This window comes from Streptococcus sp. HMSC061D10, assembly GCF_001808865.1.
Taxonomy (GTDB): Bacteria; Bacillota; Bacilli; order Lactobacillales; family Streptococcaceae; genus Streptococcus.
In genome coordinates this window covers 123961-180485 of record NZ_KV794997.1, presented here as the reverse complement: position 1 = coordinate 180485, position 56525 = coordinate 123961, and the positions used below count along the sequence as shown (strand labels likewise).

Sequence of the window (56525 nt, the reverse complement as noted above, 5' to 3'; positions counted from 1 at the left end):
TTAACAGTCGGTGGTGCTTTTAGAGGAATTAATTTAAATTCTAAAGATGTTGTAGTTATTTCAGCAGCTTCAGGTGGCATTGGTAGCATTGCAGTACAGTATGCGGTTGCTAAGGGCGCAACTGTTATTGGTATTGCGAGCAAGGAAAATGCAGAATATCTAGAATCATTAGGTGCTATACCAGTATCTTATAAAGAGGATGTCCAAAAGTCTCTTTTATCATAGCTCCAAAACCTATTACAAAATTTTTGGATTGCTATGGTGGTGATTATGTCAAATTAGCTTTTAGGTTGGGATTGAAGGGTACGTCTATTGGAACTCTAGTACTTTCACCATATGTTTTAATAAGAGGAGCTCAGTTCACAGGTCCGAGACATTCCACTTATGATGATTTTAAAATTCTAGAGGAGATGGTCTCAGATGGAAAAGTTCAGCTGAATATTGAGAAAGAGTACAGTTTTTCTCTGGAGTCAGTTAGAGAGGCATATCGTAGTCTGAAATTAGGACATACTCGTGGTAAAAGAATTATTAAAATAAGAGAGTAAATAGAGGGGGCAGGAATGGAAAGTATAGAATATAAGTTTGCTGAGACATTAAAAAGCAGTGAATTAAGTTTAAAACAACGTCAAGTATTAATATCCAGTTTAAAATTATTTTCCGAGATTGGTTTTGAAAATACAACATCTAATCTTATTGCTGAACATGCTGACGTCTCAGAAGGAACAGTTTTTAGTTATTTTAAAACCAAGGAAGGTATCCTAGATGCTATTTTATCTAGATTTCTTGAACAAGTCATTCCAGAGGTCATTGCTGATTTTTCAGATAAGAGATTTACAATAGGGCAAGAAACCTTTTCACTTTTTCTAAGAAGCATCGTTCAGGATAGGTTAGTCTTTATTCATAACAATAAAATGCAAGTTAAAATTCTGTTGAGTCGTTCACTGATTGATAAATCTATTTCTGAAGAGTTAGGAAATATTATTGTTCATTCTATCATTAATCCAATTACACCAGTTTTGAATCAGTTTAAAAAAAATGGTGTTATTCGAGATTGGTCAAATGAAAGGATCGTTCGCTATATTTTAGCTTTAAGTCTTTCTTATATTGTACCTATGATTATAAATGACAAAGAAGATATAAACATTGATAAAGTAACAAATGAAATTGTCGAATGTCTTTCTTTTTCCTTAGTTATCGTAAAATAACTTTTAATTTTAAGTTCACTAAAAAATTTAGTGAGCTCTTTTTTAAACCAAAATAAAAATCCCCAATCGGAGTGATTGAGGATTCAGCATATTTTATCTTAAACAATACCTTGGGCAATCATAGCGTTTGCTACATTTTCAAAGGCTGCAATGTTTGCACCTGCAAGGTAGTCACTACCAAGACCGTAAGTTTCTGCAGTTGTTTTTGCAGTGTTGAAGATGTTTGTCATGATATCTTTCAAACGACCGTCAACTTCTTCACGTGTCCATGAAAGGCGAAGACTGTTTTGGCTCATTTCGAGAGCAGATACAGCTACACCACCAGCATTGGCAGCTTTGGCAGGTCCGTATAGGATTCCATTTTCCTTGTAGACTTTGATAGCTTCAAGGTCGCTAGGCATGTTAGCACCTTCAGATACACAGATAACTCCTTGAGCAACCAAGCGTTTCGCAGCTTCACCGTTGATCTCGTTTTGAGTCGCACATGGAAGAGCGATATCGTAGTTTCCAGTGTAAGTCCATACAGAACCTTCGTAGTAAGTAGCAGTTGGTTTTTCTGCAGCGTACTCAGTCAAACGAGCACGACGTTTTTCCTTAACATCTGTAAGAAGGTCAAAGTCGATACCATTTTCATCGATGACATAACCATTTGAGTCAGATACAGAGATAACAGTTGCACCAAGTTCAGTTGCTTTTTGAAGAGCGTATTGAGCTACGTTACCAGAACCTGAAATCACAACTTTCTTACCAGCAAAGCTGTTGTCGTTAGCTTTAAGCATTTCTTCAGTGTAGTAAACCAAACCGTAACCAGTTGCTTCTGGACGGATCAAGCTACCACCAAATCCAAGAGGTTTACCAGTCAAGACACCAGCATCAAATTGGTTGAGGCGTTTGTATTGTCCGTAAAGGTAACCAATCTCACGTCCACCAACACCGATATCACCAGCAGGTACGTCAAGAGATGGTCCGATGTATTTTTGCAATTCAGTCATGAAGCTTTGGCAGAAGCGCATCACTTCAGCATCAGTTTTGCCTTTAGGATCGAAGTCTGATCCACCTTTACCACCACCGATTGGAAGTCCAGTCAAAACGTTTTTAAAGATTTGTTCGAATCCGAGGAATTTCAAGATCCCTTGGTTTACAGTTGGGTGGAAACGAAGTCCGCCTTTATATGGTCCAACGGCTGAGTTAAATTGAACACGGTAACCACGGTTAACTTGAACTTTTCCATCACGGTCAACCCAAGGAACACGGAAAGAAATCACGCGCTCAGGTTCTGTGATACGTGCCAAGATATTTTCTTCAATATACTCAGGGTGTTTTTCAAAGACAGGCTCCAAAGTGCTGAAGAATTCTTCAACCGCCTGGAGAAATTCAGCCTCATGCCCGTTACGAGCTTTTACAGTTTCAAACACGCTTTGGATATATTCTTTAGCAGATGTCATATCGTTCTCCTTTTTGTTGTCATATTTTATTACATGAGACATTATAGCAGAAAATTTTTTCAGTGTAAAGAAAAAAACATAAATTTTCTAAAAATTCTTTCAATTTAAAATGACTGATTCAAAACATGCTAAAAAACGAACCTTTTCTATGGAAATGGTTTTATTGAAAAGCAAAAGTCAAAGTATGGTATAATAATAGACATAAAAAGGAATCTGGAGGAACAGAATCATGGTATCAACTAAAACACAGATTGCTGGTTTTGAGTTTGACAATTGCTTGATGAATGCAGCAGGAGTTGCTTGTATGACAGTTGAGGAGTTGGAAGGTGTCAAAAACTCAGCAGCAGGAACCTTTGTCACTAAAACAGCAACCTTGGAATTTCGTCAGGGAAATCCGGAACCACGTTATCAAGATGTTCCACTTGGTTCTATCAACTCTATGGGGCTACCAAATAATGGTTTAGATTATTACTTAAACTATCTTTTAGAGTTACAAGAAAAGGAAGCAAATCGTACCTTCTTCCTATCTCTAGTTGGCATGTCTCCAGAGGAAACTCATACCATTTTGAAAAAGGTTCAAGAGAGTGATTTTCGTGGTCTAACTGAACTCAACCTCTCATGTCCAAATGTTCCTGGTAAACCTCAGATTGCCTATGACTTTGAAACTACAGATCGTATCTTGTCAGAAGTCTTTGAGTATTTTACAAAACCATTAGGAATTAAGCTTCCACCTTATTTTGATATTGTTCATTTTGACCAGGCTGCAGCGATCTTTAACAAATATCCGCTCAAGTTTGTCAATTGTGTCAACTCTATTGGAAATGGTCTTTATATAGAAGATGAGTCAGTCGTGATTCGTCCTAAGAATGGCTTTGGTGGGATTGGTGGAGAATACATCAAACCAACAGCCCTTGCTAATGTCCATGCTTTCTATCAACGCTTAAATCCAGAAATCCAAATCATCGGAACTGGTGGTGTGCTTACAGGACGTGATGCCTTTGAACATATTTTATGTGGTGCCAGCATGGTACAAGTAGGAACTACTCTTCATAAAGAAGGAGTAGGTGCTTTTGAGCGTATTACCCAGGAACTAAAAGAAATCATGGTGGAAAAAGGTTATCAAAGCCTAGATGATTTCCGTGGTAAATTACATTATATTGATTAAATAAAAGTGAAACTAAAAAGAGAGGAGAATAGATGCTAGCCATAGAAGAAAGCCGAAAGCTATCCCTATCAAATTTACCTAGTTTGACCCTGTTTACAGGGGCTGATCAAGGACAGTACGACATCATGAAAACTCAGGTTCTAAAGCAAATCGGTTATGATCCTGCAGATTTGAACTTTGCTTATTTTGACATGAAAGAAGTAGACTACAAAAGCTTGGAACTAGAGCTGGTCAGTCTTCCTTTCTTTGCGGATGAAAAGATTGTTATTTTAGATCATTTTCTCGATATAACGACAGCTAAAAAACGCTATCTAAGTGATGATGAACTTAAGTCTTTCGAAGATTATCTGGAAAATCCTTTACCTTCTAGTAAACTAGTCATTTTTGCTGAAGGAAAGTTGGATAGTAAGAGACGTTTGGTCAAATTGCTCAAGCGGGATGCGACAGTTTTTGAAGCCATAGAGCCAAAAGAGCAAGAAATACGAGCTTATTTTCAAAAGTGGGCTCAGGAACAAGGACTTACGTTTGATGGAAAATCCTTCGAGCAGTTGCTTATCAAATCAGGTTTTCAATTCAGTGAAATTCAAAAAAATCTACTCTTCCTACAGGCCTACAAAGATAATGGTGATATTACAGAAGAAGACATTGTTGAAGCCATACCAAAGACTTTGCAGGATAATATCTTTGATTTAACCCAATTGATTTTAGGGAAGAAAATCGATCAGGCACGTGATTTAGTCAAGGACTTGACCTTACAGGGAGAAGATGAGATTAAACTGATTGCCATAATGCTGGGGCAGTTCAGACTCTACACACAGGTAAAAATATTGCAAGAGTCTGGTCAGACAGAATCTCAGATGGTCAGCAGTTTAGGTCACTATCTTGGTCGCAATCCTAATCCTTACCAAATCAAATTTGCCCTTCGTGACACACGAGCTTTGTCCTTGAATTTCTTACAGGATTCTATCCGTTATCTTATCCACGTAGATTATCAAATTAAGACAGGTGTATACGAGAAAGGCTACCTGTTTGAGAAGGCTTTATTGCAGATTGCAAGCCAGTCAAATTGAGCAAATAACTTGAAAAAATAGGTTGTTTGCGTTATAATTTTTATATAAAAAGAAAAAGAGGTATTACAGATGGCTATTATCTTACCAGATCTTCCATACGCTTACGATGCATTGGAACCATACATTGATGCTGAAACAATGCACTTGCACCATGACAAACACCACCAAACATACGTAAACAACGCAAACGCAGCTCTTGAAAAACACCCTGAAATTGGTGAAGACCTCGAAGCATTGCTTGCAGATGTTGAATCTATCCCAGCTGATATTCGTCAAGCGCTTATCAACAACGGTGGTGGACACTTGAACCACGCTCTTTTCTGGGAATTGATGACTCCTGAAAAGACAGCTCCTTCAGCAGAACTTGCAGCAGCAATCGATGAAACTTTCGGTTCATTCGAAGAATTCCAAGCAGCTTTCACTGCAGCAGCAACGACTCGTTTCGGTTCTGGATGGGCATGGTTGGTCGTTAACAAAGAAGGTAAGCTTGAAGTGACTTCAACAGCAAACCAAGACACACCAATCTCAGAAGGTAAGAAACCAATCTTGGGCTTGGACGTTTGGGAACATGCTTACTACGTGAAATACCGCAACGTTCGTCCTGACTACATCAAAGCTTTCTTCTCAGTGATCAACTGGAATAAAGTAGACGAGCTTTACGCAGCAGCTAAATAATATGAACACTAACACCTTTGGTTAGAATTTTTCTAACTTGAAAGGTGTTTTTTGTTTGCTTTTCTTAGAAGTAATACTCAATGAAAATCAAATAGCAAACTAGGAAACTAGCCGCAGGCTGTACTTGAGTACGGCAAGGCGACGTTGACACGGTTTGAATTTGATTTTCGAAGAGTATAACTGTCTTATGATTTTCCTTTGTTGGATAGGCTCGATTTATGGTATAATGATAAGATAGAAATCGAAGGAGAAATCATGAATATTCAACAATTACGCTACGTTGTAGCTATTGCTAATAGTGGTACTTTTCGTGAAGCAGCTGAGAAGATGTACGTTAGCCAACCCAGTCTATCTATTTCTGTAAGAGACCTGGAAAAAGAACTTGGCTTCAAGATTTTCCGCAGAACTAGTTCTGGAACTTTCCTTACACGTCGTGGGATGGAATTTTATGAAAAGGCACAAGAGTTGGTTAAAGGATTTGATGTTTTCCAAAATCAGTATGCCAATCCTGAAGAGGAGAAGGATGAGTTTTCAATAGCCAGCCAGCACTATGATTTCTTGCCACCAACCATTACAGCATTTTCACAACAATATCCTGAATATAAAAATTTCCGTATTTTTGAATCTACAACTGTTCAAATTTTGGATGAAGTAGCCCAAGGACATAGTGAGATTGGGATTATTTACCTCAATAATCAAAACCAAAAGGGAATTATGCAACGGGTTGAAAAGTTAGGACTTGAAGTAATTGAATTAATTCCTTTCCAGACGCATATCTATCTGCGTGAAGGTCATCCATTAGCCAAGAAAAAAGAGTTGGTCATGGAAGATCTAGTTGATTTGCCAACAGTTCGATTCACACAAGAGAAGGATGAATATCTCTATTACTCAGAAAACTTTGTGGATACAAGTGCCAGCTCTCAGATGTTTAACGTAACAGACCGAGCTACTTTAAATGGAATTCTTGAAAGAACAAATGCTTATGCGACTGGTTCTGGATTCTTAGATAGCGATAGTGTGAACGGAATTACGGTTATTCCATTAAATGATAATCTCAATAATCGCATGGTTTATGTGAAACGTGAAGAAGTAGACTTGAGCCAAGCGGGAACCTTATTTGTAGAAGTGATGCAAGAGTATTTTGATCAGAAGAGGAAAGCATGAAAAAAAGAGGAATAGTAGCAGGGATTATAGCAGCCTTGATTGTCTTAGATCAATTGGTAAAGTCTTATGTCGTTCAAAATATTGCTCTTGGTGAAATCAAGTCATGGATCCCAAATCTAGTCAGTTTAACCTATCTACAAAATAGAGGAGCTGCCTTTTCGATGCTTCAAGATCAACAGTGGTTTTTTGCAGTGATAACTCTAGTAGTTATGGTAGGAGCTATTTGGTATTTGCATAAGCATATAGAGGATTCCTTCTGGACTGTCTTTGGATTGGTTTTGATTATTGCAGGTGGCCTTGGGAACTTTATCGATCGCATCAGTCAAGGATTCGTTGTGGATATGTTTCACTTAGACTTTATCAATTTTGCGATTTTCAATGTGGCTGATAGTTATCTGACAGTAGGAGTAGTTGTGTTATTAATTGCAATGCTAAAAGAGGAAATGAATGGAAATTAAAATTGAAACCGGCGGGGTACGTTTAGATAAGGCTTTGTCCGATTTGACAGAATTGTCTCGTAGTCTCGCCAATGAACAAATCAAGTCGGGTCAGGTCTTGGTCAATGGTCAGGTCAAAAAAGCCAAGTATACGGTCCAAGAGGGCGATGTCGTTACTTATCAGGTGCCAGAACCAGAGGTTTTGGAGTATGTAGCTGAAGATATTCCTCTAGAAATCATTTATCAAGATGAGGATGTAGCAGTAGTTAACAAGCCTCAAGGGATGGTTGTTCATCCAAGTGCTGGTCATACCAGTGGTACCTTGGTTAATGCCCTTATGTACCACATCAAGGACCTATCAGGCATCAATGGTGTCTTGCGTCCAGGGATTGTCCATCGTATTGATAAAGATACATCTGGACTCTTGATGATTGCTAAAAACGATGATGCCCATTTAGCACTAGCTCAAGAATTGAAGGACAAGAAGTCTCTTCGTAAATATTGGGCCATCGTTCATGGTAATCTTCCAAACGACCGTGGAGTCATTGAGGCGCCGATTGGTCGTAGCGAAAAAGACCGTAAGAAACAAGCTGTGACTGCCAAAGGAAAACCAGCAGTGACCCGTTTCCAGGTCTTGGAACGTTTCGGTGACTATTCTTTATTAGAGTTGCAACTGGAAACAGGACGAACTCACCAAATCCGTGTACACATGGCTTATATCGGTCATCCAGTCGCTGGTGATGAGGTATATGGACCTCGTAAAACCTTGAAAGGACATGGGCAATTTCTTCATGCCAAGACTCTTGGATTTACCCATCCAAGAACTGGGGAAACGCTGGAATTTACTTCTGAAATTCCAACTATCTTTAAAGAGACTTTGGAGAAACTTCGAAATAACTAAACAAAAAAGGACTCAATTGAGTCCTTTTTATTTGCGTTTTTTCTTAGCTTTTTTCATTTTATTGGCCATGCGTTTCATGGATTGCTTCATAGCAAATTCACCGATTTTACCCTTGAGACCTCCACCGAACATCTGACTCATATCTGGCATTCCTGCTCCACCAAGAGCTGAAAGGTCAGGCATACCACCTTGTCCCATCATACCTTCAAGGGCAGACATATCCATACCCCCAGGCATATTTTTAGGAAGGTTGTTAGGGTTGATGCCCATCTGTTTCATCATCTTGTTCATGTCACCAGACATGACACCTTGCATGAGTTGTTTAGCTTGGTTGAAGTCCTTGATGAACTTGTTGACTTCGATAAAGGTATTACCAGAACCAGCAGCGATACGGCGACGGCGACTTGGAGTCAACAAATCTGGATTTTCACGTTCTTCTGGAGTCATAGAAGATACGATAGCACGTTTGCGAGCAATTTGTTTTTCATCCACCTTCATATTTTGAAGGGCAGGATTGTTGGCCATACCAGGAATCATCTTGAGCAAATCTTCCATTGGCCCCATATTTTGTACCTGATCCAACTGATCGATGAAATCGTTGAAATCAAAGGTATTTTCCCGCATCTTTTCAGCCATTTCAAGAGCTTTTTGCTCATCGTATTCTTGGGAAGCTTTCTCAATCAGAGTCAGCATATCCCCCATACCGAGAATACGGCTAGCCATACGGTCTGGGTGGAAGGTTTCAATGTCGGTAATCTTTTCACCAGTACCAGTGAATTTGATTGGTTTTCCAGTGATGTGACGAACAGAAAGGGCCGCACCACCACGAGTATCCCCGTCAATCTTGGTAAGGATGACACCGGTAACTTCTAATTGAGCGTTAAATTCACGCGCAACGTTTGCAGCTTCCTGACCGATCATGGCATCGATGACCAAGAGAATCTCATTTGGTTGAGCAAGTGCTTTTACATCACGGAGCTCATTCATGAGAAGTTCGTCAATTTGCAAACGACCTGCCGTATCGATCAAAACATAGTCGTTATGGTTAGCTTTCGCTTGCTCCAAACCTTGGCGAACAATCTCCACTGCAGGAACTTCAGTACCAAGAGCAAAGACAGGTACATCAATTTGTTGTCCCAGTGTTTTAAGCTGGTCGATAGCAGCAGGACGATAGATATCGGCCGCAATCATCAAAGGACGAGCATCCTCTTCCTTTTTAAGTTTGTTAGCAAGTTTACCTGCAAAAGTTGTTTTACCAGCCCCTTGCAAACCAACCATCATGATGATTGTAGGAATCTTAGGAGACTTGATAATCTCAGCTGTGTCTGAACCAAGAACCTCCGTCAATTCTTCATTGACAATCTTGATGATTTGTTGGGCTGGATTGAGGGTATCAATCACTTCATGTCCGACGGCCCGTTCGCGAACCTTCTTGATAAAGTCTTTGACAACAGGTAAAGCAACGTCGGCTTCTAAAAGAGCCAGACGAATTTCTTTGGTTGCTTCTTGGATATCGCTCTCTGTAATTTTTCCTTTTTTACGAAGATTTTTAAAGACGTTCTGCAAACGTTCTGTTAAATTTTCAAATGCCATTTTTTTCTCCTATTATTAAATCAATTCGGTGGAAATCGTCCAAAATCTTGTAAAGAGACAAGTTCTTCTGGAGTGACTTCTTTCATTATTTCAGTTGGATAACCCCAACAGCTAAAACCTATTTGCATAGCTTTGGAGATATCATTGGGCGAGATAATCTGTAGTCGACTAGGAAATGGTTCCTCTGCAGCTAATAGTTTGCAAGGTATTCCTTTATAGACAACAAGATTTTCCATGATTACTCCCTATTATCAATACTGGTCAAAATCTCAATTTGCTCTTGTAGAAAACTGTCTTCTGGGTAGCGCTCCAAAATCTGGTCAAAAATCTGACCGCGAACAATGTAATCAGAGTACATATGGAGCTTCATCTCATAGTCTTCCAAAATCTTTTCAGTTCGCTTGATATTGTCATAAACAGCCTGACGACTAACACCGAATTCTTCAGCGATTTCAGCTAAACTATAGTCGTCTGCATAGTAGAGTTCGATATAGTTCATCTGCTTATCAGTTAAAAGAGCTGCATAAAATTCAAACAGAGCATTCATTCGATTGGTTTTTTCAATTTCCATAAGATTTATTATACCAAAAAAAAGCCCAATTCGCTAGCTAGGGGCTGATTTTAGCTATAAGTTAGAAAATGAGCTTTTCACTGTTCTTTTCTGACTATGAAGCCTTTTTTTGATATAATGGATAGGATTATAATGATTTAGAGAGAGGTAGTCATGAAAGAATTAGAATCAGTGTTACAAGACCGTTTTGAGCTTGTTTTTACAGATAAAAGCTTACTTGAAACAGCTTTTACCCATACCAGTTATGCCAATGAGCACCGCCTCTTAAAAATTTCACACAACGAACGCTTGGAATTTTTAGGAGACGCTGTTCTGCAATTATTGATTTCAGAATATCTGTTTAAAAAATACCCTAAAAAACCAGAAGGAGACTTGTCAAAACTCCGTGCTATGATTGTCCGTGAGGAGAGTTTGGCTGGTTTTGCCCGTGATTGTCAGTTTGACCAGTTTATCAAGCTTGGTAAGGGGGAGGAAAAGTCTGGTGGTCGTAACCGAGACACGATCTTGGGTGACGCTTTTGAAGCCTTTTTGGGTGCTCTGCTTTTAGACAAGGATATAAAGACTGTAAAAACCTTTATCTACCAAGTCATGATTCCTAAGGTTGAAGCTGGCGATTTTGAGATGATCAAGGATTATAAGACTCACCTTCAAGAATTGCTCCAAGTTAATGGAGATGTTGATATTCGTTATCAGGTGATTTCAGAGATTGGGCCAGCCCATGATAAGATGTTTGAGGTTGAAGTACTTGTTGAGGGGCAAAGTCTAGGTTCAGGTAAAGGACGCTCTAAAAAATTGGCCGAGCAGGAAGCCGCTAAAAATGCAGTTGAGAAAGGGCTGGATTCATGTATTTAAAGGAAATTGAGATCCAAGGGTTTAAGTCCTTTGCTGACAAGACCAAGGTTGTTTTTGACCAAGGGGTGACGGCAGTTGTAGGACCAAATGGCTCTGGGAAATCAAATATCACTGAAAGCCTCCGTTGGGCACTTGGTGAATCTAGTGTCAAGAGTCTTCGTGGCGGGAAGATGCCTGATGTCATCTTTGCAGGAACGGAAAGTCGAAAGCCTCTAAACTACGCTTCTGTTATTGTTACTTTGGATAACCAAGATGGCTTTATCAAGGATGCAGGCCAGGAAATCAAGGTGGAACGTCATATCTATCGTAGTGGAGATAGTGAGTACAAGATAGACGGGAAAAAAGTTCGTCTCCGTGATATCCATGACCTTTTCTTAGATACTGGTCTCGGACGTGATTCTTTCTCCATCATTTCCCAAGGGAAGGTCGAAGAAATCTTCAATTCAAAACCTGAGGAACGTCGCGCTATTTTTGAAGAAGCGGCTGGAGTTTTGAAGTATAAAACCCGTCGAAAAGAGACAGAAAGCAAGCTTCAACAAACTCAGGACAATCTAGACCGTTTAGAAGACATCATCTATGAGCTGGACAATCAAATTAAGCCCTTGGAAAAACAAGCAGCAACAGCTCGTAAATTTATTGAACTAGATAGCCAACGTAAAGCTATCTACTTAGATGTTTTGGTTGCTCAGATTCAAGCCAATAAGGCTGAATTGGATCTAACAGAAGAAGAATTAAACCAAGTCCAAGAACTTTTAACCGGTTATTATCAAAAACGTCAAGAGCTAGAAGAAGAAAATCAAACTCTCAAAAAGAAACGTCATGATTTGCAGGCTGAGATGTCCAATGACCAGTCAAGCCTGATGGATTTGACTGCTCTAATCAGTGATTTGGAACGGAAATTGGCCTTGTCTAAGCTGGAGACAGAGCAGGTTGCTCTCAATCAACAAGAGGCTCAAGCTCGTTTAGCTAGTTTGGATGAAAAGAGAAATGCTCTCATTCAAGAGAAGGAAGAGAAAGAAGCCAATCTTCATCAGCTAGAAGAAAATTTAGCTGTCAATACGAAGGAACTCAATCGTTTAGAAGCAGAATTATTAGCTTTTTCTGATGATCCAGACCAGATGATTGAGCAACTGCGTGAGCGCTTTGTTGCTTTCTTGCAGGAAGAAGCGGATGTCTCTAACCAGTTGACACGGATTGAAAATGACCTTGAAAATAGTCGCCAACAGACTCAAAAGCAAGAAGAACAATTGGAGTCCTTGAAGGAACAATTAGCTTCTGCTAAATCTAAGGCTGCTGAGCAAGAAGCTGCCCTTAAATCAGCAAAAGAAAAAGTACAGACCTTGCTTGCTGACTATCAGACCAATGCCAAGCAAGAAGAAGAACAAAAGCAGGCTTATCAAAGCCAGCAAAATCAACTCTTTGACCGTTTGGATAGCCTGAAAAACAAACAGGCCAAGGCGCAAAGTTTGGAGAACATTCTTAAAAACCATAGCAATTTTTATGCAGGTGTTAAGAGTGTACTACAAGAAAAAAATCGCTTGGGCGGTATTATTGGAGCAGTCAGTGAACATTTAACCTTTGATGTTCATTATCAAACAGCCCTTGAGATTGCTCTCGGCGCAAGTAGCCAACACATCATCGTTGAAGACGAACAGGCAGCGACTAAAGCTATCGACTTCCTAAAAAGAAATCGAGCCGGTCGTGCGACTTTCCTACCTTTGACAACCATTAAGGCTCGTAGCATTTCAGGTCAGAATCAAGATGTGATTGCCTCAAGTCCAGGTTTTCTTGGTATGGCAGATGAACTGGTTACCTTTGATGCTAAGCATGAAGCTATTTTTAAAAACTTGCTAGCTTCGACAGCAATCTTTGATACGGTAGAGCATGCGCGTGATGCTGCTCGTAAGGTACGTTATCAAGTTCGTATGGTAACCCTAGATGGTACAGAATTGCGTACAGGTGGTTCTTATGCTGGTGGTGCCAATCGTCAAAATAACAGCATTTTCATCAAACCTGAATTAGAGCAGTTGCAAAAAGAAATCGCTCAAGAAGAAAAGCTTCTTCGTCAAGAGGAAGAAAATCTGAAAACTGTTCAAGAAGACTTGACAGCCCTCAGTCAAACTTTGGAGACTATTAAGTCTCAAGGAGAGCAAGCTCGAATAGAGGAGCAAGGCTTATATCTGGCTTATCAACAAACTTGCCAACAAGTCGAAGAACTCGAAACGCTTTTAGAACTTCAGGAAAAAGAATTAAACAATCTCAGAGGTGGAGATTGGCAAGCTGAAAAAGAAAAATGCCAAGAACGTCTCTCAATCATCGCAACTGAAAAGCAAAAACTGGAATCCGAAATTGAAGAAATCAAGTCCAATAAAAATGCGATTCAAGAACGTTATCAAAGCTTGCAGGATAAACTTTCCCAAGAACGTCTGCTCAAAACAGAAATGATAGGGCAAAAACGTTATGAAGTTGCAGATATTGAACGGATTAACAAAGAGCTTGAATACCTTGATATGGAGCAAGATGAAATCGAACGTCTTCTCCAAGAAAAGGTAGACAATCTTGAAAAGGTTGATACAGAACTTTTGACCAAGCAGGAAACAGAAGCCAAGAGTCAGAAGGAAGAAATTCAACAAGGGCTCATTCGTAAGCAGTTTGAACTGGATGATATTGAAGGTCAATTGGATGATATAGCCAGTCATTTAGAACAAGCTCGTCAGCAAAATGAAGAATGGATTCGTAAGCAAACACGAGCGGAAGCGACCAAAGAGAAAATCACGGACCGCCTTCGCTATCTTCAAGGTCAACTGACTGAAGAATACCAGATTAGTTATACGGAAGCTTTAGAACAAGCCAATACCTTAGAAGATTTGGCTGTCGCTGAACAAGAGGTTAAGGATTTAGAAAAATCCATTCGTTCACTTGGTCCAGTCAATTTGGATGCTATTGAACAGTTTGACGAAGTTCACGAACGCTTGGAATTCTTGAATAGTCAGCGTGATGACATTCTTTCTGCTAAAAACTTACTTCTTGAAACCATTACAGAGATGAATGATGAAGTGAAAGAACGCTTTAAGTCAACATTCGAAGCTATTCGTGAGTCCTTTAAGGTGACCTTTAAGCAGATGTTTGGTGGCGGTCAAGCGGATCTAATCTTGACCGAGGGAGATTTATTGACAGCAGGTGTTGAAATCTCTGTTCAACCGCCAGGTAAGAAAATCCAATCTCTCAACCTCATGAGTGGTGGAGAGAAGGCCTTGTCAGCTCTTGCTTTGCTTTTCTCAATCATTCGTGTCAAGACCATTCCATTTGTTATTTTGGATGAAGTAGAGGCTGCACTCGATGAAGCTAACGTTAAACGCTTTGGAGATTATCTCAACCGATTTGACAAGGATAGCCAGTTTATCGTCGTTACCCACCGTAAGGGTACCATGGCGGCCGCAGACTCTATCTATGGGGTGACCATGCAAGAATCTGGTGTCTCTAAGATTGTGTCTGTTAAACTAAAAGACTTAGAGAATATGGATGCTTAGTTTGTTTTCGATACAACATTTCAAGCTAAAGTATTTAGAATGACCTTCAAGAAGTCGGAGGGTTACAAAAATAAATTGAGGAGCTTATATGGATTTCGATCTATTCCTAATGATCTGTAATTATATTGGGACTATAGCCTTTGCTGCTTCAGGTGCTATCAAAGGATTTGGTAAACGATTAGATATTTTTGGAATTAGTTTATTGGCAATTGTAACGGCAGTAGGCGGAGGGATTTTGAGAGATTCTATTATCAGTCGTTTTCCTTCCTCTCTTGCTGATCCCAGCCCGATTTATGTCTCTATCCTTGTAGCGGTTATCATGTATGTCTTTGTAACTTCAAAACAGGCCAATGCTAGTCATGAAAAAAAGTTCTATAAGTGGCTGAGAGAAGCTTACCTCATCTTTGACTCCATTGGGCTGATTATCTTTTCCTTGATTGGAGCGACAGCCTTAGTGGATAGTAAGCTAAATTTGATGTCTGCAGGTCTTTTAGCCTGCTTAACTGGTGCTGGTGGAGGTATTATCCGAGACCTCCTGATCAATGAAGTACCAAGTGTTCTAAAAGAAGATATTTATGCCCTTCTATCTTTCGTAATTGGAGTTATTTATTATTGGTTGGCCTTTGTCCTTCACTTTCCAAGAATCACTGTCTTTATCATTGTTTCTATTGTTGGTTTTGTGATTCGACTCTGCATCATTAAATTCCGACTCTCTTTGCCAAATATGGATAAGAGAACCTTGAATTGATGAATGGCTGAAAGTTTGATTCTAAACCCGTAAATAAGTTTAAAATAGTCATTTTATCAGCGTCTAATCTCATGTGGATTAGGCGTTATTTTTTTGCAAATACGGGAAATTAATGATGTAAAGATTAATTTTTGCTATTATATTTGTAATTTAGAATAAGGTAGGAATAGCAATGAGTAATTTGAAACATTCAGTTGATTTTATTAAAGAAATAGAGAAATTAAAGTCAGTGACAAGATTTAATAGAACTCTTGATGGCAGATTTGAAAATAGTGCCGAGCATTCCTGGCAGGGTGCCATAGCTGCGATGGTTCTTCAAGATTATTATCCTAAAAAATTGGATATGGAAAAAGTGATTCCTATGTTATTGATTCATGATTTAGGTGAGATTTATGCCGGAGATACTTGGGTTTTTGATGATGAAAAAAAGCTTCATTCTCATGATAAAGAACTAGCATCTATAGAAAAAACAATGAGCCTCCTTCCAGAAGAGAAATATTTGAATATGAAAAATTTGTGGTTGGAATTTGAAAAAGGGCAGAGTGCTGAAGCAAGATATGCAAGAGTGATCGACGCCTTGGTACCACTGATAAATCACTTAGAAGTGTCAGAATTCAATTATAATCCTGATAATATCAGTGCAGAAATGGTATTAGAAAAGAAAAAGTTCATAAAAAGTGAATCGGAAGAATTATGGAAATTGACGGAAGACTTGATTCAGGAAAGTGTGGAAAAGGGCTTATATTTTTAATAACAGTTAGCCCAATAGAAGATAGAATTTTAACCGGAGAATGGAAATATATATGATTAAACTTGTCACAACTGAAATCGGAATAAGGAAATTGATACAGTAAAATACAAAGAAAGCCTTGGAAACAGCTTATTCCAAGGCTTTTTAGCTATCTATAGATATAAGGAAAAAGTTGTTAGAGTAGATGATTTTTATTAGATAGCCTTGATTATACCGTAGAGAATATTAGTCAAATAAAATTGTTTTGTTTTCACTAATGCATTTTTTATTATCATCCCAATAGTTAATACTTTCAAAGCTTCCTTTTCTTAAATAAAGTGGTAGCCTTTTTCTTATTTCATCTTGCATTGGTATTTTATCAATATCTTTTAGATTCCACCATTTTGGCTCACCTTCAGCAGATGTGCTTAGTTCACCAGTAAACTGAGTACATAAAAAGTCATAGAAGACAAATCTCTCATTACCAATTGAATTAGTAAAGCCTGAAATTCCTTTTAATTCAAGATTTAATGCAGTGAGTCCAGTTTCTTCCTTTAGTTCCCGTAATGCAGCTTCAAAAAAACTTTCAGGGAATTCAACTTTTCCCCCCGGTGGAATCCAGCCAGGAAAATTATCGTGCTGTCTATTAAGTAATAAAATTTCTTGATTTTTCAAAACGCAAATATTAACCCAGTTTTTGATTTTTTCAGTCATATTATTAACCTCCAACAAGTATTTTTTCATAAGCAAGATTATATGTCAAGAACTATATACTATTTATGGTTGTGACAAATGTATCTCAGCCAAAGATTGATAATTTTTACGCAATAGCTGATGAACTCTCAGAATAGACTTCAATCAAGAATTTTGGAAGAAAAGTGTTGAGAGGTTGGATATAAAAGAAGATAAGCAAATCAGCCTGGCCTTTAAATTGGCCCTACGGGATTATTTATAGAAGACAAGGGCGTGTCAATTCGGCACGTCTTTTTTTACTTTTTCTATGGTATAATAGAAGGTAGATTTATTAATTGGAGTATGAAGAATTTTATGATTAAATTAGTAGCAACGGATATGGACGGTACTTTTTTGGATGGTGCCGGTCAATTTGATATGGAGCGTCTGAAAAAGTTGCTCCATTCTTATAAAGAAAAAGGAATCTATTTTGCTGTTGCATCTGGTCGTGGGCTTTTGTCACTTGAAAAGCATTTTGCGGATGTCAAAGATGAGATAATCTTTATTGCTGAAAATGGTAGTTTGGTTCGTTTTCATGGAGAGGACCTTTATGAAGCAACCATGCCTCGTGATTTTTACCTATCAACATTTGAAAAGCTAAAGACTTCACCTTATTTTGATGAGAAGAAGATGCTCTTGACTGGTAAGAAAGCTTGTTATGTATTAGACACAGTAGACGAAACCTATCTTATGTTTAGCCATCATTACAATGAAAATATCAAAAAAGTAGCTAGTTTAGAAGATATTACCGATGAGATTTTCAAATTCACAACTAACTTTACTGAAGAGACAGTAGAAGCCGGAGAAGCTTGGGTTAATGAACATGTGCCTGGTGTTAAGGCTATGACGACAGGCTTTGAATCCATTGACATCGTTTTAGACCATGTTGACAAGGGAGTTGCTATTGTCGAATTGACCAAGAAGTTAAATCTTGATATGGACCAGGTGATGGCCTTTGGTGATAATCTTAATGACCTGCACATGATGCAAGTTGTAGGGCACCCGGTAGCACCTGAAAATGCTCGTCCAGAGATTTTAGAACTAGCTGAAACAGTTATCGGACATCACAAAGACCAATCAGTTATTGCTTATATGGAGGGATTGTAATGGCAGATATTAAATTAATTGCCCTAGACTTAGATGGGACTTTGCTGACGACAGACAAGAAATTGACTGATCGTACTAAGGCAACTTTAAAGGCTGCGCGTGATCAGGGAGTCAAAGTGGTACTGACAACTGGACGTCCCCTCAAGGCTATGGATTTCTTCCTCAAAGAGCTTGGAACAGACGGCCATGATGACGAGTATACTATCACCTTTAATGGTGGATTGGTTCAGAAAAATACGGGTGAAATCCTCGATAAGACAGTATTCTCTATTGATGATGTGACACGTATTTACGAGGAAACTGAAAAACTAGGCATTCCTTTAGATGCCATTTCAGAAGGTACAGTTTACCAAATCCAATCAGATCAAGAAAGTCTGTATGCTAAATTTAATCCTGCTCTGACTTTTGTTCCAATTGACTTTGAAGATTTGTCTAGTCAGATGACCTACAACAAATGTGTGACCGCTTTTGCCCAAGAACCACTGGATGCCGCAATTGCTAATATTTCACCAGACTTGTTTAACAATTATGAAATTTTTAAATCTCGCGACATGCTTTTGGAATGGTCACCAAAGAACGTTCATAAGGCTACTGGATTAGCTAAATTGATCGACCATCTAGGAATTGACCAAAGTCAAGTGATGGCTTGTGGAGATGAGGCCAATGACCTTTCCATGATTGAATGGGCAGGACTCGGTGTTGCTATGCAAAATGCTGTGCCTGAGGTCAAGGAAGTTGCAAATGTAGTCACCCCTATGACCAATGACGAGGAAGCTGTTACCTGGGCCATTGAAAAATATGTACTGAAGGAGAACTAAAGCATGGGATTATTTGACCGTTTATTTGGTAGAAAAGAAGAACCAAAAATCGAAGAAGTCGTTAAAGAAGCTTTGGAAAACTTGGATCTGACAGAACCTGGCGACGAAGTTGAAGCACTTGGAACTGAAGAATTTGAAGTGAAAAATACTGAAGAAATCGACCAAAGTTCAGAATTTGATGAAACTTATTCTAAAGAAGCTAGTGAGTCGGAAGAACCAGTAGCAGAAACAACTCTAGAAACAGTTGAACCAATAGCAACTCCTCAGGAAGAAATTCAGCTTGAAAAAGAAACTGAGTGTCATTGTTGTCAGGAAGAGTCAGAATCAACAGAAGTTGAAGAAACTGAAGCCAGCTCTCGAGAAGTAGTGGAATTTGTTGCAGAAGAACCTGAGTCACCAGTCGAAGAAGTAGCTTCAAGTGATAGCGACGATGAAGAAGCTAATCAAGCTCAATCAGACGAAACGGAAGCAGACACTTCTCAAGAAGTGGAAGAAGATCTAGTAATCGAAGAAATTCCTCAAGTCCAAGAGACTGTACAGGAAAAATATGACCGTAGTCTCAAGAAAACTCGTACGGGATTTGGTGCTCGTTTGAATGCCTTCTTTGCTAACTTCCGCTCTGTTGATGAAGAATTCTTCGAAGAACTAGAAGAACTCTTAATCATGAGTGACGTTGGTGTACAGGTAGCTTCAAACTTAACAGAAGAGCTACGTTACGAAGCTAAACTTGAAAACGCCAAGAAACCAGATGCCCTCCGTCGTGTGATCATTGAAAAATTGGTAGAGCTCTACGAAAAAGATGGACAATACAATGAAAGCATTAACTTCCAAGATGGTTTGACAGTTATGCTCTTTGTAGGTGTCAATGGAGTCGGCAAAACAACATCTATTGGTAAGCTTGCTCACCGTTACAAACAAGCTGGCAAGAAAGTCATGCTGGTTGCTGCAGACACCTTCCGTGCTGGTGCAGTTGCTCAATTAGCTGAATGGGGACGTCGTGTGGATGTTCCAGTGGTTACAGGACCAGAAAAAGCTGATCCAGCCAGTGTTGTCTTTGATGGGATGGAACGAGCAGTAGCAGAAGGTGTTGATATTCTCATGATTGATACAGCTGGCCGTTTACAAAACAAGGAAAACTTGATGGCAGAGTTGGAAAAAATTGGTCGCATCATTAAACGTGTCGTTCCAGAAGCTCCACATGAAACCTTCCTAGCTCTGGATGCCTCAACAGGACAAAACGCTCTTGTACAAGCCAAAGAGTTTTCAAAAATTACTCCTGTTACAGGAATTGTCTTAACCAAAATTGATGGAACTGCCCGAGGTGGTGTCGTTCTTGCTATTCGTGAAGAACTGAATATCCCTGTTAAGTTAATTGGTTTTGGTGAAAAAATCGATGATATCGGTGAATTCAATTCTGAGAACTTTATGAAAGGCCTTCTAGAAGGTTTGATATAAAAGAAAATCCTGCAAGAATTCTTGCAGGATTGTTTTTGATTATTCTAATCGACCATCCTTACGATAGGCGATATCTGGTTGCCAAGTCCACTCAGCTCCGTATTTTTCAAGGAGTTCAAAGCTAGCTTGAGGTCCCATGCTACCAGCCTTGTAGTCATGGAGTGGAGCACCGTTTTCAGCCCAAAGCTTTTCAATACGGTCAATCAATTTCCATGAGGCACTCACTTCATCCCAATGGCTAAAGTTAGTTGAATTATTGTTCAAAACATCATAGATCAGTTTTTCATATGGATCTGGTGAAGCACCTGTAGCAGTCGCATCTGTTCGATAGTCAAGAGAATTTGGCGCAAGGCTAAACTCTTCTCCTACCTTTTTACCGTTAAGACTGAGAGAGAAACCTTCAGTTGGTTGGATATAGATGGTAAGCACGTTTGGTGCTAGAGGCTCTCCGAAAATGGAATCCATTTGCTTGAAGACAATGTTTACGTGTGTTCCTTTTTCAGTGAGGCGTTTCCCTGTACGGAAGAAGAAAGGTACATCACGGAAGCGATCAGTATTTACAAAGAAGGCCCCTGAAGCAAAGGTTTCTGTCATAGATTCAGGGTTAACATTTGGTTCACTACGGTAAGAGATGTATTTCATGCCATCAACTTTACCAGAACGATATTGACCACGGATGAATTGCTCTTTGAGTTCCTCATCTGTAGGGTGGTAAAGATTTTTAAAGACTTTGATTTTCTCTGCGCGAATATCATCCTTGGTAAAGCTTGCTGGCTTGTCCATAGCAAGGAGTGACAGAAGTTGGAGGGTATGGTTTTGAACCATGTCTCGTAGGGCACCAGATTCATCATAGTAGCCACCACGCTCTTCAACACCTAGGCGCTCTGCAAAGGTAATCTGTACGTTATCGATGTGTTCACGATTCCAAACATTTTCAAAAATCATATTGGCAAAGCGAATGGCAAAAATACTTTGAATCATTTCTTTACCGAGATAGTGGTCGATACGATAGATTTGCTCTTCGTTAAAAGTAGCTAGGAGTTCTTCGTTTAGTTTGCTTGCGGTCTCATAGTCTGTTCCAAAAGGTTTCTCAACGATCAAACGTTCAAAGCCTTTACCATCAACAATTTGCTCTGATTTGAGGTGTTTGGCGATGGTACCAAAGAACTGAGGTGCCATTGAGAGGAAGAAGAGCTTGTTGTGCTCAGTCTGATATTTTTCGTTTAATTCAGCCTGAAGCTTGCGTAATTCGATATAGTGCTCAGTGTCATTAACATCGTGGCTTTGATAGTAAAAATGACTCGCAAATGCTTGAGCTTCTTCCACACTATCTGCCAAGTCTAAAATAGATTCGACAACGACAGATTCAAAATATTCCTTACTCCAAGGTCTACGAGCAGTTCCAATAACAGCAAAATGATCAGATAGATTACCACATTTGTAAAGTCTAAAAAGTGAAGGGTAGAGCTTGCGTTTAGCCAAATCTCCACTTGCACCGAAAATTGTAACAATAACTTTTGATGACATCTAGCTACCTAATTTCTATTTTGTTTCCTAGTTAGACTAGGCATGAGGAGTCCCCATTTTTCATATCCTTTATTTTATCATAATTTTCTAAAAAATCCAAAAATCCAATACGTCTATATTAAGAGTCTGGGCAAAAACTTAATTTAATACTCTTCGAAAATCAAATTCAAACCACGTCAGCGTCGCCTTACCGTACTCAAGTACAGCTTGCGGCTTTTCCTAGTTTGCTCTTTGATTTTCATTGAGTATTAGGAGCAACCGAAGTAAATCTTTCCACAATAAAACGCATAATATCAAGTTTTTTATACCTGATACAATGCGTTTTTTTGATTATAAAGACTTTTAGCCCTATCTCTTCTAGGCGTTTAGAACCTTGTCTAAAAATTCTTTAAGACGCGGATGTTGTGGGTTATCAAAGATTTGGTCGGGTGTTCCGTCCTCGAGGAATTCACCGTCAGCAGTAAAGATCACACGATTGGCAACCTTGCGGGCGAATCCCATTTCGTGGGTTACGATAATCATAGTCATGCCTTGTTCAGCCAATTCCTTCATAACGTTAAGAACGTCGCCGACCATCTCAGGGTCAAGGGCAGAAGTTGGTTCGTCAAAGAGCATGATATCAGGGTTCATGGCTAGACCGCGAGCGATAGCCACACGTTGTTTTTGTCCACCTGATAAACTTTCAGGATTTGCATTAGCCTTATCAGCAAGTCCAACTTTTTCAAGGAGTTCCATTCCCAATTTTTCAGCTTCGGCTTTAGTCATCAACTTATGCTCCACTGGAGCGAAAGTGATATTTTCTAATACCGTCATGTGTGGGAAAAGATTGAAGTGCTGGAAAACCATTCCGACATTTTCACGAACGTGATCCACGTTGGTTGCTTTATCCGTCAAATCATAACCATTAACCGTGATATGACCTTTTGTACCTTCCTCGAGGAGATTCAAGCTACGCAAGAAAGTTGATTTACCTGAACCAGAAGGTCCAATGATACAAACAACATCTCCTTCGTAGAATTTTGCTGAGATTCCTTTAAGGACTTTGTTTTTTCCATATTGTTTATGTAAATTATCAACATCGATTTTTAATTTAGCCATTATTGAATCCTCTTTTCTAAGCGTTTTGCAAGTCTAGTTAGAAGAGTGATAATCACAAGATAGAAGACTGCAAGGATTGCATACATCTTGAAACTTTGGTAGTTACGTGCAATGATGATCTTACCAGTCTGGAAGAGTTCTACAAGACCAATTGCAGATACGATTGTTGTATCTTTCAAAGCGATTACAAATTGGTTGACAAAGTTTGGAAGCATGAGCTTGGTTGCTTGTGGCAAGACAATCTTACGCATGGTTTTTCCATAAGAAATACCAAGACTTCGACTGGCTTCCATTTGTCCAACAGGAACGGCCTTAATACCACCTCGAACGATTTCAGCAATATAGGCAGCTGAGTTTAGGGACAGGGCAATCGTACCAGCGACAAAGTCGTTGATTGGGCTTTGTTGGCCTGTAAGGGATTCGATAAAGTTTGGAATTCCCCAGAAGATGAAGGCGGCAAGAATCATTAGTGGAATTCCGCGAATCACATCAACAAAGATCTCTGATAGAAGGCGAAGTGATTTATAAGGACTCACGCTAAACATACCAAAGATAATCCCAATCACGATCGCAATCGCAAACGAAATCAAAGCTAGAGAAAGGGTAATTCCAAGTCCGCTTAAGAGTTGTTTGTAGTTGTTTTTCAACAAGCCCCAGATAGTAGTTTCGTCAACAGTTGTTGATTCACTTGTTGAATCAGTTGCAAGGTATTTATCAAGAATCTTTTGGAATTCACCACTTGCTTTAAGATTTGCAAGACCGTTGTTGAACATTTCAATCAATTCAGGATTGCTTCCCTTTTTAACTGCAAAAGCAGTTTCTCCGATTGGAGTACCTTCGATTGGTGTTTTTATTTTTTGACCTTGACTGATAGAGTATTTAAGAACTGGTTCGTCATCCATCACAGCGTCAATTGAACCAGTGTTGAGGCTGTCATACATTGATGCACCATCTGCAAAGGTTTTAATTTTATAACCATATTTGCTTTGATTTTCAGTTAGGAAGGTTTGAGAAGCAGTACCGTTTTTAACACCAACGGTTTTACCATTCAGATCTTCATAAGAAGAAATGGTACTTGATTCCTTAACTCCAAGAATAGTATTAGCTGTATAGTAAGAATCAGAGAAATCAAAGGTTTCTTTACGAGCGTCTGTAACAGACATACCAGCAATCATACCATCAGCTTGACCAGATTGAACTGCGTTAATAGCAGCGTCAAATCCTGGGTTGGTGATCTCAATCTCGAAACCTTGATCTTTGGCAATAGCTTTGATTAAGTCCATATCAATACCAGTGTACTGGTTGCTTGAGTTCTGGAAGACAAATGGTGCGAATGAAGAGTCACTAGCGATAACGTATTTTGATTTGACTGGAGTAGCTTTTTGACCTGCGCTTGTAGTTGAAGTGAGAGAAGTCACTTGTGAACTAGTTTTAGAAGAGTTTGTCCATTTATTGATAATCTGGTCCAAGCTACCATCTTTTTTCATCTGAGCTAAAGCTTCGTTAAATTCTGTTACTAGGTATTCGTACTTGCTACCTTTTTTTACACCGAAAGCAAAGCTTCCAACGGCTTCTCCGTCCATGTTGATACTAAGATCTTGCCCTTGGTTAATAGCGTACTCGATGACTGGTTTGTCATCCATGATGGCATTTACAGCACCTGTACTGAGACTGTTATTCATCAAATCGCCAGTATCAAAGGTTTTGATAGTGAAACCATATTTATCTTTGATACTTTCTAGGAAACGTTGTGCCGCAGTACCGTTTTTAACACCAACAGTTTTACCACTGAGTTCTTCATACTTAGTGATTTTGTTAGACTTAGTCGTTGCGATGACAACTTTTGTATCATAGTATGTATCAGACATGGTAAAGACGTTTTCACGTTCTTTGGTTTTTGTCATACCAGCCATGATCGCATCTGCTTGCCCTGCTTGGACCGCATTGACAGCAGCATCAAAGCCTGGATAAGACATTTGGATATTCCATCCTTTTATCTCAGCGACTTTATTGATGATGTCAACATCAATTCCTTTATAAGTCTGGTCTGTATCTTTAAACTCAAAGGGCGCATAAGCAGTATCACTAACAATCTTGATAGTGTCCGCATTAACATAGCCTAAAGAGAATAGGGGAAATAAAAATAATAAAAATGCAAGGATTTTTTTCTTCATGTTTAGTCTCCTTTTTAGAATATTTACCCAATTATAGCAGAAACTAAAAAAGTTGGCAAATATTTAGTGTTTTCATGTAAGAAGATGTAACATAAATTTTCTTGTGATACTGATTTTTTTGATGTGAAAATTAAAAGAAGCCGAACAAATATTGATGAGTTCGGTTTGTTCTATAAAATGGGAATGATTAGCTTGACTTGTGCACCATGATTACTATTTTCTAAGTGCATAGTTCCATTATGAAGTTTCATGACGCGTTTGACAAAAGATAAACCAAGTCCATAGTGACTTTGTTGAGAGGAGGTTCTTGCTTGGTCATCTTTATAGAAAAGATTTCCAGCATTTTGTAATATGTTTTTTGAAAAACTAGATTGGTTATTCCATATAGTTAGAACTAATTGACTATTTTCTTGTGAAATTGTTAGGTGGATTTGTGCATCATTTTCTTTTTGATGTTGTATAGCGTTGTTAATAATATTTGTGATTGCTCGGAAAAATAAATTGGAATGAATTGCAATTTGTGTCGATGGATTTATTGTGTTTGTATATACAAAGTGTGTATTTCTAGGGAGTAAAGGTGTGATATGTTCCTTTAATTGACGAGTTAATTGTTGAATTGATATCTTTTCAAGTTGAATATCTTGGTCATAAAAAGTTTTGGAGTATTGGATGAAGTGGTTGAAATAATCGTTTAACTGAATACTTGCTTGCTCCAGATCTTTTAGACATTCCATTACTTGGGGTGTTTGCTTGGTAGATTGTAGGAATTCAGCATTTCCTCTTATGACAGTTAGAGGAGTTCGAAGATCATGCGCAGCGCTAGATACTTGAAACATGAGTTCTTTTTTTTGTTCTTTTTCATTTTCAATTCTATTTTTTATATCAGATTGCATTTTTTCGATCAGATCATTTGTTTCAATAAATTCCTTAATCTGCAAATGGTGATTTTCATTTTTGTTGAAATATAGACCACTATGATAAACCATGTTCATTTCTTTTTGAATCTTGGTTAATAATTGTCGAATATTTGTTACAATGATAAGAATTAAAATGATGCAAAGATAAATCCAAGAACTGACGCTAAAAAATAAAGCAAAGATATTGGCATTTTTCTCATTGATTCCAGATACAGAAGATAGAAGAGCTGGAACTATGTAAAAAAGTATAAGACATAGAAGAAATTGCCAAATGATTGTAAGATAAGTACGCTTAATGAGTTGCTTGATTGTCATTTCTTTTGCCATTTGTATCCTCCTCCCCAAACCGTTTTGATTGGATCAATTTGATGAGCCTTAAATTTTTGTCTGATTTGATAGATGTATTCGGTGATTGACCGTATCTGTACATCAGAGCTTACAGGATAGAGGTAATCGTAAAGTTCCTCTGCGCTAAATATTCGGTTCTCATTTTTAGCTAAAAGATAAAGTAGATCAAATTCTCGCTTAGTTAGAGAAATGCTCTTTGATTGATAATAAACTTCTTGACTATCTCGATAAAAAGTTATATCTGAAATCAATTCTTCTTTAGAGGCAGGGTGAGATCTTTCCTCTCTACGAAGATGCATTTGAATTCTTGCAATCAATTCCTTAATGCTAAATGGTTTTGTGATGTAATCGTCTGCTCCAGCTTGTATCCCCTTTAGTAAATCTTCTTCAAAATTTTTAGCGGTTAGAAACAGGATTGGAGTAGTAATTTGTGAACGAATGGAGCGACAAATCTCTAAACCAGAAATAGGCATCATGACGTCAAGTAAAATCAGATCGAATCCAGTAAAGTCACAGATGTCGATTTCTTCTATATTTGACCGAGTTTCTACGTTAAAGTTGTTTGCTTCTAATGCATTCACTATTAATCGTAAGATTTTTTCATCATCATCAATTGCTAAAATTTTATACTTCATAGTTCCTCCAATTACTTGTGTATATTATAGCAAACATAAAAAGTAATTTGTTAGAAATGAAAAAATAATTATAAAAATGTTTATTCTGATTTTTTCCTGATATTCGCCTGATATACTTGCTCCAAGTGAAGGTGGGATTTCACAAAAAGTCAGAAGGGAAAAGGATGAATGATAACAATTCAAAATCTACATAAGGAATATAATAATAAAATTGTCCTGCAAAATGTAACTTTTAAAGCAGAGAAAGGTGAGGTAACTGGATTGATTGGACCAAATGGTTCTGGGAAATCGACTTTAATCAGAATTTTACTTGGTTTAGAAAATAGTCAAACAGGAATGGCATTGATCAATGGCAAAAAATACTCGCAATTGGGAGATAATCCTTTTTGTATTGTTGGATCATTCCTCGACAGTTGCCAACCTTATCCAACGAGAACAGGATTTCAGCATCTTCGGTGGATTGGCTTGGCTTGTGGTGTTGACAGAAATAGGTGCAAGGAATGTTTAGACTTGGTGGGGTTAAGTGAAGCTAGAAATAAAAAAGTAAAAGACTATTCATTAGGAATGAAGCAACGTCTTGGTTTAGCGACAGCCTTATTAGCAAATCCTGACATCTTAATTTTAGATGAACCAATCAATGGCCTAGATCCAGAAGGAATACGCTGGGTACGTAATTTTTTGCAGACTTTTGTCAATGAAGGTAAAACTGTATTAATGACAAGTCATTATATGAGTGAGTTAGAATTAACTGTAGATCATTTGGTTGGTATTTCTAATGGGAAGATTGTTATTGATGCTCCTACAAAAGATATTTTGAAACAGTTTGGTTCTTTTGAGGAAGCATATTTTAAGGCGCTCGAAGGGAAAGAAGGTGAATAATATGTTGAAGCGTTCCTTTTTTAGTGACCTTTATAAATATAGTAGTTTACCTACTTTTAAATTTACTTTTTTTCTTATTTTGGGAGTCAGCATATTTTTTACAATTCAAAATATTCAGGTGATAAACGCCTTAGTAGAAGGAAATGGACAGGCGATTAACCTTGACCCATCTATGTTATCATCGAATCCAGTCTATACAGTCAGGGATGCTCTCTTATCTTCACCCTACCAAGCTAGTGTTATTTTCTTGCCAATTCTGGTTTCACTTGTTTATTCAACCCATTATCAATTTGGTGATGATTATTTTACTCAGTTAATAATTCCTAACTGGAAAGTTCGACTTACTGGTTTTATTGCTAGTTCGATTGTCTTATCACTACTTTCTACTGTAATATTTTCGATAGTAAATGCTGTTGTTTTACTCATTTTTCTAGATTCTACTTTAAAGAACTATATAGAATTTACTTTGTTTTTAGATGTTACGGTAAGAGTTGTGATATTTGCGATTGTCCTCACTTTATTAGCTATATTTTTAGTAAGAGTCACAAAAAAATCCATTTCATCATTAATTGCAATCGTTTTATTATTAGTAATCACTCTATCAGGTATTCTAAGAGGACTTTCTTCTAACATAGAGAATCTATTACCTTTGATTGGAGCAAAGTCATTTGCTTTTGGCCGAGTTGAAGGGACTCAAACGAGCCAATTGTATGGATTTACTCTTTTAGTAGTGGAAGGAGTCGTATTCTTGGAATTAATAATTGTTGTAGAAATGATTCGAATGAGGAGGAAGAATGGCAAGAATATTTATCAGTCTTATCGTCAAAAAATATAGCTTAAAACCCGTAAAGTACCAGATAGCTATACAGTCAATTTTGGTAGGATTTGTGTGCCTACTAAGTGTGTTACCAGTTGCAATCAATGGTAGAATTGTAGAATTATCTTTAAAGCAAGCTCTTATTTTTGCATCAATGTTCTCTGTTGCTATTGGTTGTGTTAATGCATTTGTAGACTTACAATCACACGAAACAAAATTAGTTTATTTGGTGAGTGGAAAAAGGATCTTAAGTTCAATGAGTATCCTGTTCGTAGAGTTATTTGATGTGTTACTACAATCAACTTTATATTTCATTGTACTGCATATATGGTTTCATTTTTTAAGTAGCGAAAATGGTGTCGGTTTAGAAATTTTCAGTTTCTATTTGATTGGTTCCATCCAATACTTTTTAATTTCTTACTTTTTAAGTTATTTTTTCAAAAGTCCAATGGGGAGTTTAGCTATTTTGTTGCTATTTCCTATTTTGTTACAACCTTTCATAGAAAGAGTAGTGGAACCAATGACTAGTTATCTATTTTATAATATTGTTGCGGATACAATACTAGGGAGAGCTTCCTACCTGCAACTATGTGTTTATGCTCTTGAATTGGTGTTTTCACTTGGAGCAACTCTTTACCTTTTGATAAAGAATCAAGAAGTTAAGTAGTAAAGTGGTCTCATAAAAATGATGCTGATGAACAAGCTTTACTAATTCTGTAAGTCATTGACGTTGACGTTTATTACGTATTGTATTGTTTTAGAATAAAAGACAAGACTTTCGAAGTAATATCGAGAGTCTTGTTTGGTTTTCACTTCTATTATGAGTGCATTTAATTATTTTGTAATTTAAACATGTACTGATTTAATGGATTATTTTGTTACATCTTGTATTCCACTTTTATTCCCCAACTCAGAGAATTCTGGTGATTTATGGTAAAATAAGGTCTATATATGTGAGGACAAAGAGATGATCAATAGAATTACAGACAACAAATTTAAACTCGTATCTAAATACCAACCGTCTGGGGATCAACCGCAGGCTATTGAGCAGTTGGTAGATAACATTGAGGGTGGAGAAAAGGCCCAAATCCTGATGGGGGCGACTGGTACAGGAAAGACCTATACTATGAGTCAAGTGATTGCTCAAGTTAATAAACCGACCTTGGTAATCGCTCATAACAAGACGCTAGCAGGCCAGCTTTATGGAGAGTTTAAGGAATTTTTCCCAGAAAATGCAGTTGAGTACTTCGTATCTTACTATGATTATTACCAGCCGGAAGCTTATGTTCCATCGAGCGATACCTACATCGAAAAAGATAGTTCAGTCAACGATGAGATTGATAAACTTCGTCACTCCGCTACATCAGCGCTCTTGGAGCGTAACGATGTTATCATCGTAGCATCTGTATCTTGTATTTATGGTTTGGGTTCGCCTAAGGAATACTCTGATAGTGTCGTTAGTCTCCGTCCAGGTCTTGAAATTTCTCGTGATAAACTCTTGAATGACTTGGTTGATATTCAGTTCGAACGCAATGACATTGATTTTCAGCGTGGAAGATTCCGTGTGCGTGGGGATGTGGTGGAGATTTTCCCAGCCTCTCGTGATGAGCATGCCTTTCGCGTAGAGTTTTTCGGCGATGAGATCGATCGCATCCGTGAAGTCGAAGCTCTAACTGGTCAAGTTCTGGGCGAAGTGGATCATTTGGCTATTTTTCCAGCTACTCACTTTGTGACTAATGATGACCACATGGAAGTAGCTATTGCTAAGATCGAGGCCGAGTTGGAGGAGCAGTTAGCTATCTTTGAGAAAGAAGGCAAACTCCTTGAAGCTCAACGCTTGAAACAACGAACAGAATACGATATTGAGATGCTCCGTGAGATGGGCTATACAAACGGAGTTGAAAACTACTCACGCCACATGGATGGACGGAGCGAAGGAGAGCCACCTTATACGCTTCTCGACTTCTTCCCAGATGATTTCTTGATTATGATTGATGAGAGCCACATGACCATGGGGCAAATCAAGGGAATGTACAATGGTGACCGCTCGCGTAAGGAAATGTTGGTTAATTACGGTTTCCGTTTGCCGTCTGCCTTGGATAACCGTCCCCTTCGTCGTGAAGAGTTTGAAAGTCATGTTCACCAGATCGTCTATGTTTCAGCGACACCTGGTGATTATGAGATGGAACAAACGGACACCGTGATTGAGCAAATCATACGTCCGACAGGTCTCTTGGATCCAGAGGTGGAAGTGCGCCCAACCATGGGACAGATTGATGATTTGCTTGGTGAAATCAATGCCCGAGTTGAAAAGAACGAACGGACCTTTATTACAACCTTGACCAAGAAAATGGCAGAAGATTTGACTGACTATTTCAAGGAAATGGGCATCAAGGTTAAGTACATGCACTCGGATATCAAGACCTTAGAGCGGACAGAGATTATTCGAGATTTACGATTGGGAGTCTTTGATGTCTTAGTCGGGATTAATCTCCTTCGTGAAGGGATTGACGTACCTGAAGTAAGTTTAGTTGCCATTCTCGATGCTGACAAGGAAGGCTTCCTTCGTAATGAGCGTGGACTCATTCAGACCATTGGTCGTGCTGCCCGTAATAGTGAGGGTCACGTGATCATGTATGCTGATACTATGACTCAATCTATGCAAAAAGCCATCGATGAAACGGCCCGTCGTCGTCAGATTCAGATGGCTTATAATGAAGAACATGGTATCGTGCCACAGACTATTAAGAAGGAAATCCGTGATCTTATTTCTGTTACCAAAACTGTGGCTAAAGAAGAGGACAAGGAAGTCGATATTAATAGCCTCAATAAACAAGAACGTAAAGAATTGGTCAAGAAACTGGAAAAACAAATGCAAGAAGCCGTCGAAGTACTTGATTTCGAGTTGGCAGCACAAATTCGCGATATGATGTTGGAAGTCAAGGCGTTGGGTTAGATAGGATAAAGCGAATGAAAATTATCATTAAAACAATGGAAACACCTGAAGAGATAGAAGGGAAGTCCCTCGTTCATTGGCAAACATGGAGAGAGGCTTATGACGATCTTTTACCTGCGGAATTTCAGGAGACGATGACATTAGAAAGATGTCGATTCTTTAGTCAAAAATATCCAGAAAATACCTTGATTGCTATGGATGGAAAGCAGGTCGTTGGATTTATCAGCTATGGAAATTTTCGTGATGAAGCCATTCAAGCTGGTGAAATCATAGCCTTATATGTTTTAAAAGATTACTATGGAAAAGGTGTGAGTGAACAGTTAATGCATGCTGCATTTGTTGCTCTCGATCATTTCTCTGAAATTTATTTATGGTATTGAAAGATAATAAGCGATCCATTGCTTTCTATCAAAAAATGGGTTTTACTTTTGATGGCCAAGAACAAATACTTGAACTTGGAAAACCTGTTAAGGAATTGAGGATGGTGTGTTCTTCAAATAAAGATTCCTAAAGACGTATCTATCAATATTTGAACTATTATCAATTAATCGAGTATAAAGAGTGAAAGAGATAGAATGAAGCAAAGAGATGAAGGAGAGAACGAATGAAAATTTTAGTCATCAATGGGCACCCTGATAAGGAAAGTTACTGTCAAGCAATTTTTCAAACCATTGTAGAAAATATTGATTCAAGGCACCATGAGCTTGAAGTCATCAATCTTAATGAAGAGGACTTTGATCCTGTCCTTCGCTACGGCTATCGAAAACGTATGGAAGAAGATTCTTTTATACTTCGCTCTCAGGAGTTCATCCAATGGGCAGACCATTTTATCTTTGTTTATCCTATTTGGTGGAGTAGTATGCCTAGCCTCATGAAAGGTTGGATTGATCGGGTCTTTACACCGGGGATTGCTTACTCTGCTAATGATCAGGGGAGTTTTATCTGGAATTACCTTAGAGGCAAGCAGTTTAAAAAGTTATTAAAAGGGAAAACAGCCAGTATTTACGCAACCTCCATGGCGCCCACTTGGTGGTACAAAATCTTTTCGGGTCCTATCAACATTCCAGATAGCTATGGCATCTCTGTTTTGAAAAATGCGGTCTTGAATCACTGTGGAATTAAAACTAAGCGCGTGTGCGTACTAGGTGAAGTTGGACGGGATGTGAATACAGCAAGTATGCGTGAAGAGCATCTCCAAAAAGTAGCAGAAGAAGTTAAAAAACTATCATGAAGCAAAAAAGTAAGAGACAGAAAACATTAAAAAAACACCAGAAATCAAAGCGAAAGATTGGTCTACTGGACCGCATGAATCTGTGGTTTGTGCAACATTCAACAATTGCCTGGATTCTTGATGCAAGCGTTCTTTTGTTTTCTGCTCTAGGAATATTATATCTATTGTACGGAACAACCCTTATTCCAAGTCCCTATCGGGAACTGCATTATAGTTTTCCACTTTTTTTAAATCTTTTTGTATTGGTGAATGCATCTTATCATTCTTTCCTTCGTACCTTTAGGAAAGACTGGATTTCTTTGCGAAATTTTGCAAATATGTTTTTATATCTTAACGGAATTGCTTGTGTATTACAGTTAACGATTGGGATGACCTCTAAAAGAGGAAGAAGATTACTTCCGATATGGGCATTAGACTATCGCTATATCTGGTTTCCCCTCGTTACTTATTTCATTTTCTTTCTATTGCCTATTGTGACAATTATAATTTCCAAGCATATTGAAAAGAAAAAGGAGGAAGAAAATAATGGGGAAAATACATTCAAATAAAAGTAATTCAAATACAAAAAAGAATCGCCCAAGGAAAGAAAGTTTTCGGCTTTGGATGGATTCTCATAAATTATTAGGTTTCTTCTTGGTATTTGGTCTAATCTTAGGAATAGGGCTAGGTGTTACCCATGTTTTTAACCTCCTTCCTATTCCGTTGCCCTACAGAGATATCAACTATAGTTTTCCAATATATATAAATCTTTTTTGTCTGATGTATCGATTATTTGACTATTGGTTCCTAGACTTGTCTAGGACAAGGATGACAATAAAAAGATATGCAGATTTATTTATCTATCTTAATAGTATCGGTTTAATAGTTCATCTCTTTATTGGGATTGGTGGGAAAAATAGTAAAGGAATTTTGCCTTCTCTCTTATCCCTAGATCACCGCTACATCTGGTTTCCAATTGCAACTTATCTGATCTTTTTCAGTTTGGCATCTATTATAACTCTAGTAATGAATTATATTGAAAAGAAAAGAGGACAAAAGGAAATGGGGAAAATTCATTCAAATGAAAAATCATAAAAGAAAATTAAAAAGGAAAAAGAAATTATCCAGGGTAGAGAAATTCAATCTGTGGTTAGAATCTCACAAGCTATTGGCCTTCTTAGTGGATTTTACAGTTTACCTAGTCTTAGTAATAGTAAGTATTGTTTTAAGTCAATTTATCCCCCTTCCAAGTCATTATAAACATATGGACTACATGTTTCCGCTTTTTCTTAATATATTCTTTATATTCGGTAGGATGTACGCTTATTATTTGCGAGAAATTTGTTCAACTAAGAAAAATTTTAAAGATTATCTGGAACCGTTTCTTTATATCAATAGTTTCTTTTTTATAATTCACTTGACAATGAGAATTAGAACACGGACTCACAAAGTTTTGCCTTCTCTCTTATCCCTAGATCACCGCTACATCTGGTTTCCAATTGCAACTTATCTGATCTTTTTCAGTTTGGCATCTATTATAACTCTAGTAATGAAGTATATTGAAAAGAAAAGGAGTCAATCATGATAAAACATCTAACTATATTTAGGGTAATTTACCTTCTGTTCCTGGTATTCGCCTTGATTCATTTTATCTTAGGATTGTTTGGCTTAGCTTTTACCCCAGTTTTGTGGAATATCTGGTTTTTTGGTCTCTGTTTAACCCTATTTATCCATCCATGGACCATCTTTTATAAAACAAGAATCTTTCAATGGCATCATTTGATTTTTCAAGCTCTTAGTGGATTCTTTGCGCTCTTGATCTGGTTCATGACATTTTTCATTTTATCCACGGTTCCAGATTCATCTATGCCTATCAATTTAGACTACTATGTGATTAGGGAAAAAAATGAAATCAGAATCATCAGAGGATTCTTACTCCATGAAATTCATGAATATCATGACTTAGTTAATCCTTTGATTATGAAATCTAAAGTTAAGTATGTAGAAAAAAATTAAACATTAGAAAGCGAGTAAATTTATGTCCCGTTCCCAATTAACGATTTTAACAAACATTTGTCTGATTGAAGACCTCGAAACTCAGCGCGTGGTTATGCAGTACCGCACTCCTGAAACCAACCGCTGGTCTGGCTATGCCTTCCCAGGAGGCCATGTCGAAAATGGAGAGGCTTTTGCAGAATCTGTTATTCGTGAGATATACGAGGAGACAGGTCTGACGATTAAAAATCCTCAACTGGTCGGCATTAAAAATTGGCCTTTAGATTCGGGTGAACGCTATATTGTCTTTTGTTATAAGGCGACTGAGTTCTCTGGTACCCTTCGCTCTTCAGATGAAGGAGAAGTTTCTTGGATACAAAAAGACCAGATTCCCAACTTGGATCTGGCCTATGATATGTTACCTTTGATGGAGATGATGGAAGCTCCTGATAAGTCAGAATTTTTCTACCGTCACCGTACAGAAGATGGATGGGAAAAGAAAACCTTCTAATCCTTTACTAAATAACCTAACTTGTCCAAGGCTTTCTCGATATAGAGGAGGTCTTGTTCGTTTTCAGCTTCGACTAGGTGATAATGGACGCCATCTGTTAATTCAGAAAGTGGTCTAAAGTCAGACCGTTCGACTTGCTCTAAAAAATGCTGAACGTCACGGCGACAAGAGAGTTTGAGCAAGGTTTCAATTTCTCCGTAGACAGGATGATCAATCAAGGTATTCTGAACACGTCCCCCATTATCGACGATAGCTAGAAGTTCTTGTCCGATTTCTTCCATCTCGTGCTTTACTTTAAACAGCTTGTGAACATACGGATTGGTTTTGCTTTCTTTATAAATATAGCCACGATTGGTTGATAAGATAGGAGCACCGTCTGCACGAAGCACAGCAATGTCCTGAACAATAATCTGGCGAGTTACATGAAAACGGTCTGCTAAGTTTTTTCCGTTTAGTGGTTTTTGAGCTTCTTTTAAGAGTTGTAAAAGGGTTTCTTTTCTATTTTTTGTCATAGTCTCTTTCTTAATGGCGTTTTTTTAATGCTTTATAAACAGCTAAGGCTAAGTAATAGTCTACCATACTATGAATAATTGTACCAATACCAACCAGGACAAATAGGACATAAAACATATTTTCTACATTGGTTCCAGTTCCTGCATAAAAGATAATACATGCAAAAACCTCAGCAATAGCATGAACCAAGCCAAGTACAAAGTTAAAAATCAATGAAGATTTCTTATTGTCCAAGGTTTGAGGATGTTTTTGAAGATAGAAAGCACCCAGACTTCCAAAAAAGATATGGGAAAATGCACGAAGTACGATAACAATCGGATACCCAGCCATGAGAAATCCTAAACTAGAAGCTATAATGACAAAGATAGCCATCCAGGGAGAAATAAACATGGCGATAAAAATAGCAACGTGACTTCCTAGAGTGTAGGAAGCGGGAGGAATGACAATTTTAAATGGCATCACCAAAGGAATCAAAATAGCGATAGCTGTCAGTAATGCGGTCAAGGTCATGAATTGTGTTTTCTTTTGTGTATTCATAATAACTCCTTTTTGTCTGTATATACAGTTGTATAGTACAATAAAAAATCAAGCAAGTCAAGAAGCAAAATTGTTTTTAGAGAAGATTTTTTTAAATGAGGAAAAAGAATGCTAAAAAGAATCAATAAAATTTAAAAAAATAAGCAAAAACTCTTGCACTAATCAAAGTAGTGTGGTATACTTATAAACGGTTTGAAAAAACTGCCTAAGACAGTAGGGGAGCTCGACTCATAAATATCCTACCGAGGACAAAACGTATCATTTAAAAAGAAGCGTATTGTACTTTCGTGTCTAGGTTTGGGCGCGTTTTTCTTTTGGAAAAATTCCCCAAGCAAAATAATTACGGAGGTGAACACACTAATGAGTGAAGCAATTATTGCTAAAAAAGCGGAACTAGTTGACGTAGTAGCTGAGAAAATGAAAGCTGCTGCATCAATCGTCGTTGTAGACGCTCGTGGTTTGACAGTTGAACAAGATACAGTTCTTCGTCGTGAGCTTCGTGGAAGCGAAGTTGAGTACAAAGTTATCAAAAACTCAATCTTACGTCGTGCAGCTGAACAAGCTGGACTTGGAGAATTGGCATCTGTTTTTGTTGGACCATCTGCTGTAGCATTTTCTAACGAAGATGTTATCGCACCAGCGAAAATCTTGAACGACTTTGCTAAAACTGCTGACGCACTTGAAATCAAGGGTGGTGCAATCGAAGGCGCTGTCGCATCAAAAGAAGAAATCGTTGCTCTTGCAACTCTTCCAAACCGCGAAGGACTTCTTTCTATGCTCCTTTCTGTACTTCAAGCGCCAGTGCGCAACGTTGCTCTTGCAGTCAAAGCGGTTGCAGAAAGCAAAGAAGACGCAGCTTAATCTTAAGCTACGCAGCGTAGCCTAGCTACAAAAAAAATAAAAAACTAATTTTAAAACTTATTTGGAGGAAATAACAATGGCATTGAACATTGAAAACATTATTGCTGAAATTAAAGAAGCTTCAATCCTTGAATTGAACGACCTTGTAAAAGCTATCGAAGAAGAATTTGGTGTAACTGCAGCTGCTCCTGTAGCTGTAGCTGCTGCTGGTGGTGCTGAAGAAGCTGCTAAAGATTCATTTGACGTTGAATTGACAGCTGCAGGCGACAAGAAAGTCGGCGTTATCAAAGTTGTACGTGAAATCACAGGTCTTGGTCTTAAAGAAGCTAAAGAACTTGTTGATGGTGCACCAGGTGTCATCAAAGAAGGCGTTGCAGCTGCAGAAGCTGAAGAAATCAAAGCTAAATTGGAAGAAGCTGGAGCTTCAGTTACTCTTAAATAAGAGGCATATACCAATTAGAATTCGGAATACTATAGTATCAGCCTTTTAGAATCGTGAACACATTTTAGAAACTGATAAATTAATTTAGTTTCCTACCAAAAACCCTACCAAAAATTAATTTGGCAGGGTTTTTCTTTTTAATAAAATTATTTTGGAGAACAGTTGAATATTGTTCTCCTTTTTTTATTTTCAGGAGGGAAAATGACAAAAGAATTACAATCATCACGCTATATTGTCATTTCATTTTTAGTACGTGAAATGGGAATAGATATTGTTGAGGCCATATCTCTTATGGCTGAATTGGAAAAAAGTGGCTTGGTTCGATTGGAATCAAGTGGAGATTTAACACTCAAAGAACTTGGAGGCGCGCTATGAAACGAATTACCGCAAATCAATACCAAACTTCAGAACGGTATTACAAATTACCTAAAATTCTTTTTGAGGATGAGAAATATATGGATATGAAATTAGAAGTAAAGGTGGCTTATTCTATTTTAAAAGATCGTTTAGAATTATCTCTCAGTCGTGGTTGGATAGATGAAGAAGGCGCGGTCTATTTAGTATTTTCTAATTCTAAACTGATGAGGCTGTTAGGTTGTTCGAAGTCAAAATTACTGTCCATCAAAAAAACTCTTAAAGAATATGACTTAATTGATGAAGTTCAACAGTCTTCAAGTGAGAAAGGAAGACTAGCTAATAAGATTTATTTAGGGGAATTATCTTCTACCCCAGTAGGTAATTCAAACAGGCCTAGTGTTAAAAAAAGACTAGGGCTGGTTGAAAATGAAACGGCCCCCGTCTCACATTCAGCCCCTAGTGAGACTGAAGTTAGTGAGACTAAATATAGTGAGACTGATTCTTTATTTATTGAGGATGAGGAGGAGAGGGATACTCAACCTATCTTGAAAAGAAAAGTAGAAAAGGTCACAAAATATGATCGAGATTATATTTGGGGATTGGTACAAGATCAATTTAGACGAGAGGGTTTTTCTGAAACAGCCAGTGAAATTGCTATGACTGATTTTGAGAGAATCTATCAGTATGCTCTTGACAATGTTCGCTTTGTTAGACGAGCGGAAGTACTTGCTGAATTTGTGTTTAACGGCTTGTATTCTGTTTGGAATAATCGTGTTAGAAAAGGAGGTGGTTAAATGTCGCCAATCGAGTGGATATTAGTTATGCTCATTTTCATTTCAAGTGGTGTGACACTTTGGACAATGATAGTCGATAAGAAAGAGGTGATCAAGAAATGAGATTTATTGATTTATTTTCAGGTATCGGTGGCTTTCGACTTGGAATGGAAAGTGTCGGACACAAGTGTATTGGATTTTGTGAGATTGATAAATTTGCTAGAGAATCTTATAAATCCATTTTTCAAACGGAAGGAGAAATAGAATTTCATGACATACGAGATGTTTCAGATGACGAATTTAAAAAACTTAGAGGGAAAGTCGATGTCATCTGTGGGGGATTCCCTTGTCAAGCATTTTCAATCGCAGGAAGACGATTGGGATTTGAAGATACTAGAGGAACTTTGTTCTTTGAGATTGCTCGGGCGGCCAAACAAATCCAACCACGTTTTCTTTTTCTTGAAAATGTTAAAGGCTTACTCAATCACGATAAGGGACGGACGTTCACCACAATCCTTACCACACTTGATGAGTTGGGGTTTGATGTTGAGTGGCAGGTGCTTAACAGTAAGGATTTTGGCGTTCCCCAAAACAGAGAGAGGGTGTTTATTATCGGACATTCTAGAAAGAAAGGTACCAGACTCTTATTTCCTTTCAGACGAGAAGGTCAAGCAACTAACTCTGAGACTTTGAAAGCACTAGGAAATTTGAATCCATCAAGAAGTGGAATGAGTGGTAAAGTCTATTATTCAGAAGGTCTTGCGCCAACCTTAGTTCGTGGAAAAGGAGAAGGATTTAAAGTTGCGATTCCTTGTATGACACCAGATAGATTAGAAAAAAGACAAAATGGTAGACGCTTTAAGGAAAACCAAGAGCCGATGTTTACTTTAAATACTCAGGATCGTCATGGTATTGTTGTTGTTGGAGATTTACCGACTAGCTTTAAGGAGACAGGTCGTGTCTATGGAAGATCGGGCTTATCTCCAACATTGACTACGATGCAAGGTGGAGATAAAATTCCCAAAATACTGATTCCAGAACCAATCCAATTTTTAAAAGTCCGGGAGGCAACGAAAAAAGGATATGCTCAAGCAGAGATTGGGGATTCAATCAATTTAGAAAGACCAAGTTCTCAGTATCGTCGTGGTAGAGTGGGAAAAGGTATAGCGAATACGTTAACAACTAGTGGACAAATGGGAGTAGTAGTGGCTAGCTATGAAGGAAAAGATAAACAAGTTTATCATGTAGCCGGTGTCTTGATAGATGGACAATTTTACCGTCTGAGAATTCGACGAATCACTCCTAAAGAGTGTTTTCGCTTGCAAGGGTTTCCTGATTGGGCTTTTGAAGCTGCTAGAAAAGTCTCTAGTAATAGTCAGCTCTATAAACAAGCTGGTAATAGTGTAACCGTTCCTGTGATTGCCGCAATCGCAAAGAAATTAAAAGAAATAGAGGAAAAAGATGAAAGCATTAAATAAAGAGTCAGTACTAGATTGTGATGAATTAGAAACAGAATTACATGATGCAGAAATCAGACAGCTGGATGAACAAATATTTTTGATGCCCAATTATCCATGTGAGTTTGAAGTGAAATTTTTAGATGATTACCATAAAAAACACAATTACCCACTATTTTATGAATCCTATCTTCAAAACATTATGGAATTCCTTGAAAGTCAGGATATAAAGAACGGAGCTGATGCCTTTGTAGATGATAATCATAATCTTGTTTTTGTTTTATATGGGCAAGGCTATCGAGTCGAGGGAAAAGAGGGAATACTTACAACCCAAGTAACTGTAAAAGCTTATGATGAAGACAAGAAATCAATTAACTTCTCAAATTTATTAGATTCCTTAATCGTCTCAGAATATCAAATGGAACCGAATCTTTGGGAGGTCTCCCATGATTGATCTCTATCTAAGTAAAAATAACCATAGAAATCAACTTCTTTTAGAATTCTTCCAAAACTATGGCATTGAGGTATCCTGTCATTCGATTTCTGAAATGACAAGGGATAAATTAATTGAGATGATGAGCTATTCTTCAGATTGTTTTGAGTTTTTATCTCCCAATTTATTACGATTTAAGAACCGTGACAATTTAAGATTAACGGATTTCATTGAAATGATATTAAAAAATCCTGAACTAAACATCAGACTTCCTCTTGCGGTTTCGAATAAGCGAGTTTATCCAAATCTGAGTCTGGAGGAGGCTAGAGCTTTATTGCCAAGAGATACGAAACAATTGATTTACATGGCACAAACACATTATTTATCTAACTAAAGGAGAATCGATATGGCAGAACGATTTTGGGAGAACTTGTCCATTATTTTGGCTGAAAGAAATATCAGCTGGATTGAGTTAACCAGAAAAATGTTTGCGGGAGAGTTTCACTATCCAAGTGAATTGAATCGTTTGTATCAAAAGATTCGTCACTACAAGATGGAACAACGAATGCCTCAAAGTCCATGGGTAGAAAGGATTGTGCAGGTATTAGATTTAGATTATGAAGATTTATTTCGGAGGTAACGATGAAAAGAATAATTCCAGTTTATATATTCCAACAAGTAAATGTCCTATTGGTATCCTTATACTTGCTGAAATTGCTTTGTATCAGTGAGTTAACTATACTAGAGATTCTCTATGGAGCGTCGCTCATTTCTTTTTTATGGATGTATGGTCAACGAAAACAAGTAATCAAGATTAATATGAAAACTAGGATAAAATGGCTTGGTATTGGATTTGTCAGCCTACTGATTATAAGTCTATGTTTTAGCCTAATCCATGCTCAAGGAAGCACGAATCAAGCAAACTTAATTGGGCTTCAACATCAAGTCCCTTGGTTTTCATTTTTATTGTTCTTAATCAATGCGAGTATGGTTGAAGAATTTCTGTATCGAGAAATTTTATGGAACTTGGTTAGAAAATTAGATATTCGAGTTGCTTTGACAAGTGTTTTATTTGCCTTAGCACATCATCCAGAAACTATTCTAGCTTGGTGTTTATATGTTTCATTGGGAATGTTTTTAGGGCTTGTACGCTATAAATCTGACTTATGGGGCAGTATGGGTCTACATTTAGTGTGGAACCTACTAGTTTATAGCTTGCTGCTTTTTTAGACCAAATTAGCTTGTTTTAGGGAAATGAAATGCTAACGTTATGTAACAATGTTAGTCTTTTATTTCAAAATCTTTGTTTAGTATGAATTTAGCTCTACAGGAAAATAAAAAATGTGATAAAAATTTCAACTACTCTTATCTATAATAAAGCTACCTGTTCTTTGAAAATTGAATCCACTCCGTCTTGATTAGCGTGCCTGTGTAAGTAGGGACTGAGAGTATTTCCCTGTGAAGGGCAACTGGCACAAGACGTGTGTGAGAATTTTCTAACAGACACGGAGTTTATCGTTACCAGACTTAAACGATGCGACAAACTAGATAAAGGAGTTAATCATGAAGGTAGTAAACTTGTATGATTTGAAACAAATGGGAAATAAAGGTGGATGTACCATCCAATTGATTCATCACTTTCCTTTTGGTATGGGCTTAGGACATCTCAAAAAAGACTACATTGAATTTAAACGTGTTGGTATCGTTGATGGGAAAGCAGTAGAAGTTACTCTTCGAGAACCTTATTCGAGAGATCTACTGCAGGTTGTCAAGTCGATTAAGCAACGTCAGAAATTGATAGCTTATCGTTATAAAGAAGGAAAGCTGCTATTTGTGAAGAAGGAGGCATCAGATGTCCTCTGAACAACAGGAACGAATGGCAGTTCAATATGCTGAGCGTAGTCTTTTATTTACTGTAAAAAGTCTTTTAAAGATTCTAGAATGGTCTAGACGTCAGGCTTTAGCACAGGATTCCGCCTATAAGGTAGGTGTGCAGAAATTAGAAGAATTGCTACAATCTCCTTATTCGATTGATACGATTAATCTGAAGAAAGATTTTTTAGACAAACCAATTGATATAGAGAAATTTAAAGCTTTTTTAAAAAAAGAAGAGATTCCTTTAGCCATCGCTTGGCAAGGGGATTCTCTGCATTTCTACACGAAAGACCGTTCGATTCTGGACAATCATTTAGACCATCTGTTAGAAAAAATGGTTAATGATCCAGAGAAATTAGCTGATTTTACCATGGATAAGTCATTAGACGATGCAATTGATGAGGCTAAATCTCAAATTACCTTTAGACAAGAAGGGACCGTCAAACAGAAAGAGATGGTGAGATGATGTACAGTGGAAAGAAATTCCTACTATTCTCACTGTTAGGTATCTTACTAGGCTATCTTTTTCATCGTTTGACGCTTTTGTATGATTCCTATACTGGAAATACCTTAGATAAATGGACTCATCTTCTGATGGAAGGTCAAGATGAAGTTCTTCAGTCGCCATGGAATGTTTCCTTTACTGGAAAATCAAGTGCTTTTTTTCTACTAGGTTTTGTGATGATGTTACTAGTTTATCTCTATCTAGAGACTGGTAAAAAACAATACCGAGAAGGAGTAGAATACGGGAGCGCCCGTTTTGGAACTCTAAAAGAAAAGAAGCTCTTTTACGGTAAAGAATTTTCTCATGATACGATCTTAGCACAAGATGTTCGTTTGACATTATTAGATAAAAAACCACCTCAATATGATAGAAATAAGAATATTGCGGTGATCGGAGGTTCAGGAAGTGGGAAGACATTTCGCTTTGTGAAACCCAATCTGATTCAGATGAATACTTCTAATATTGTAGTGGATCCTAAAGATCACTTGGCCGAAAAAACAGGCAAACTCTTTTTAGAACATGGCTACCAAGTAAAGGTGCTAGATTTAGTCAATATGAAGAACTCAGATGGCTTCAATCCTTTTCGCTATATAGAGACAGAAAATGATTTGAATCGCATGCTGACGGTTTATTTCAATAACACCAAAGGCTCTGGCTCCCGTAGTGATCCATTTTGGGATGAAGCTTCTATGACTTTGGTACGAGCTTTAGCCTCCTACTTGGTCGATTTCTATAATCCACCTAAAACAAGAGAACAGCTCATAGAAGAAAGTCGTTTAAGTCAAAAGGAATACCAAAACTTGTTGAAACGTCAAAAAAAAGAAGTGGAAGAGCGAAAAAAACGAGGGCGTTATCCAAGTTTTGCTGAAATCTCAAAGCTCATTAAACACTTATCCAAGGGTGAAAATCAAGAAAAAAGTGTCTTAGAAATTCTATTTGAAAATTATGCTAAAAAGTATGGAACTGAAAATTTTACCATGCGAAATTGGGCAGATTTCCAAAATTATAAGGATAAGACTCTGGATTCTGTCATAGCTGTAACCACTGCTAAATTTGCCCTCTTCAATATTCAAAGTGTCATGGATTTGACCAAAAAAGATACCCTTGATATGAAGACATGGGGCCAGGAAAAATCAATGGTTTACTTAGTTATCCCAGATAACGATAGTACCTTTCGGTTTCTTTCAGCCCTCTTTTTTTCAACCGTATTTCAAACCCTAACAAGACAAGCAGATATTGATTTTAAGGGGCAATTGCCTCTTCATGTGAGAGTTTACTTAGATGAGTTCGCAAATATCGGAGAAATTCCAGATTTTGCTGAACAAACCTCAACAGTCCGTTCTCGAAATATGAGTCTCGTTCCTATTCTACAAAATATTGCCCAACTTCAAGGGCTCTATAAAGAAAAAGAAGCTTGGAAAACCATTCTTGGGAACTGTGATAGCTTAGTCTACCTAGGTGGTAATGATGAAGATACCTTTAAATTTATGAGTGGCTTACTCGGTAAACAAACCATTGATGTTCGAAATACTAGTCGTTCCTTTGGACAGACAGGTTCAGGATCCCTTTCTCATCAAAAGATTGCTCGTGATTTAATGACACCTGATGAAGTCGGAAATATGAAACGACATGAATGCTTGGTTCGAATTGCCAATATGCCTGTCTTTAAAAGCAAAAAATACAATTCCACTAAGCATCCAAACTGGAAGTACCTAGCCAATCAAGAAAGCGATGAACGGTGGTGGAACTATCAAATCAATCCTTTGATTCAAAGACAAGAAAATCAGCTTGACGGCCTTAGAATTCGTGATTTAACTTTTGAATCTAGTTTAAAATAAGAAAATAAAAATAGAAAAGAGGAAATAGATGATTACGCATTTTAAAGGTTTTGTTTATGGAGTAGACGCAAGTGCTATGTTTGCACAAGCTATGTCTTTGTTACAGAAGGGATTGATTGCGGTTGGTGCCTTTCTCGTTGTTGTGGGGATTGTCAACCTTGCAACCAACATTAAAGATGGTGGACCAGGTGTTCGGAATGCCATTCTGGAAATTGTCGGTGGTGTTATGGTAGGGGCTGCTGGAGCCTTTGTAACTCAAATTTCAATTTAGGAGGATAAACAATGACATGAATCTTAGTTTAGTCTCACCCTTTGTTTACCTTGCATCTGAAAAAATATCAGCTGAAAATTTATTTGAAGGATTTAATGTGGATTTACAATCTACGGTAGATCTGATTAAATCTCTATCTAGCTATAATCCAACTGTTTGGACTTATATGTCAAGTATTACTAAAAGTGTCATGCAACCTCTTGGAGTTGCGATTTTATCAGTTGTTCTCATCTTAGAATTTTCGAAGATGGCAAAGAAAATTGCTAACTCAGGTGGAGCGATGACCTTTGAAGCATTAGCGCCGATGTTGATTAGTTATATTATGGTCGCAGTTGTAATTACCAACACTACCGTCATTGTAGAAGCTATCATCGGTATTGCGAGTCACGCCATTGAACAAGTGGCCTCGATTGTGGCTCACGGTGGGGCAAAGTATGATACCATCTCTGGATTAAAAGGTTCAGGCTTTATTGGCCGGATGATCGTGGGCTTTTTCGCCCTCCTCATTTGGCTTGTTCGGATAGTAAGTGCAGCCATGGTCAATCTTTTGGTATCCATTCGATTTATTCAACTTTACCTTATGATTCCATTTGCCCCTCTTACGATTCCAACATTTTTAAGTGATGAGTGGAAGTCTATTGGTATTGGCTATTTAAAAAATATTATGGTCTATGCGGTACAAGGGGTTCTCATTTTTCTGATTGTTTCTCTTGTTCCTTTGTTTGAATCTGCTGGAAAAATAGCTGTTTCAAATGGTGCAGGAGTCTTGCAATCACTTGCGATTATGTTTGGTAGTTTGGTACAAGCTATCTTACTGATTATTGCCCTCGTTGGTTCTCAACGTACGGCTCGCTCAATCTTAGGTATGTAATTAGATAAAGGCTAGGAAGTGATTGCTTCTTAGCCTTTTTAGAAAGGAAAGTCATGAATACACGTGTCTTTAAAGACATCTCAAAATACCAACACAGGGCTTGGTTAGGTTTCACCACAAGACAAATCATCTTTGTTTTACCAGCCTTTATTGTCACAATTATTGTTTTGGGCTTGAATCTCTTTTTCTGGCAATTTGGAGATTGGTTTGTTTACGGTTTTGTGTTTGCTTTTACCATCCCCCTAATGCTTTTTGGAGTCTATAAACCCAATGATTTATATTTTGAACATTATTTGAAATACCGTCTTCATTTTGAATTAACGGTTCCCCTACGCACAATTACAGGAAAGAAAGGACCTGAACATGAAAAGAAAATCAAATACATTAAAGAAACAAAAAACTTCAATGACTAATAAAAAGGAAGAAGTTAAAGGGAAAAAAGAGGAAGTGTTACCCTCAACGGCTAATACTCTTTCCTATCAAGCCCTGTATCAAAATGGTCTGATGCAGGTAAAAGAAGATTATTTCTCACAAAGCTATTTACTTGGTGATGTCAATTACCAGACCGTTGGTTTAGAAGATAAGGGCGCAATCATTGAGAAGTATTCTGATTTGATTAACTCACTAGATGACCAAACCAACTTCCAATTGACTATCTTTAATAAAAGATTGAATTTAGAAAAGTTTAGACAGAGTGTTCTGTATGAGGAAAAAGAAGATGGGTATGATACCTATCGTAAAGAACTGAATCGGATGATGAATCAGAATTTAGACAGTGGTGAAAATAATTTCTCAGCTGTGAAATTGATTACCTTTGGTAGAAAGGATTCTAATCCCAAACAAGCCTATCGTTCCTTGTCTCAAATTGGAGAATATTTCAAGAGTGGTTTCTCAGAAATTGATGCTCGCTTTGAATCCTTGGCTGGAGAAAACCGTGTGAACTTGTTGGCAGATATGCTTAGAGGAGAACACCATCTTCCTTTTTCTTACCGTGATTTAACGAGATCGGGTCAGACAACTCGTCACTTTATAGCTCCTAATCTCTTAGATTTCAAAAACAAGAATTACCTACAAATCAATGACCGATTATTGCAGATTGTCTATGTGAGAGACTACGGCATGGAATTAGGTGATCAGTTTATTCGAGACCTCATGCAAGGAGATTTGGAATTGATTGTGAGCCTCCATGCCCAAAGTTCGACCAAGGCGGATGCCATGAAGAAGCTACGAACAAAGAAGACCTTAATGGAATCCCAAAAGATTGGGGAACAACAAAAACTTGCTCGAACAGGTATCTATTTGGAAAAAGTAGGTCATGTATTAGAAAGCAATATCGATGAAGCTGAGGAACTCTTAAAAACCATGACCGAGACAGGAGATAAACTATTTCAAACAGTATTCTTGATTGGTGTTTTTGGTCAGGATGAAGAAGAACTTAAACAAGCTCTAGACACGATTCAACAAGTGGCTGGCTCAAATGACCTAATGATTGATAAACTTCCATATATGCAAGAAGCAGCCTTTAATAGTTTGCTGCCATTTGGTTGTGATTTTTTAGAGGGAGTATCACGGAGTTTATTAACGTCCAATATAGCAGTGAACTCTCCATGGACTTCAGTAGACTTACAAGACCGCAGTGGGAAATATTACGGTATCAATCAAATCTCAAGCAATATTATTACTATTGATCGCAGCCTATTAAATACACCGTCTGGTCTGATTTTAGGAACATCTGGAGCTGGGAAAGGGATGGCAACCAAGCATGAAATTATCACAACGAAAATCAAGGAATCTGGTGAAAATACTGAAATTATCATCGTGGATCCAGAAGCAGAGTACAGTATCATTGGACGAGCTTTTGGGGGAGAAATGATTGATATTGCGCCCGATTCCCAAACTTATCTCAATGTCCTTGACTTGTCTGAGGAAAATATGGATGAAGATCCTGTAAAGGTAAAATCAGAATTTCTTTTATCCTTTATCGGCAAGTTATTGGATAGAAAAATGGATGGAAGAGAAAAATCGATTATTGACCGAGTTACGAGACTGACCTATCAGTCATTTAAAGAGCCTTCTTTGGAAGAATGGGTCTTTGTCTTGAGTCAACAACCAGAAGAAGAAGCGCAGAATTTGGCACTTGATATGGAACTGTATGTCGAAGGTTCTCTTGATATTTTTTCTCATAAGACCAATATTCAGACAGGATCTAATTTCTTAATCTATAATGTTAAAAAGTTAGGAGATGAGCTGAAACAAATCGCTCTCATGGTAGTGTTTGATCAGATATGGAATCGTGTCGTTCGGAACCAAAAATTAGGGAAGAAGACCTGGATTTATTTTGATGAAATGCAGCTTCTCTTATTAGATAAATATGCCAGTGATTTCTTCTTTAAATTGTGGAGTCGTGTCAGAAAATATGGAGCTAGTCCGACTGGGATAACTCAAAACGTCGAAACCTTATTGTTAGATCCAAATGGTAGACGGATTATTGCAAATAGTGAATTTATGATTCTCCTCAAGCAAGCAAAAAATGATAGAGAAGAACTGGTTCAACTCTTAGGCTTGTCAAAAGAACTCGAAAAATACCTAGTCAATCCAGAAAAAGGGGCAGGACTGATAAAAGCTGGTTCCGTTGTCGTACCCTTTAAAAATAAGATTCCTCAAGGTACACAATTGTTTGATATTATGAGTACGGATCCTGATAAAATGGCTTCTAATTAAGGGGAAGGTAAATGAAGGATAAAAGAGAAATCATACGTGCCCGAAAGGCATTTAGAAGAAGCCTAAAAGATGAGAAAAAATTCTTGAAAAAAGGAAAGAAGGAGGTAAGGAAACAGAAAAAAGATTCCGCTGTACTGGATGAAAAAGCATGGAAAAAAGAGATAAAAGAAAAGCTAGAGGAGATGAGAGAAGCTTCAAAGGAGAGAGTAAAACAAGCAAATGAAGACTACAATCATATTCTTCAAAATAGTCCTCCATCTCTTTTGAATCGCAAAGAATTAAGAGACAGACGGTTGCCTCATGCTAGGAAACGATTGAAAATAGCCAAGAAGCAATTTAAGGAAGCAAAGGTAGAAGCAAAAGAAGAAAGAAAAGAGAGTCGTAAAGAAAGAAAAACCAATCAAAAATTTCTCTACGGTCAGGAATCGAAAGCAAAATCTAATTTTTTCTTTCAAGGGAAGAGTTTAGAAGAATTAAAAGCTAAGAAAGAAGTCAAGGCCGCCAAAGAAAATTTAAAATCTACTAAACAAGCCTATAAATCCAAAAAAGTCAGTAGGAAAGCCAAAACTTTCCTTTATGTCCTTGGACGTGAAGGTGGAGAGTTAGCTTCAGAAAATGAAGATTTAGAAGGCTATCGCACACTTCAAGAGACCATTAGAAAAGGGAAACGCTACAGTCGGCTTTCTTATAATCTTGGAAAAGCTAGTGTCAAAACAGGACAAGCAACAGGTCGTTTTACCAAGAAAAGACTGACCAACACAAAAGAGCGATACCATCATTTTAAGGATGGAAAAGGATGGAAACTAGCGAAAGATAATCCAAGTTCCTTTAAAAATCGGTATCGAAAATTAAAGAAACAAGGTCTTACAAGTGTCCGAAATATCTATCAAAAACTAAAAGCAGCCTTTTCCTTCTTTACATTTGCGGCTGGAAATCCTGCAACCTGGATAGTTGGAGGATTAGTCTTTCTTCTATTATTTATGATGAGCTTCTTTTTAGGATTTTCATCTGCTAGTTTGATTCAACAAGATGAATTTGAATTAACAAAAGCTTATACCCACCTAACTTGGGAAGATGCAGAACATACTCGTACAAATGACAAAGGAATTACTTATTACACAAAAGTTGATGATGTGATGGGGTATATGAACTTTAAATTCCATGACTATGAGTTACACAAACCAGTTCACTTATTTAGTTCAGAAACTTACAAGGATTATCTGTCTACTTTGTGGCATGATTTAAACGATGGGGAAGATTTGAAATCCATGCAAGACCTCTATGAAACTCCTAAGTATAAACTCTCGAAAGACGATCAAGAGGAAATGAAGGAACTAAAAGAAGAGGGTGTGTATGCTTCCATGCAGGAATTGGACAATCCATTTGAGGGGAAAAGCAACGAAGATAGTCTAACCATGACTTATCGTTATGGATACTATGATTTAGACGGAAAACCTACCCTTCAGGAGTACATTCTACTAGAAGCGAAGGCTCACCAAACAATTGTCGCACCAATGGATGGAGTTGTATCTCTAGATGGTGACAATGTTATTCTCACTAACGGAAAAGGAGAGAATGAGAGTCGTTTAGCCTTGTATTCCATTCATAATGGCCGTGCGATTGAGGGAACAAGGGTCTTAACTGGTGATGTTATTGGTGAGACACCAGACGATACAGGTTTGAAAGTTTCCTATCAAAAGTATAAGAACAAGAAAGAAAAATTGGTGTATGTCAATCCGCAATTTTATTTTCCAAAAGTCATTCAACTTCAGACCACTATCTTACCTGCCATTGGTCAGTTTGGTGGGGATGAGTTTGAACGAGCAAAACATATTTATGAGTTTTTGAAATCTCAAGGGGCAAGTCCCCAAGCCATTGCGGCTATTTTAGGAAATTGGTCGGTAGAGTCTTCTATTAATCCAAAACGTGCTGAAGGAGATTATTTATCTCCTCCTGTTGGAGCTACCGATTCCTCATGGGATGATGAAAGCTGGTTAGCAATTGGAGGTCCATCCATTTATGGAGGTGCGTATCCTAATATTCTTCATAGAGGTCTAGGTTTAGGGCAATGGACGGATACTGCAGATGGTTCAACACGGCATACAGCTTTATTAAATTATGCACACGCTAAAAATAAGAAATGGTATGATTTAGACCTCCAGCTTGACTTTATGCTTCATGGGGATAGTCCTTACTATCAAAGTTGGTTAAAGGATTTCTTTGGAAATACGGGGAGTGCAGCCAATCTCGCCCAACTCTTCCTCACCTATTGGGAGGGAAATTCTGGTGACAAACTACTGGAAAGACAAACCAGAGCAACGGAATGGTATTACCAAATTGAAAAAGGTTTCAGCCAAACAAATGGAGGACAGGCAAAAAGTGACCCGCAATCCCTTGAAGGGGTTCGTGGGGACTTGTATGAGCATTCTGTTCCTGGTGGTGGAGATGGTATGGCCTATGCCTATGGACAATGTACATGGGGTGTTGCGGCTCGTATGAATCAATTAGGCTTAAAATTAAAAGGAAGTAATGGAGAGAAGATTTCAATCATTAATACCATGGGAAATGGTCAGGACTGGGTTGCGACAGCGTCAAGTCTTGGAGGTGAAACAGGCTCTACACCAAGAGCAGGTGCTATTGTTTCTTTTGTGGGAGGTACACATGGCACACCAGCAGACTATGGTCATGTGGCTTTTGTCGAGAAGGTCTATGATGATGGTTCTTTCCTTGTGTCTGAAACTAACTATGGTAGCAACCCTAACTATACCTTTAGAAAAATCTCTCAAGCAGATAGTGCCATTAGTTTTGCTTATACGGTGAAATAAAAGAATCATGTCATCAGTTTAGGTGACATGATTCTTAGTTTTTATAGAGTGACATATTTAATGCCATAGGCTGATAACTTACTTGATGATCGTCTTTAATCAATTGACTGTAAGCAACAAATCCGAACTGTTCATAAAATTGAATGACTTTAGGATGATTGATACTATCTAAAAATACCATCTGAGTTCCTACAATTGCTCGAAATTCTTCAATTTTTTGAATTACAATTTCAAATAACTCTTGTCCTGATAGTTTATTTAGCTTTGTGTTTTTGCCGAATTGACCGATAAGTAACACAGGGAGATAATCAATATTTTGGGGACTTTTCCCTTTTAGGACGAGTTTCTTTTTTAGGGATTTCTCTAAATCAGAAATATCAACAACTTTGAGAGATAAACTAAAGAATCCTATGATGTTACTTGTTTCAATTTCTTCAACGATAAAATTACGAGAACGATGTTGTTTTTCAAAATTGGGAGCTTTATCAGATAGATAAGTCAACATCTCTTCATTACCGTTGAAATTAACATTTTCTAAAATGATAGTTTTAAATAGCTCCTGAACTTGTTTCTTAGTTTTATCAGGAGCCAGCACTTGAATATTTTCAAGATATTGCTTAAGTGGTGTTACTTGAATTGTCATCTTACAGATACTTTGAAATGAGTTTATTTTTCGTTGGAGCGGTAGCGTCTTGTGATTCAATAGATTTCAAGACTGCTTGTAGCTTTTTAGATGGTTTATGATTAAGAATTTTTAGAGCATCTTCGTTTGTTAGTTTTATGTCACGTGTTAAACTGATTGTAGCCATTTGTTCTACCTCCTGTTTCTACTTAAATTCATTATAGCTTATTTTGAAAAAAAGTTCAATCTAAAGATAGTGTATGTTTTCTATAGTGTATAAATCCAAAATAAGTTTTTCTCTTGTATTTGTAGCTCATATTCGTTAGAATAATGGTGTAGATGAGTGGTCGGCTCATGGTCAATCTGATAGTAATCTTGGACATAAGGGCCAAGCGGTGGCGGACACCAGAACGAAATCCGATAGCAATCTTGGACGTAAGGGCCAAGCGGTGGCAGACACCAGAATAAACCGACTGACTAGGTGGCTTACAGGTTCAGTAAGCCATCTATTTTTTATTATTACAATAGTTTATTTGAAAAAAATTTTCTGATTTACTTAAAATTAATTGACATATAATTAATTGACATATAATAGTAAAAATGGTATCATTGTTTTATAAAGAAACCGGTTTCAAAAAAAGAGAGAGGAGGATTTATTTTGTCGCATTGTTACTCAGGGTGTGCTTTGTTTGAAAGGAGAAATAAAATGAAAACGAAAAAAAATAGATTACTCGCTCTAGCTCTTATTTCAAGCTTTACATTAATGGGAGCTGTATCTGCCGCAGTGCAGTATCCTGATGGTGGTGTTTGGACCTATGGTGAGGGTTCTGGAGGAGGATGGGCTTTTTCAAATTACTACCATGGTAAAAAATACCATTATTCATCTATCGTGAGCAGATGGGATAGTGATTCTGATAAAGGAGAAGCTCCTGCTGGAAAAACTTCCTACGCATGGATTTGGACCAAATGGGGAGAACAAGTATCATTTTACTATGATTATGACTAATCGTTCATTGGTTTAAATCGTTCCCCTTGTACGAGCTACAAGGGGAATCATTTTTTTATAAGGAGTCTACTATGAAGAAACTATTTATTTGCTTGTCTACTATTTTTCTCAGTTGCTTCTTCATTTGGATTATTATCTTACGTGCCCCTCAGTATCTCTATACTAGTTATGACTCCGTTACCCTGCTACGTGTTAAAAAGGGGGCACAAGAGCCGACTCGTGAGGAGTTTGAGCGAGAGTTGGAGAAGTTTGCAAGCTCGGAGCAGAGTTTGATTGCCAGACGGATAGTAGAGCCGAGTAAGGATGGAAGCACCAACTTCACCTATGCGACCTATGGTCAGGGAAGCTTGCCAAAAGAGTTTCAAGTGGCCAGCCAAGAAAGCCGAGAACGGAGCGATCCTCTCAATAGCTACCTTCTCTTATCTGGTTCATTGACCAAGGAAAAATTAGCTGCAAAATTAGATGATTTAGGTTATAAAGCGATTGCAGACCGCAAAACTCCTCCGTATCTTTTAGCTTTTTGGATTGCTTTAAATCCGTTGTTGTTGATTAGTTTAGCTATATTTGGATTAGCTTTCTTTGCTATGGTGATTATCACTCGGATTAAGGAGATGCGGGCTGCAGGGCTTCAGCTCTTTTCAGGACAGACCCTCTTGTCCATTATAGGAAGCGCCTTATACGATGACGTCAAGTGGCTTTGCTTAGCTGGGGGGGGATCCCTTATAGTGGGAGGTGCTGTACTCCTCGGCCAAGGGCTCTTTTATTCCGTTCTTTTAGCAACCTTTAGTATCGGAGTGGGGCTTTATCTTCTCTTTTTATTGGGAATTTCGCTCGTACTGAGCCTGCTCTACTTGATGAGCTTGAGCTACAAGGCTTTGGTTCCTGTGTTAAAAGGACGTTTGCCCCTCAAACGTTTGATGACCTTGACCTTGCTATGTCAGTTGGTTGCTGTCTTTACAGTAGGTTATGCAGTCAAGACTGGCTTGACTTCTTACCAGCGTTTACAGGAACTCCAGCTATCCAAGCAAGCTTGGGAAGATCGAGCAGATTATTACCAAATTTCCTTTGGGATCGGTGATAGAGGAAAAAATGCGGAAAATCAGAGCAAGTGGTATGCCTTTGCCAAGGAAGCAATCGAAGAAGAACAAGCCCTTTATGTAAAGGATAATCTGTTCCATTTTGCCAATCCACAAGGAAAAAATGAACAGGGAGAGACATTGGATACCTATAGTCCGGATGCTAATACGCTCTATGTTAGTCCCAGTTATTTGGAGAAGGAAAAGGTCGTGGTAGATGCTGAGACCAAACAGAAGTTAGCCCATCTCCAAAAAGGTGAGTTTATTCTCTTGCTCCCAGAACATTTGCGCTCTCGAGAAGCAGAACTAAAAAAAATCTTTGAAGAAAGATTGAGTTATTATGGAAAATCTGGTGAGGAGGCAAGTGCTCCTTTGGATTATGAGATGAAAGCGCACGTTAGTTATCTTTCAATGGGAGAAAAGCGGTTTGTTTATAATAACGGTGAGAATCCCGTATCCACTCAGTATTTGACTGATCCGATTTTAGTGGTATTCACGCCGACTTCTACAGGTGATAGTTTTACATCCTTATCTAGTTGGTCTATCAATGCTGGTAAGAATATTTTTGTCAAAGGATATGAAGATGGGATTAAACTCTTGAAAAATGCAGAAATTTATGATCAAGTCTCCTATCTCAAGGAGGGACGAAGTGTTTACCTCGCACGTTACTATGAGGTTCAAACAGAAACTCTAACCCTTATTTTAGGAGCTATTATTGGAATCGCGAGTTCTTTGCTTCTCTTTTATTCTGTGAATCTTCTTTATTTTGAACAATTCCGTCGTGAGATTTTGATTAAACGAATTTCTGGTTTGCGATTTTTTGAAACACACGCTCAGTATATGATTAGTCAATTTGCTAGTTTTGTATTCGGTGCGAGTCTCTTTATTTGGCGTAGTCGGGATTTGATGATTGGATTGGTAACTTTATCAATCTTCCTCGTTATTGCTATACTGACTCTCTACCGTCAAGCACAGAAAGAATCTCGTGTTTCTATGACCATTATGAAAGGAAAATAGGATGATTGAACTAAAGAATATATCTAAAAAATTTGGAAGCCGTCAGCTATTTTCAGATATTAATCTTCATTTTGAAGGTGGGAAAATTTATGCCTTAATCGGTACAAGTGGCTGTGGTAAGACAACACTCTTGAATATGATTGGACGATTAGAGCCATATGACAAAGGGCAAATCATCTATGATGGCACCTCTCTTAAAGACATTAAGCCCTCTGTTTTCTTTAGAGATTACTTGGGATATTTATTTCAAGATTTTGGCTTAATTGAAAGCCAAACCGTCAAAGAGAATCTCAATCTGGGTTTAGTTGGTAAAAAGTTGAAAGAAAAAGAGAAACTCTCTTTGATGAAACAAGCTCTAAACCGTGTAAACCTCTCTTATTTGGATTTAAAGCAACCTATATTTGAGTTATCAGGAGGAGAAGCACAACGTGTTGCACTAGCGAAGATAATTTTAAAGGATCCGCCTTTGATTCTTGCAGATGAACCAACCGCTTCGCTAGACCCCAAAAACTCTGAGGAATTACTCTCTATCCTAGAATCTTTAAAAAATCCGAATCGAACCATTATTATTGCGACCCACAATCCTCTTATTTGGGAGCAAGTGGACCAAGTCATTCGAGTTACCGATTTATCACATAGATGATATGGCAAGATTCAGCAATAAGAAAGTTTTTGATTATATACAGCATAAATTTCGAAAATCTGGAGTACTTGTTTATAATCACAATATTATTTGAGAACGCAGTTTTGGCTCGTTCTCTTTTTTTGTTGTGATACTTCTTTCAAGGAATATTTGGTAGGATTGGAGTGAAAAAAGATTAACTAGGAAAGAAGGAAGTATATGGAAGCCATTTATCAACGTGATTCGGATCAAGATGGACTAACTGATGCTCAAGAATTAGCGCTAGGAACCAATCCTATTAGCGCAGATTCTGATGGTGATGGTCGTTCAGATTTAGTGGAAGTAGAAGAAGGAACCAATCCCTTAGAAAAGGATTTACAAGACATAGACCAAACAAGTATAACTGAACCATCTTCAGTATTTATGGAAATGAAACAAAAGATTTCAGATATGATGGAGAGTCACTACAAGGAATTTATACAGGCTCTGATTAGTATTGAAACAGGGATTGAAAACCAACAAGACCTAGAAGACTTATATACTTACTACATGAGAACAGATTCTGTTTCTCTTTTGTCTAGTGATTTAGAAACCAGTCCTCAAGAGGTTGAAATGGAGATAGAGTTGTAGGGGAATCA

Annotated in this window: 58 protein-coding genes, 2 pseudogenes and 1 other annotated feature (1 of these 61 running past the window's edge); of the genes and pseudogenes, 46 read left to right on the top strand and 14 right to left on the bottom strand. The window is 37.8% G+C overall.

Annotation, left to right across the window (positions count from 1 at the left end; translation table 11 throughout):
• A pseudogene (locus HMPREF2728_RS02320) lies at positions 1 to 545 on the top strand (NADP-dependent oxidoreductase); it begins 459 nt to the left of the window's first position.
• Between the two features lie 15 nt (positions 546 to 560).
• Complete coding sequence (locus tag HMPREF2728_RS02315) at positions 561 to 1205, top strand: TetR/AcrR family transcriptional regulator (protein ID WP_075226929.1); 645 nt, start codon at positions 561 to 563, stop codon at positions 1203 to 1205.
• Between the two features lie 98 nt (positions 1206 to 1303).
• On the opposite strand, the gene gdhA is transcribed toward HMPREF2728_RS02315, so the two are convergent.
• Positions 1304 to 2650, bottom strand: a complete 1347-nt coding sequence (gene gdhA, locus HMPREF2728_RS02310) for an NADP-specific glutamate dehydrogenase (RefSeq protein WP_075226928.1) — start codon at positions 2648 to 2650, stop codon at positions 1304 to 1306.
• A gap of 229 nt (positions 2651 to 2879) precedes the next feature.
• Here gdhA and HMPREF2728_RS02305 point away from each other — a divergent pair, with 229 nt between their 5' ends.
• The 6 genes from HMPREF2728_RS02305 (at position 2880) to HMPREF2728_RS02280 (ending at position 8062) form a co-directional block, all read left to right on the top strand.
• On the top strand, positions 2880 to 3815 hold the full coding sequence (locus HMPREF2728_RS02305) for a dihydroorotate oxidase (protein ID WP_075226927.1): 936 nt from the start codon (positions 2880 to 2882) through the stop codon (positions 3813 to 3815).
• A 32-nt stretch (positions 3816 to 3847) separates the two neighbouring features.
• Positions 3848 to 4885, top strand: coding sequence for a DNA polymerase III subunit delta (gene holA / locus HMPREF2728_RS02300; RefSeq protein WP_075226926.1), 1038 nt, complete (start codon positions 3848 to 3850; stop codon positions 4883 to 4885).
• Between the two features lie 69 nt (positions 4886 to 4954).
• Positions 4955 to 5560, top strand: a complete 606-nt coding sequence (sodA, locus tag HMPREF2728_RS02295) for a superoxide dismutase SodA (RefSeq protein WP_006150800.1) — start codon at positions 4955 to 4957, stop codon at positions 5558 to 5560.
• Between the two features lie 255 nt (positions 5561 to 5815).
• A complete protein-coding gene (locus HMPREF2728_RS02290) occupies positions 5816 to 6724 on the top strand; it encodes a LysR family transcriptional regulator (RefSeq protein WP_006150820.1) in 909 nt (302 codons plus the stop codon).
• Complete coding sequence (gene lspA / locus HMPREF2728_RS02285; protein WP_006150827.1) at positions 6721 to 7182, top strand: signal peptidase II; 462 nt, start codon at positions 6721 to 6723, stop codon at positions 7180 to 7182. The genes HMPREF2728_RS02290 and lspA overlap by 4 nt, the downstream gene beginning before the upstream one ends.
• Positions 7172 to 8062, top strand: a complete 891-nt coding sequence (locus tag HMPREF2728_RS02280; protein WP_075226925.1) for an RluA family pseudouridine synthase — start codon at positions 7172 to 7174, stop codon at positions 8060 to 8062. The genes lspA and HMPREF2728_RS02280 overlap by 11 nt, the downstream gene beginning before the upstream one ends.
• Before the next feature lie 27 nt (positions 8063 to 8089).
• Here the strand turns inward: HMPREF2728_RS02280 and ffh are convergent, their stop codons facing one another.
• Genes ffh through HMPREF2728_RS02265 form a run of 3 tightly spaced genes read right to left on the bottom strand, consistent with a single transcriptional unit; the run spans position 8090 to position 10226 of the window.
• Complete coding sequence (gene ffh, locus HMPREF2728_RS02275; protein ID WP_000863579.1) at positions 8090 to 9655, bottom strand: signal recognition particle protein; 1566 nt, start codon at positions 9653 to 9655, stop codon at positions 8090 to 8092.
• Between the two features lie 20 nt (positions 9656 to 9675).
• The gene (locus HMPREF2728_RS02270) at positions 9676 to 9891 is read right to left on the bottom strand and encodes a 2-oxoglutarate:acceptor oxidoreductase (RefSeq protein WP_075226924.1); all 216 of its coding nucleotides are present in this window, start codon (positions 9889 to 9891) and stop codon (positions 9676 to 9678) included.
• 2 nt (positions 9892 to 9893) lie between these two features.
• Positions 9894 to 10226, bottom strand: coding sequence for a putative DNA-binding protein (locus tag HMPREF2728_RS02265; RefSeq protein WP_049503199.1), 333 nt, complete (start codon positions 10224 to 10226; stop codon positions 9894 to 9896).
• Positions 10227 to 10379: 153 nt separating this feature from the next.
• On the opposite strand from HMPREF2728_RS02265, the gene rnc reads away from it, so the two are divergent.
• From rnc to HMPREF2728_RS02245, 4 genes are all read left to right on the top strand, one after another.
• On the top strand, positions 10380 to 11078 hold the full coding sequence (gene rnc / locus HMPREF2728_RS02260; RefSeq protein ID WP_000661075.1) for a ribonuclease III: 699 nt from the start codon (positions 10380 to 10382) through the stop codon (positions 11076 to 11078).
• Positions 11069 to 14608: a chromosome segregation protein SMC gene (smc, locus tag HMPREF2728_RS02255; protein ID WP_075226923.1), complete on the top strand. Its 3540-nt coding sequence runs from the start codon at positions 11069 to 11071 to the stop codon at positions 14606 to 14608. Before rnc ends, smc begins: the two co-directional genes overlap by 10 nt.
• Before the next feature lie 88 nt (positions 14609 to 14696).
• A complete protein-coding gene (locus tag HMPREF2728_RS02250; protein WP_049530871.1) occupies positions 14697 to 15356 on the top strand; it encodes a trimeric intracellular cation channel family protein in 660 nt (219 codons plus the stop codon).
• A gap of 172 nt (positions 15357 to 15528) precedes the next feature.
• Positions 15529 to 16107: an HD domain-containing protein gene (locus HMPREF2728_RS02245; RefSeq protein WP_060955577.1), complete on the top strand. Its 579-nt coding sequence runs from the start codon at positions 15529 to 15531 to the stop codon at positions 16105 to 16107.
• 225 nt (positions 16108 to 16332) lie between these two features.
• Here HMPREF2728_RS02245 and HMPREF2728_RS02240 read toward each other — a convergent pair whose 3' ends face one another.
• The gene (locus tag HMPREF2728_RS02240) at positions 16333 to 16800 is read right to left on the bottom strand and encodes an 8-oxo-dGTP diphosphatase (RefSeq protein ID WP_000136624.1); all 468 of its coding nucleotides are present in this window, start codon (positions 16798 to 16800) and stop codon (positions 16333 to 16335) included.
• A 333-nt stretch (positions 16801 to 17133) separates the two neighbouring features.
• Between HMPREF2728_RS02240 and HMPREF2728_RS02235 the strand changes: the two genes are divergently transcribed.
• The 3 genes from HMPREF2728_RS02235 to ftsY are packed head-to-tail and all read left to right on the top strand — an operon-like array spanning position 17134 to position 20198.
• Positions 17134 to 17925 carry a Cof-type HAD-IIB family hydrolase gene (locus tag HMPREF2728_RS02235; protein WP_075226922.1) on the top strand — a complete coding sequence of 264 codons (792 nt, stop codon included), beginning with the start codon at positions 17134 to 17136 and terminating at the stop codon, positions 17923 to 17925.
• Positions 17925 to 18743 (top strand): Cof-type HAD-IIB family hydrolase, encoded by an 819-nt coding sequence (locus tag HMPREF2728_RS02230; protein ID WP_075226921.1) that lies wholly within the window; start codon positions 17925 to 17927, stop codon positions 18741 to 18743. Before HMPREF2728_RS02235 ends, HMPREF2728_RS02230 begins: the two co-directional genes overlap by 1 nt.
• Before the next feature lie 3 nt (positions 18744 to 18746).
• The gene (gene ftsY / locus HMPREF2728_RS02225; protein WP_075226920.1) at positions 18747 to 20198 is read left to right on the top strand and encodes a signal recognition particle-docking protein FtsY; all 1452 of its coding nucleotides are present in this window, start codon (positions 18747 to 18749) and stop codon (positions 20196 to 20198) included.
• A gap of 39 nt (positions 20199 to 20237) precedes the next feature.
• Here the strand turns inward: ftsY and zwf are convergent, their stop codons facing one another.
• From zwf to HMPREF2728_RS02200, 5 genes are all read right to left on the bottom strand, one after another.
• Entirely contained in the window at positions 20238 to 21725 is a 1488-nt protein-coding gene (gene zwf / locus HMPREF2728_RS02220; RefSeq protein ID WP_075226919.1) for a glucose-6-phosphate dehydrogenase, read from the bottom strand.
• A gap of 357 nt (positions 21726 to 22082) precedes the next feature.
• Positions 22083 to 22823, bottom strand: a complete 741-nt coding sequence (locus HMPREF2728_RS02215) for an amino acid ABC transporter ATP-binding protein (RefSeq protein ID WP_049503260.1) — start codon at positions 22821 to 22823, stop codon at positions 22083 to 22085.
• The gene (locus HMPREF2728_RS02210) at positions 22823 to 24997 is read right to left on the bottom strand and encodes an ABC transporter substrate-binding protein/permease (RefSeq protein ID WP_075226918.1); all 2175 of its coding nucleotides are present in this window, start codon (positions 24995 to 24997) and stop codon (positions 22823 to 22825) included. Before HMPREF2728_RS02210 ends, HMPREF2728_RS02215 begins: the two co-directional genes overlap by 1 nt.
• A 170-nt stretch (positions 24998 to 25167) precedes the next feature.
• Positions 25168 to 26241 carry a sensor histidine kinase gene (locus tag HMPREF2728_RS02205; RefSeq protein ID WP_075226917.1) on the bottom strand — a complete coding sequence of 358 codons (1074 nt, stop codon included), beginning with the start codon at positions 26239 to 26241 and terminating at the stop codon, positions 25168 to 25170.
• A complete protein-coding gene (locus HMPREF2728_RS02200) occupies positions 26226 to 26897 on the bottom strand; it encodes a response regulator transcription factor (protein ID WP_075226916.1) in 672 nt (223 codons plus the stop codon). The genes HMPREF2728_RS02205 and HMPREF2728_RS02200 overlap by 16 nt, the downstream gene beginning before the upstream one ends.
• Before the next feature lie 168 nt (positions 26898 to 27065).
• Between HMPREF2728_RS02200 and HMPREF2728_RS02195 the strand changes: the two genes are divergently transcribed.
• From HMPREF2728_RS02195 to HMPREF2728_RS02145, 10 genes and pseudogenes are all read left to right on the top strand, one after another.
• Positions 27066 to 27776 (top strand): ABC transporter ATP-binding protein, encoded by a 711-nt coding sequence (locus tag HMPREF2728_RS02195; RefSeq protein WP_075226915.1) that lies wholly within the window; start codon positions 27066 to 27068, stop codon positions 27774 to 27776.
• A gap of 1 nt (position 27777) precedes the next feature.
• Positions 27778 to 28611 (top strand): hypothetical protein, encoded by an 834-nt coding sequence (locus HMPREF2728_RS02190; RefSeq protein ID WP_075226914.1) that lies wholly within the window; start codon positions 27778 to 27780, stop codon positions 28609 to 28611.
• Complete coding sequence (locus tag HMPREF2728_RS02185; protein WP_075226913.1) at positions 28571 to 29260, top strand: hypothetical protein; 690 nt, start codon at positions 28571 to 28573, stop codon at positions 29258 to 29260. The genes HMPREF2728_RS02190 and HMPREF2728_RS02185 overlap by 41 nt, the downstream gene beginning before the upstream one ends.
• Positions 29261 to 29560: 300 nt before the next feature.
• Positions 29561 to 31549, top strand: a complete 1989-nt coding sequence (gene uvrB / locus HMPREF2728_RS02180; RefSeq protein WP_075226912.1) for an excinuclease ABC subunit UvrB — start codon at positions 29561 to 29563, stop codon at positions 31547 to 31549.
• 14 nt (positions 31550 to 31563) lie between these two features.
• Positions 31564 to 32060, top strand: a pseudogene (locus HMPREF2728_RS02175) (GNAT family N-acetyltransferase).
• A gap of 93 nt (positions 32061 to 32153) precedes the next feature.
• Entirely contained in the window at positions 32154 to 32780 is a 627-nt protein-coding gene (locus HMPREF2728_RS02170; RefSeq protein WP_061863348.1) for an NAD(P)H-dependent oxidoreductase, read from the top strand.
• A complete protein-coding gene (locus HMPREF2728_RS02165) occupies positions 32777 to 33328 on the top strand; it encodes a hypothetical protein (RefSeq protein WP_075226911.1) in 552 nt (183 codons plus the stop codon). Before HMPREF2728_RS02170 ends, HMPREF2728_RS02165 begins: the two co-directional genes overlap by 4 nt.
• On the top strand, positions 33306 to 33854 hold the full coding sequence (locus HMPREF2728_RS10940; protein WP_261674106.1) for a hypothetical protein: 549 nt from the start codon (positions 33306 to 33308) through the stop codon (positions 33852 to 33854). The genes HMPREF2728_RS02165 and HMPREF2728_RS10940 overlap by 23 nt, the downstream gene beginning before the upstream one ends.
• 486 nt (positions 33855 to 34340) lie before the next feature.
• Positions 34341 to 34775, top strand: coding sequence for a hypothetical protein (locus HMPREF2728_RS02150; protein WP_075226909.1), 435 nt, complete (start codon positions 34341 to 34343; stop codon positions 34773 to 34775).
• Between the two features lie 22 nt (positions 34776 to 34797).
• Positions 34798 to 35265 carry an 8-oxo-dGTP diphosphatase gene (locus HMPREF2728_RS02145; RefSeq protein WP_049503270.1) on the top strand — a complete coding sequence of 156 codons (468 nt, stop codon included), beginning with the start codon at positions 34798 to 34800 and terminating at the stop codon, positions 35263 to 35265.
• Here the strand turns inward: HMPREF2728_RS02145 and HMPREF2728_RS02140 are convergent.
• Positions 35262 to 35777: a transcription repressor NadR gene (locus HMPREF2728_RS02140; RefSeq protein ID WP_075226908.1), complete on the bottom strand. Its 516-nt coding sequence runs from the start codon at positions 35775 to 35777 to the stop codon at positions 35262 to 35264. The two genes, HMPREF2728_RS02145 and HMPREF2728_RS02140, sit on opposite strands and share 4 nt — an antisense overlap.
• A gap of 10 nt (positions 35778 to 35787) precedes the next feature.
• Positions 35788 to 36315 carry a hypothetical protein gene (locus tag HMPREF2728_RS02135; RefSeq protein ID WP_049503272.1) on the bottom strand — a complete coding sequence of 176 codons (528 nt, stop codon included), beginning with the start codon at positions 36313 to 36315 and terminating at the stop codon, positions 35788 to 35790.
• A 186-nt stretch (positions 36316 to 36501) separates the two neighbouring features.
• Positions 36502 to 36637, top strand: a sequence feature (ribosomal protein L10 leader region).
• A gap of 38 nt (positions 36638 to 36675) precedes the next feature.
• Between HMPREF2728_RS02135 and rplJ the strand changes: the two genes are divergently transcribed.
• From rplJ to HMPREF2728_RS02055, 17 genes are all read left to right on the top strand, one after another.
• Entirely contained in the window at positions 36676 to 37176 is a 501-nt protein-coding gene (rplJ, locus tag HMPREF2728_RS02130) for a 50S ribosomal protein L10 (RefSeq protein WP_049503273.1), read from the top strand.
• Positions 37177 to 37252: 76 nt separating this feature from the next.
• The gene (gene rplL, locus HMPREF2728_RS02125) at positions 37253 to 37618 is read left to right on the top strand and encodes a 50S ribosomal protein L7/L12 (RefSeq protein ID WP_001196968.1); all 366 of its coding nucleotides are present in this window, start codon (positions 37253 to 37255) and stop codon (positions 37616 to 37618) included.
• Between the two features lie 201 nt (positions 37619 to 37819).
• Positions 37820 to 37993 carry a hypothetical protein gene (locus HMPREF2728_RS10515; RefSeq protein ID WP_016397890.1) on the top strand — a complete coding sequence of 58 codons (174 nt, stop codon included), beginning with the start codon at positions 37820 to 37822 and terminating at the stop codon, positions 37991 to 37993.
• Entirely contained in the window at positions 37990 to 38769 is a 780-nt protein-coding gene (locus HMPREF2728_RS02120) for a replication initiator protein A (protein WP_049525963.1), read from the top strand. Before HMPREF2728_RS10515 ends, HMPREF2728_RS02120 begins: the two co-directional genes overlap by 4 nt.
• A gap of 98 nt (positions 38770 to 38867) precedes the next feature.
• Positions 38868 to 40226: a DNA (cytosine-5-)-methyltransferase gene (dcm, locus tag HMPREF2728_RS02115; protein ID WP_049525962.1), complete on the top strand. Its 1359-nt coding sequence runs from the start codon at positions 38868 to 38870 to the stop codon at positions 40224 to 40226.
• The gene (locus tag HMPREF2728_RS02110; RefSeq protein ID WP_049525961.1) at positions 40210 to 40659 is read left to right on the top strand and encodes a hypothetical protein; all 450 of its coding nucleotides are present in this window, start codon (positions 40210 to 40212) and stop codon (positions 40657 to 40659) included. Before dcm ends, HMPREF2728_RS02110 begins: the two co-directional genes overlap by 17 nt.
• A complete protein-coding gene (locus HMPREF2728_RS02105; RefSeq protein WP_049525958.1) occupies positions 40652 to 41032 on the top strand; it encodes a thioredoxin domain-containing protein in 381 nt (126 codons plus the stop codon). The genes HMPREF2728_RS02110 and HMPREF2728_RS02105 overlap by 8 nt, the downstream gene beginning before the upstream one ends.
• A 12-nt stretch (positions 41033 to 41044) precedes the next feature.
• Entirely contained in the window at positions 41045 to 41278 is a 234-nt protein-coding gene (locus tag HMPREF2728_RS02100; protein ID WP_000840776.1) for a hypothetical protein, read from the top strand.
• 2 nt (positions 41279 to 41280) lie between these two features.
• The gene (locus HMPREF2728_RS02095) at positions 41281 to 41868 is read left to right on the top strand and encodes a CPBP family intramembrane glutamic endopeptidase (RefSeq protein ID WP_049525957.1); all 588 of its coding nucleotides are present in this window, start codon (positions 41281 to 41283) and stop codon (positions 41866 to 41868) included.
• A gap of 333 nt (positions 41869 to 42201) precedes the next feature.
• Positions 42202 to 42501: a hypothetical protein gene (locus tag HMPREF2728_RS02090; protein WP_000869763.1), complete on the top strand. Its 300-nt coding sequence runs from the start codon at positions 42202 to 42204 to the stop codon at positions 42499 to 42501.
• On the top strand, positions 42491 to 42979 hold the full coding sequence (locus HMPREF2728_RS02085) for a hypothetical protein (RefSeq protein ID WP_049525955.1): 489 nt from the start codon (positions 42491 to 42493) through the stop codon (positions 42977 to 42979). Before HMPREF2728_RS02090 ends, HMPREF2728_RS02085 begins: the two co-directional genes overlap by 11 nt.
• Complete coding sequence (locus tag HMPREF2728_RS02080) at positions 42979 to 44856, top strand: VirD4-like conjugal transfer protein, CD1115 family (RefSeq protein ID WP_049525993.1); 1878 nt, start codon at positions 42979 to 42981, stop codon at positions 44854 to 44856. Before HMPREF2728_RS02085 ends, HMPREF2728_RS02080 begins: the two co-directional genes overlap by 1 nt.
• A gap of 28 nt (positions 44857 to 44884) precedes the next feature.
• The gene (locus HMPREF2728_RS02075; RefSeq protein ID WP_000627865.1) at positions 44885 to 45127 is read left to right on the top strand and encodes a hypothetical protein; all 243 of its coding nucleotides are present in this window, start codon (positions 44885 to 44887) and stop codon (positions 45125 to 45127) included.
• A 16-nt stretch (positions 45128 to 45143) separates the two neighbouring features.
• Positions 45144 to 45998: a VirB6/TrbL-like conjugal transfer protein, CD1112 family gene (locus HMPREF2728_RS02070; RefSeq protein ID WP_001054257.1), complete on the top strand. Its 855-nt coding sequence runs from the start codon at positions 45144 to 45146 to the stop codon at positions 45996 to 45998.
• A 53-nt stretch (positions 45999 to 46051) separates the two neighbouring features.
• Positions 46052 to 46411: a PrgI family protein gene (locus tag HMPREF2728_RS02065; RefSeq protein ID WP_001097589.1), complete on the top strand. Its 360-nt coding sequence runs from the start codon at positions 46052 to 46054 to the stop codon at positions 46409 to 46411.
• Positions 46362 to 48719, top strand: coding sequence for a VirB4-like conjugal transfer ATPase, CD1110 family (locus HMPREF2728_RS02060; RefSeq protein ID WP_186822182.1), 2358 nt, complete (start codon positions 46362 to 46364; stop codon positions 48717 to 48719). The genes HMPREF2728_RS02065 and HMPREF2728_RS02060 overlap by 50 nt, the downstream gene beginning before the upstream one ends.
• Positions 48720 to 48730: 11 nt before the next feature.
• Positions 48731 to 51544: a phage tail tip lysozyme gene (locus HMPREF2728_RS02055; RefSeq protein ID WP_075226907.1), complete on the top strand. Its 2814-nt coding sequence runs from the start codon at positions 48731 to 48733 to the stop codon at positions 51542 to 51544.
• Positions 51545 to 51578: 34 nt separating this feature from the next.
• Here HMPREF2728_RS02055 and HMPREF2728_RS02050 read toward each other — a convergent pair whose 3' ends face one another.
• Positions 51579 to 52187, bottom strand: a complete 609-nt coding sequence (locus HMPREF2728_RS02050; RefSeq protein ID WP_049525950.1) for a hypothetical protein — start codon at positions 52185 to 52187, stop codon at positions 51579 to 51581.
• Position 52188: 1 nt separating this feature from the next.
• A complete protein-coding gene (locus HMPREF2728_RS10770) occupies positions 52189 to 52353 on the bottom strand; it encodes a hypothetical protein (RefSeq protein ID WP_000201399.1) in 165 nt (54 codons plus the stop codon).
• Positions 52354 to 52872: 519 nt separating this feature from the next.
• On the opposite strand from HMPREF2728_RS10770, the gene HMPREF2728_RS02045 reads away from it, so the two are divergent.
• From HMPREF2728_RS02045 to HMPREF2728_RS02030, 4 genes are all read left to right on the top strand, one after another.
• Positions 52873 to 53172 (top strand): lactococcin 972 family bacteriocin, encoded by a 300-nt coding sequence (locus HMPREF2728_RS02045; RefSeq protein ID WP_049525949.1) that lies wholly within the window; start codon positions 52873 to 52875, stop codon positions 53170 to 53172.
• 71 nt (positions 53173 to 53243) lie between these two features.
• On the top strand, positions 53244 to 55265 hold the full coding sequence (locus tag HMPREF2728_RS02040) for a bacteriocin-associated integral membrane family protein (RefSeq protein WP_049525947.1): 2022 nt from the start codon (positions 53244 to 53246) through the stop codon (positions 55263 to 55265).
• Position 55266: 1 nt separating this feature from the next.
• A complete protein-coding gene (locus HMPREF2728_RS02035; RefSeq protein ID WP_049525946.1) occupies positions 55267 to 55908 on the top strand; it encodes an ABC transporter ATP-binding protein in 642 nt (213 codons plus the stop codon).
• Positions 55909 to 56106: 198 nt separating this feature from the next.
• Positions 56107 to 56517: a thrombospondin type 3 repeat-containing protein gene (locus HMPREF2728_RS02030; protein WP_049525944.1), complete on the top strand. Its 411-nt coding sequence runs from the start codon at positions 56107 to 56109 to the stop codon at positions 56515 to 56517.
• Positions 56518 to 56525: the final 8 nt, after the last annotated feature.

Coding starts and splice junctions, on each gene's coding strand:
- HMPREF2728_RS02230 (WP_075226921.1), top strand. CDS start 17,925: ATGGCAGATATTAAATTAATTGCCCTAGACTTAGATGGGACTTTGCTG.
- HMPREF2728_RS10515 (WP_016397890.1), top strand. CDS start 37,820: ATGACAAAAGAATTACAATCATCACGCTATATTGTCATTTCATTTTTA.
- HMPREF2728_RS02235 (WP_075226922.1), top strand. CDS start 17,134: ATGATTAAATTAGTAGCAACGGATATGGACGGTACTTTTTTGGATGGT.
- HMPREF2728_RS02240 (WP_000136624.1), bottom strand. CDS start 16,800: ATGACTGAAAAAATCAAAAACTGGGTTAATATTTGCGTTTTGAAAAAT.
- HMPREF2728_RS02250 (WP_049530871.1), top strand. CDS start 14,697: ATGGATTTCGATCTATTCCTAATGATCTGTAATTATATTGGGACTATA.
- HMPREF2728_RS02165 (WP_075226911.1), top strand. CDS start 32,777: ATGAAGCAAAAAAGTAAGAGACAGAAAACATTAAAAAAACACCAGAAA.
- lspA (WP_006150827.1), top strand. CDS start 6,721: ATGAAAAAAAGAGGAATAGTAGCAGGGATTATAGCAGCCTTGATTGTC.
- HMPREF2728_RS02195 (WP_075226915.1), top strand. CDS start 27,066: ATGATAACAATTCAAAATCTACATAAGGAATATAATAATAAAATTGTC.
- HMPREF2728_RS02085 (WP_049525955.1), top strand. CDS start 42,491: ATGTCCTCTGAACAACAGGAACGAATGGCAGTTCAATATGCTGAGCGT.
- sodA (WP_006150800.1), top strand. CDS start 4,955: ATGGCTATTATCTTACCAGATCTTCCATACGCTTACGATGCATTGGAA.
- HMPREF2728_RS02135 (WP_049503272.1), bottom strand. CDS start 36,315: ATGAATACACAAAAGAAAACACAATTCATGACCTTGACCGCATTACTG.
- HMPREF2728_RS02280 (WP_075226925.1), top strand. CDS start 7,172: ATGGAAATTAAAATTGAAACCGGCGGGGTACGTTTAGATAAGGCTTTG.
- ftsY (WP_075226920.1), top strand. CDS start 18,747: ATGGGATTATTTGACCGTTTATTTGGTAGAAAAGAAGAACCAAAAATC.
- HMPREF2728_RS10770 (WP_000201399.1), bottom strand. CDS start 52,353: ATGGCTACAATCAGTTTAACACGTGACATAAAACTAACAAACGAAGAT.
- HMPREF2728_RS02200 (WP_075226916.1), bottom strand. CDS start 26,897: ATGAAGTATAAAATTTTAGCAATTGATGATGATGAAAAAATCTTACGA.
- HMPREF2728_RS02120 (WP_049525963.1), top strand. CDS start 37,990: ATGAAACGAATTACCGCAAATCAATACCAAACTTCAGAACGGTATTAC.
- HMPREF2728_RS02170 (WP_061863348.1), top strand. CDS start 32,154: ATGAAAATTTTAGTCATCAATGGGCACCCTGATAAGGAAAGTTACTGT.
- HMPREF2728_RS02060 (WP_186822182.1), top strand. CDS start 46,362: ATGAAAAGAAAATCAAATACATTAAAGAAACAAAAAACTTCAATGACT.
- HMPREF2728_RS02315 (WP_075226929.1), top strand. CDS start 561: ATGGAAAGTATAGAATATAAGTTTGCTGAGACATTAAAAAGCAGTGAA.
- HMPREF2728_RS02140 (WP_075226908.1), bottom strand. CDS start 35,777: ATGACAAAAAATAGAAAAGAAACCCTTTTACAACTCTTAAAAGAAGCT.
- HMPREF2728_RS02050 (WP_049525950.1), bottom strand. CDS start 52,187: ATGACAATTCAAGTAACACCACTTAAGCAATATCTTGAAAATATTCAA.
- HMPREF2728_RS02265 (WP_049503199.1), bottom strand. CDS start 10,226: ATGGAAATTGAAAAAACCAATCGAATGAATGCTCTGTTTGAATTTTAT.
- HMPREF2728_RS02210 (WP_075226918.1), bottom strand. CDS start 24,997: ATGAAGAAAAAAATCCTTGCATTTTTATTATTTTTATTTCCCCTATTC.
- HMPREF2728_RS02305 (WP_075226927.1), top strand. CDS start 2,880: ATGGTATCAACTAAAACACAGATTGCTGGTTTTGAGTTTGACAATTGC.
- HMPREF2728_RS02145 (WP_049503270.1), top strand. CDS start 34,798: ATGTCCCGTTCCCAATTAACGATTTTAACAAACATTTGTCTGATTGAA.
- HMPREF2728_RS02105 (WP_049525958.1), top strand. CDS start 40,652: ATGATTGATCTCTATCTAAGTAAAAATAACCATAGAAATCAACTTCTT.
- dcm (WP_049525962.1), top strand. CDS start 38,868: ATGAGATTTATTGATTTATTTTCAGGTATCGGTGGCTTTCGACTTGGA.
- HMPREF2728_RS02065 (WP_001097589.1), top strand. CDS start 46,052: ATGAATACACGTGTCTTTAAAGACATCTCAAAATACCAACACAGGGCT.
- HMPREF2728_RS02080 (WP_049525993.1), top strand. CDS start 42,979: ATGTACAGTGGAAAGAAATTCCTACTATTCTCACTGTTAGGTATCTTA.
- rplL (WP_001196968.1), top strand. CDS start 37,253: ATGGCATTGAACATTGAAAACATTATTGCTGAAATTAAAGAAGCTTCA.
- HMPREF2728_RS02040 (WP_049525947.1), top strand. CDS start 53,244: ATGAAGAAACTATTTATTTGCTTGTCTACTATTTTTCTCAGTTGCTTC.
- HMPREF2728_RS02245 (WP_060955577.1), top strand. CDS start 15,529: ATGAGTAATTTGAAACATTCAGTTGATTTTATTAAAGAAATAGAGAAA.
- HMPREF2728_RS02100 (WP_000840776.1), top strand. CDS start 41,045: ATGGCAGAACGATTTTGGGAGAACTTGTCCATTATTTTGGCTGAAAGA.
- HMPREF2728_RS02075 (WP_000627865.1), top strand. CDS start 44,885: ATGATTACGCATTTTAAAGGTTTTGTTTATGGAGTAGACGCAAGTGCT.
- holA (WP_075226926.1), top strand. CDS start 3,848: ATGCTAGCCATAGAAGAAAGCCGAAAGCTATCCCTATCAAATTTACCT.
- HMPREF2728_RS02215 (WP_049503260.1), bottom strand. CDS start 22,823: ATGGCTAAATTAAAAATCGATGTTGATAATTTACATAAACAATATGGA.
- HMPREF2728_RS02070 (WP_001054257.1), top strand. CDS start 45,144: ATGAATCTTAGTTTAGTCTCACCCTTTGTTTACCTTGCATCTGAAAAA.
- gdhA (WP_075226928.1), bottom strand. CDS start 2,650: ATGACATCTGCTAAAGAATATATCCAAAGCGTGTTTGAAACTGTAAAA.
- HMPREF2728_RS02095 (WP_049525957.1), top strand. CDS start 41,281: ATGAAAAGAATAATTCCAGTTTATATATTCCAACAAGTAAATGTCCTA.
- HMPREF2728_RS02045 (WP_049525949.1), top strand. CDS start 52,873: ATGAAAACGAAAAAAAATAGATTACTCGCTCTAGCTCTTATTTCAAGC.
- HMPREF2728_RS02110 (WP_049525961.1), top strand. CDS start 40,210: ATGAAAGCATTAAATAAAGAGTCAGTACTAGATTGTGATGAATTAGAA.
- HMPREF2728_RS02035 (WP_049525946.1), top strand. CDS start 55,267: ATGATTGAACTAAAGAATATATCTAAAAAATTTGGAAGCCGTCAGCTA.
- HMPREF2728_RS02150 (WP_075226909.1), top strand. CDS start 34,341: ATGATAAAACATCTAACTATATTTAGGGTAATTTACCTTCTGTTCCTG.
- HMPREF2728_RS02205 (WP_075226917.1), bottom strand. CDS start 26,241: ATGGCAAAAGAAATGACAATCAAGCAACTCATTAAGCGTACTTATCTT.
- HMPREF2728_RS02290 (WP_006150820.1), top strand. CDS start 5,816: ATGAATATTCAACAATTACGCTACGTTGTAGCTATTGCTAATAGTGGT.
- HMPREF2728_RS02090 (WP_000869763.1), top strand. CDS start 42,202: ATGAAGGTAGTAAACTTGTATGATTTGAAACAAATGGGAAATAAAGGT.
- HMPREF2728_RS02185 (WP_075226913.1), top strand. CDS start 28,571: ATGGCAAGAATATTTATCAGTCTTATCGTCAAAAAATATAGCTTAAAA.
- HMPREF2728_RS02190 (WP_075226914.1), top strand. CDS start 27,778: ATGTTGAAGCGTTCCTTTTTTAGTGACCTTTATAAATATAGTAGTTTA.
- HMPREF2728_RS02030 (WP_049525944.1), top strand. CDS start 56,107: ATGGAAGCCATTTATCAACGTGATTCGGATCAAGATGGACTAACTGAT.
- smc (WP_075226923.1), top strand. CDS start 11,069: ATGTATTTAAAGGAAATTGAGATCCAAGGGTTTAAGTCCTTTGCTGAC.
- rnc (WP_000661075.1), top strand. CDS start 10,380: ATGAAAGAATTAGAATCAGTGTTACAAGACCGTTTTGAGCTTGTTTTT.
- rplJ (WP_049503273.1), top strand. CDS start 36,676: ATGAGTGAAGCAATTATTGCTAAAAAAGCGGAACTAGTTGACGTAGTA.
- zwf (WP_075226919.1), bottom strand. CDS start 21,725: ATGTCATCAAAAGTTATTGTTACAATTTTCGGTGCAAGTGGAGATTTG.
- HMPREF2728_RS02055 (WP_075226907.1), top strand. CDS start 48,731: ATGAAGGATAAAAGAGAAATCATACGTGCCCGAAAGGCATTTAGAAGA.
- HMPREF2728_RS02270 (WP_075226924.1), bottom strand. CDS start 9,891: ATGGAAAATCTTGTTGTCTATAAAGGAATACCTTGCAAACTATTAGCT.
- HMPREF2728_RS10940 (WP_261674106.1), top strand. CDS start 33,306: ATGGGGAAAATACATTCAAATAAAAGTAATTCAAATACAAAAAAGAAT.
- uvrB (WP_075226912.1), top strand. CDS start 29,561: ATGATCAATAGAATTACAGACAACAAATTTAAACTCGTATCTAAATAC.
- ffh (WP_000863579.1), bottom strand. CDS start 9,655: ATGGCATTTGAAAATTTAACAGAACGTTTGCAGAACGTCTTTAAAAAT.